The organism is Pseudomonas sp. RT4P38, assembly GCF_054897765.1.
This window is the reverse complement of the sequence record NZ_CM142703.1, coordinates 286364-342323: the sequence shown is the minus strand read 5'-3', so window position 1 is coordinate 342323 and position 55960 is coordinate 286364. Positions and strand designations below refer to the sequence as shown.

General features: G+C 57.6%; 54 protein-coding genes, 2 tRNA genes, 4 rRNA genes and 2 pseudogenes (2 of these 62 cut by a window edge). 37 read left to right on the top strand and 25 right to left on the bottom strand.

Annotated elements, in window-relative coordinates:
* Positions 1-840: the 3' end of an amino acid adenylation domain-containing protein gene (locus tag ACYZT7_RS01595; protein ID WP_462039678.1), read on the top strand. It extends 2577 nt beyond the left edge of the window; only the last 840 of its 3417 coding nucleotides appear in the window; the start codon falls outside the window, past its left edge; it ends in the stop codon at positions 838-840.
* Between the two features lie 22 nt (positions 841-862).
* Positions 863-1330: an SRPBCC family protein gene (locus ACYZT7_RS01590; RefSeq protein WP_462039677.1), complete on the top strand. Its 468-nt coding sequence runs from the start codon at positions 863-865 to the stop codon at positions 1328-1330.
* A gap of 142 nt (positions 1331-1472) precedes the next feature.
* Here the strand turns inward: ACYZT7_RS01590 and ACYZT7_RS01585 are convergent, their stop codons facing one another.
* Positions 1473-3353, bottom strand: a complete 1881-nt coding sequence (locus ACYZT7_RS01585; RefSeq protein WP_462039676.1) for a methyl-accepting chemotaxis protein — start codon at positions 3351-3353, stop codon at positions 1473-1475.
* Positions 3354-3524: 171 nt separating this feature from the next.
* Here ACYZT7_RS01585 and ACYZT7_RS01580 point away from each other — a divergent pair.
* Positions 3525-4458: pseudogene (locus tag ACYZT7_RS01580) on the top strand (FecR domain-containing protein).
* Positions 4433-4555 (top strand): annotated as a pseudogene (locus ACYZT7_RS01575) (TonB-dependent receptor plug domain-containing protein); the annotation flags it as partial. The pseudogenes ACYZT7_RS01580 and ACYZT7_RS01575, both read left to right, overlap by 26 nt.
* A 143-nt stretch (positions 4556-4698) precedes the next feature.
* Here ACYZT7_RS01575 and rrf (ACYZT7_RS01570) read toward each other — a convergent pair.
* The 8 genes from rrf (ACYZT7_RS01570) to ACYZT7_RS01535 all read right to left on the bottom strand — a co-directional run bounded on the left by rrf (ACYZT7_RS01570) (position 4699) and on the right by ACYZT7_RS01535 (position 13213).
* Positions 4699-4814: ribosomal RNA gene (gene rrf / locus ACYZT7_RS01570) — 5S ribosomal RNA — on the bottom strand.
* A 106-nt stretch (positions 4815-4920) separates the two neighbouring features.
* Positions 4921-5036 (bottom strand): 5S ribosomal RNA (gene rrf, locus ACYZT7_RS01565).
* A gap of 173 nt (positions 5037-5209) precedes the next feature.
* Positions 5210-8101: ribosomal RNA gene (locus ACYZT7_RS01560) — 23S ribosomal RNA — on the bottom strand.
* Positions 8102-8350: 249 nt separating this feature from the next.
* Positions 8351-8426 (bottom strand) — tRNA-Ala (locus ACYZT7_RS01555).
* A gap of 30 nt (positions 8427-8456) precedes the next feature.
* A tRNA-Ile gene (locus tag ACYZT7_RS01550) sits at positions 8457-8533 on the bottom strand.
* A gap of 82 nt (positions 8534-8615) precedes the next feature.
* Positions 8616-10154, bottom strand: a 16S ribosomal RNA gene (locus tag ACYZT7_RS01545).
* Together the 16S, 23S and 5S rRNA genes with 2 tRNA genes alongside form the textbook arrangement of a ribosomal RNA operon.
* Before the next feature lie 643 nt (positions 10155-10797).
* Positions 10798-12018 (bottom strand): CaiB/BaiF CoA transferase family protein, encoded by a 1221-nt coding sequence (locus ACYZT7_RS01540; protein ID WP_462039675.1) that lies wholly within the window; start codon positions 12016-12018, stop codon positions 10798-10800.
* 13 nt (positions 12019-12031) lie between these two features.
* On the bottom strand, positions 12032-13213 hold the full coding sequence (locus tag ACYZT7_RS01535; protein WP_123369330.1) for an acyl-CoA dehydrogenase: 1182 nt from the start codon (positions 13211-13213) through the stop codon (positions 12032-12034).
* A gap of 157 nt (positions 13214-13370) precedes the next feature.
* Between ACYZT7_RS01535 and ACYZT7_RS01530 the strand changes: the two genes are divergently transcribed.
* The 11 genes from ACYZT7_RS01530 (at position 13371) to ACYZT7_RS01480 (ending at position 23479) form a co-directional block, all read left to right on the top strand.
* Positions 13371-14270 (top strand): LysR family transcriptional regulator, encoded by a 900-nt coding sequence (locus ACYZT7_RS01530; protein WP_462041895.1) that lies wholly within the window; start codon positions 13371-13373, stop codon positions 14268-14270.
* 436 nt (positions 14271-14706) lie between these two features.
* Positions 14707-15828: a Re/Si-specific NAD(P)(+) transhydrogenase subunit alpha gene (locus tag ACYZT7_RS01525; protein WP_462039674.1), complete on the top strand. Its 1122-nt coding sequence runs from the start codon at positions 14707-14709 to the stop codon at positions 15826-15828.
* A 15-nt stretch (positions 15829-15843) separates the two neighbouring features.
* On the top strand, positions 15844-16167 hold the full coding sequence (locus ACYZT7_RS01520) for an NAD(P) transhydrogenase subunit alpha part 2 (RefSeq protein WP_017335806.1): 324 nt from the start codon (positions 15844-15846) through the stop codon (positions 16165-16167).
* The gene (locus ACYZT7_RS01515; RefSeq protein ID WP_282383290.1) at positions 16167-17603 is read left to right on the top strand and encodes an NAD(P)(+) transhydrogenase (Re/Si-specific) subunit beta; all 1437 of its coding nucleotides are present in this window, start codon (positions 16167-16169) and stop codon (positions 17601-17603) included. Before ACYZT7_RS01520 ends, ACYZT7_RS01515 begins: the two co-directional genes overlap by 1 nt.
* Before the next feature lie 189 nt (positions 17604-17792).
* The gene (locus tag ACYZT7_RS01510) at positions 17793-19286 is read left to right on the top strand and encodes an acetyl-CoA hydrolase/transferase family protein (protein ID WP_462039673.1); all 1494 of its coding nucleotides are present in this window, start codon (positions 17793-17795) and stop codon (positions 19284-19286) included.
* Positions 19287-19605: 319 nt separating this feature from the next.
* Complete coding sequence (locus tag ACYZT7_RS01505) at positions 19606-19821, top strand: DUF1127 domain-containing protein (protein WP_008154465.1); 216 nt, start codon at positions 19606-19608, stop codon at positions 19819-19821.
* Positions 19822-20078: 257 nt separating this feature from the next.
* Entirely contained in the window at positions 20079-20288 is a 210-nt protein-coding gene (locus tag ACYZT7_RS01500; protein ID WP_462039672.1) for a DUF1127 domain-containing protein, read from the top strand.
* A 142-nt stretch (positions 20289-20430) separates the two neighbouring features.
* Positions 20431-20748, top strand: coding sequence for a DUF2388 domain-containing protein (locus tag ACYZT7_RS01495; protein ID WP_449644375.1), 318 nt, complete (start codon positions 20431-20433; stop codon positions 20746-20748).
* A gap of 107 nt (positions 20749-20855) precedes the next feature.
* Positions 20856-21173 (top strand): DUF2388 domain-containing protein, encoded by a 318-nt coding sequence (locus ACYZT7_RS01490; protein ID WP_462039671.1) that lies wholly within the window; start codon positions 20856-20858, stop codon positions 21171-21173.
* A gap of 27 nt (positions 21174-21200) precedes the next feature.
* Entirely contained in the window at positions 21201-21521 is a 321-nt protein-coding gene (locus tag ACYZT7_RS01485) for a DUF2388 domain-containing protein (protein ID WP_309674344.1), read from the top strand.
* Positions 21518-23479, top strand: a complete 1962-nt coding sequence (locus ACYZT7_RS01480; protein WP_462039670.1) for a DUF7844 domain-containing protein — start codon at positions 21518-21520, stop codon at positions 23477-23479. Before ACYZT7_RS01485 ends, ACYZT7_RS01480 begins: the two co-directional genes overlap by 4 nt.
* 181 nt (positions 23480-23660) lie before the next feature.
* Here ACYZT7_RS01480 and trpA read toward each other — a convergent pair whose 3' ends face one another.
* Together trpA and trpB are read right to left on the bottom strand one after the other, a co-directional pair.
* Positions 23661-24473: a tryptophan synthase subunit alpha gene (trpA, locus tag ACYZT7_RS01475; RefSeq protein ID WP_008152530.1), complete on the bottom strand. Its 813-nt coding sequence runs from the start codon at positions 24471-24473 to the stop codon at positions 23661-23663.
* Positions 24473-25708, bottom strand: a complete 1236-nt coding sequence (gene trpB, locus ACYZT7_RS01470) for a tryptophan synthase subunit beta (protein WP_134421205.1) — start codon at positions 25706-25708, stop codon at positions 24473-24475. The genes trpA and trpB overlap by 1 nt, the downstream gene beginning before the upstream one ends.
* Positions 25709-25834: 126 nt before the next feature.
* Between trpB and ACYZT7_RS01465 the strand changes: the two genes are divergently transcribed.
* The gene (locus tag ACYZT7_RS01465) at positions 25835-26728 is read left to right on the top strand and encodes a LysR family transcriptional regulator (RefSeq protein ID WP_462039669.1); all 894 of its coding nucleotides are present in this window, start codon (positions 25835-25837) and stop codon (positions 26726-26728) included.
* On the opposite strand, the gene ACYZT7_RS01460 is transcribed toward ACYZT7_RS01465, so the two are convergent.
* The gene (locus tag ACYZT7_RS01460; protein ID WP_462039668.1) at positions 26725-27051 is read right to left on the bottom strand and encodes an ElaB/YgaM/YqjD family protein; all 327 of its coding nucleotides are present in this window, start codon (positions 27049-27051) and stop codon (positions 26725-26727) included. The two genes, ACYZT7_RS01465 and ACYZT7_RS01460, sit on opposite strands and share 4 nt — an antisense overlap.
* Before the next feature lie 155 nt (positions 27052-27206).
* Between ACYZT7_RS01460 and ACYZT7_RS01455 the strand changes: the two genes are divergently transcribed.
* Both ACYZT7_RS01455 and ACYZT7_RS01450 read left to right on the top strand, forming a co-directional pair.
* The gene (locus ACYZT7_RS01455; RefSeq protein WP_282383060.1) at positions 27207-27422 is read left to right on the top strand and encodes a dodecin; all 216 of its coding nucleotides are present in this window, start codon (positions 27207-27209) and stop codon (positions 27420-27422) included.
* A gap of 122 nt (positions 27423-27544) precedes the next feature.
* Positions 27545-27769, top strand: a complete 225-nt coding sequence (locus ACYZT7_RS01450; RefSeq protein WP_449644381.1) for a DUF1161 domain-containing protein — start codon at positions 27545-27547, stop codon at positions 27767-27769.
* A gap of 64 nt (positions 27770-27833) precedes the next feature.
* On the opposite strand, the gene ACYZT7_RS01445 is transcribed toward ACYZT7_RS01450, so the two are convergent.
* Entirely contained in the window at positions 27834-28835 is a 1002-nt protein-coding gene (locus ACYZT7_RS01445; protein ID WP_462039667.1) for an LLM class flavin-dependent oxidoreductase, read from the bottom strand.
* A gap of 241 nt (positions 28836-29076) precedes the next feature.
* Between ACYZT7_RS01445 and ACYZT7_RS01440 the strand changes: the two genes are divergently transcribed.
* Positions 29077-29508: an OsmC family protein gene (locus ACYZT7_RS01440; RefSeq protein WP_309674352.1), complete on the top strand. Its 432-nt coding sequence runs from the start codon at positions 29077-29079 to the stop codon at positions 29506-29508.
* A 156-nt stretch (positions 29509-29664) separates the two neighbouring features.
* Positions 29665-29898 (top strand): DUF1161 domain-containing protein, encoded by a 234-nt coding sequence (locus ACYZT7_RS01435; RefSeq protein WP_258698414.1) that lies wholly within the window; start codon positions 29665-29667, stop codon positions 29896-29898.
* A 6-nt stretch (positions 29899-29904) separates the two neighbouring features.
* On the opposite strand, the gene ACYZT7_RS01430 is transcribed toward ACYZT7_RS01435, so the two are convergent.
* Positions 29905-30327 carry a PA0061/PA0062 family lipoprotein gene (locus ACYZT7_RS01430; RefSeq protein WP_462039666.1) on the bottom strand — a complete coding sequence of 141 codons (423 nt, stop codon included), beginning with the start codon at positions 30325-30327 and terminating at the stop codon, positions 29905-29907.
* A gap of 39 nt (positions 30328-30366) precedes the next feature.
* Positions 30367-30789, bottom strand: coding sequence for a PA0061/PA0062 family lipoprotein (locus ACYZT7_RS01425; RefSeq protein ID WP_462039665.1), 423 nt, complete (start codon positions 30787-30789; stop codon positions 30367-30369).
* 59 nt (positions 30790-30848) lie between these two features.
* On the opposite strand from ACYZT7_RS01425, the gene ACYZT7_RS01420 reads away from it, so the two are divergent.
* Positions 30849-31925 carry an aminopeptidase gene (locus ACYZT7_RS01420; protein ID WP_462039664.1) on the top strand — a complete coding sequence of 359 codons (1077 nt, stop codon included), beginning with the start codon at positions 30849-30851 and terminating at the stop codon, positions 31923-31925.
* 113 nt (positions 31926-32038) lie between these two features.
* Here ACYZT7_RS01420 and ACYZT7_RS01415 read toward each other — a convergent pair whose 3' ends face one another.
* The 3 genes from ACYZT7_RS01415 to ACYZT7_RS01405 form a co-directional block, all read right to left on the bottom strand.
* On the bottom strand, positions 32039-32497 hold the full coding sequence (locus ACYZT7_RS01415) for an REP-associated tyrosine transposase (RefSeq protein WP_462039663.1): 459 nt from the start codon (positions 32495-32497) through the stop codon (positions 32039-32041).
* Between the two features lie 108 nt (positions 32498-32605).
* Positions 32606-33256, bottom strand: coding sequence for an HAD family hydrolase (locus tag ACYZT7_RS01410; protein WP_462039662.1), 651 nt, complete (start codon positions 33254-33256; stop codon positions 32606-32608).
* A gap of 26 nt (positions 33257-33282) precedes the next feature.
* Entirely contained in the window at positions 33283-33828 is a 546-nt protein-coding gene (locus tag ACYZT7_RS01405; RefSeq protein ID WP_462039661.1) for a gamma carbonic anhydrase family protein, read from the bottom strand.
* 62 nt (positions 33829-33890) lie between these two features.
* Between ACYZT7_RS01405 and prlC the strand changes: the two genes are divergently transcribed.
* The 3 genes from prlC (at position 33891) to ACYZT7_RS01390 (ending at position 36607) form a co-directional block, all read left to right on the top strand.
* A complete protein-coding gene (gene prlC / locus ACYZT7_RS01400; RefSeq protein WP_462039660.1) occupies positions 33891-35969 on the top strand; it encodes an oligopeptidase A in 2079 nt (692 codons plus the stop codon).
* The gene (locus tag ACYZT7_RS01395) at positions 35966-36253 is read left to right on the top strand and encodes a YheV family putative zinc ribbon protein (protein ID WP_059403677.1); all 288 of its coding nucleotides are present in this window, start codon (positions 35966-35968) and stop codon (positions 36251-36253) included. Before prlC ends, ACYZT7_RS01395 begins: the two co-directional genes overlap by 4 nt.
* 114 nt (positions 36254-36367) lie before the next feature.
* Positions 36368-36607, top strand: coding sequence for a hypothetical protein (locus tag ACYZT7_RS01390; protein ID WP_462039659.1), 240 nt, complete (start codon positions 36368-36370; stop codon positions 36605-36607).
* A 9-nt stretch (positions 36608-36616) separates the two neighbouring features.
* Here the strand turns inward: ACYZT7_RS01390 and ACYZT7_RS01385 are convergent, their stop codons facing one another.
* On the bottom strand, positions 36617-37261 hold the full coding sequence (locus tag ACYZT7_RS01385; RefSeq protein WP_462039658.1) for a phosphatase domain-containing protein: 645 nt from the start codon (positions 37259-37261) through the stop codon (positions 36617-36619).
* A gap of 295 nt (positions 37262-37556) precedes the next feature.
* Positions 37557-37862, bottom strand: a complete 306-nt coding sequence (locus ACYZT7_RS01380; protein ID WP_449644393.1) for a hypothetical protein — start codon at positions 37860-37862, stop codon at positions 37557-37559.
* Positions 37863-38101: 239 nt separating this feature from the next.
* Here ACYZT7_RS01380 and ACYZT7_RS01375 point away from each other — a divergent pair, with 239 nt between their 5' ends.
* From ACYZT7_RS01375 to ACYZT7_RS01365, 3 genes are all read left to right on the top strand, one after another.
* Positions 38102-39160 (top strand): PA0069 family radical SAM protein, encoded by a 1059-nt coding sequence (locus tag ACYZT7_RS01375; RefSeq protein ID WP_462039657.1) that lies wholly within the window; start codon positions 38102-38104, stop codon positions 39158-39160.
* A 241-nt stretch (positions 39161-39401) separates the two neighbouring features.
* On the top strand, positions 39402-40133 hold the full coding sequence (locus ACYZT7_RS01370) for a carbonic anhydrase (protein WP_449644395.1): 732 nt from the start codon (positions 39402-39404) through the stop codon (positions 40131-40133).
* A gap of 82 nt (positions 40134-40215) precedes the next feature.
* Complete coding sequence (locus ACYZT7_RS01365; protein ID WP_461967584.1) at positions 40216-41745, top strand: SulP family inorganic anion transporter; 1530 nt, start codon at positions 40216-40218, stop codon at positions 41743-41745.
* Positions 41746-41790: 45 nt separating this feature from the next.
* On the opposite strand, the gene ACYZT7_RS01360 is transcribed toward ACYZT7_RS01365, so the two are convergent.
* Positions 41791-42441, bottom strand: a complete 651-nt coding sequence (locus ACYZT7_RS01360; protein ID WP_462039656.1) for a hypothetical protein — start codon at positions 42439-42441, stop codon at positions 41791-41793.
* 371 nt (positions 42442-42812) lie between these two features.
* On the opposite strand from ACYZT7_RS01360, the gene coxB reads away from it, so the two are divergent.
* The 4 genes from coxB to ACYZT7_RS01340 all read left to right on the top strand — a co-directional run bounded on the left by coxB (position 42813) and on the right by ACYZT7_RS01340 (position 47197).
* Positions 42813-43940 carry a cytochrome c oxidase subunit II gene (coxB, locus tag ACYZT7_RS01355; RefSeq protein WP_462039655.1) on the top strand — a complete coding sequence of 376 codons (1128 nt, stop codon included), beginning with the start codon at positions 42813-42815 and terminating at the stop codon, positions 43938-43940.
* Positions 43941-44022: 82 nt separating this feature from the next.
* Complete coding sequence (ctaD, locus tag ACYZT7_RS01350; protein ID WP_283182390.1) at positions 44023-45615, top strand: cytochrome c oxidase subunit I; 1593 nt, start codon at positions 44023-44025, stop codon at positions 45613-45615.
* 117 nt (positions 45616-45732) lie between these two features.
* Positions 45733-46284 (top strand): cytochrome c oxidase assembly protein, encoded by a 552-nt coding sequence (locus ACYZT7_RS01345; protein WP_462039654.1) that lies wholly within the window; start codon positions 45733-45735, stop codon positions 46282-46284.
* 25 nt (positions 46285-46309) lie between these two features.
* Entirely contained in the window at positions 46310-47197 is an 888-nt protein-coding gene (locus tag ACYZT7_RS01340) for a cytochrome c oxidase subunit 3 (protein WP_461967574.1), read from the top strand.
* A 4-nt stretch (positions 47198-47201) separates the two neighbouring features.
* On the opposite strand, the gene ACYZT7_RS01335 is transcribed toward ACYZT7_RS01340, so the two are convergent.
* Positions 47202-47405, bottom strand: a complete 204-nt coding sequence (locus tag ACYZT7_RS01335; RefSeq protein WP_462039653.1) for a twin transmembrane helix small protein — start codon at positions 47403-47405, stop codon at positions 47202-47204.
* A gap of 70 nt (positions 47406-47475) precedes the next feature.
* On the opposite strand from ACYZT7_RS01335, the gene ACYZT7_RS01330 reads away from it, so the two are divergent.
* From ACYZT7_RS01330 to ACYZT7_RS01310, 5 genes are read left to right on the top strand one after another with little or no spacing between them, the layout of a single operon-like run.
* Positions 47476-48216 (top strand): SURF1 family protein, encoded by a 741-nt coding sequence (locus ACYZT7_RS01330; RefSeq protein ID WP_462039652.1) that lies wholly within the window; start codon positions 47476-47478, stop codon positions 48214-48216.
* Positions 48182-48775: a hypothetical protein gene (locus tag ACYZT7_RS01325; RefSeq protein ID WP_462039651.1), complete on the top strand. Its 594-nt coding sequence runs from the start codon at positions 48182-48184 to the stop codon at positions 48773-48775. Before ACYZT7_RS01330 ends, ACYZT7_RS01325 begins: the two co-directional genes overlap by 35 nt.
* A 10-nt stretch (positions 48776-48785) precedes the next feature.
* Positions 48786-49865: a COX15/CtaA family protein gene (locus tag ACYZT7_RS01320; RefSeq protein ID WP_462039650.1), complete on the top strand. Its 1080-nt coding sequence runs from the start codon at positions 48786-48788 to the stop codon at positions 49863-49865.
* Positions 49853-50752, top strand: coding sequence for a heme o synthase (cyoE, locus tag ACYZT7_RS01315; RefSeq protein ID WP_461967566.1), 900 nt, complete (start codon positions 49853-49855; stop codon positions 50750-50752). Before ACYZT7_RS01320 ends, cyoE begins: the two co-directional genes overlap by 13 nt.
* Entirely contained in the window at positions 50749-51384 is a 636-nt protein-coding gene (locus ACYZT7_RS01310; RefSeq protein WP_462039649.1) for an SCO family protein, read from the top strand. Before cyoE ends, ACYZT7_RS01310 begins: the two co-directional genes overlap by 4 nt.
* Positions 51385-51557: 173 nt before the next feature.
* Here ACYZT7_RS01310 and ACYZT7_RS01305 read toward each other — a convergent pair whose 3' ends face one another.
* From ACYZT7_RS01305 to ACYZT7_RS01295, 3 genes are all read right to left on the bottom strand, one after another.
* A complete protein-coding gene (locus ACYZT7_RS01305; protein ID WP_462039648.1) occupies positions 51558-52331 on the bottom strand; it encodes a MetQ/NlpA family ABC transporter substrate-binding protein in 774 nt (257 codons plus the stop codon).
* 103 nt (positions 52332-52434) lie between these two features.
* Positions 52435-53109, bottom strand: coding sequence for a methionine ABC transporter permease (locus ACYZT7_RS01300; RefSeq protein ID WP_462039647.1), 675 nt, complete (start codon positions 53107-53109; stop codon positions 52435-52437).
* Positions 53109-54116: a methionine ABC transporter ATP-binding protein gene (locus ACYZT7_RS01295; RefSeq protein ID WP_131059101.1), complete on the bottom strand. Its 1008-nt coding sequence runs from the start codon at positions 54114-54116 to the stop codon at positions 53109-53111. The genes ACYZT7_RS01300 and ACYZT7_RS01295 overlap by 1 nt, the downstream gene beginning before the upstream one ends.
* Before the next feature lie 265 nt (positions 54117-54381).
* Here ACYZT7_RS01295 and katE point away from each other — a divergent pair, with 265 nt between their 5' ends.
* On the top strand, positions 54382-55960 hold the 5' portion of the coding sequence (katE, locus tag ACYZT7_RS01290) for a catalase HPII (RefSeq protein ID WP_462039646.1). 560 nt of this gene lie beyond the right edge of the window; the window shows 1579 of its 2139 coding nt (coding positions 1-1579); it begins with the start codon at positions 54382-54384; its stop codon lies beyond the right edge, outside the window.

Sequence of the window (55960 nt, the reverse complement as noted above, 5' to 3'; positions counted from 1 at the left end):
TACGAGCGACTGGATCGGCAGTTCGGCGCGTTGGTGCACAACGCCGCCAACGTCAATCACGTACTCGATTACGAGTCGCTGGCGCGGGACAACGTCGAGCCGATTTTCGAGTGCCTTCGGTTGTGTGAAGGGCGCAGCAAAAAGCTCTTCAACTTCGTCTCGACGCTCTCGGCCTCCAGCACGATTGCCGCCGATGGCAGGGTGCTGGAATTGCCTGCCGCGCAGACGCCACCGATCTACATCAAGAACGGCTACAACCTGTCCAAATGGGTCGGTGAGCGGATCCTCGAACGGGCTCGCGAGCGTGGCGTACGGGTCAATCTTTATCGCCCCGGGAACATCAGTTTCAACAGCCTCACGGGTGTCTGCCAGCCTCACAAGAATCGCTTGATGCTGATGCTCAAAGGCTCGATCCAGCTCGGCCAGGTACCGGAGTTCGCGCTGAATTTCGACCTGATGCCGGTGGACTTTCTGGCTCGGTTCATCGCCTTTCATGCCAGCCGCTATCAACCTGAAAAAGCCGTGTTCAACCTGCACAACCCCGAGCCTCTGAGCTGGGACAACTACGTCGCGTCATTCCGTGAGGCGGGTCGGGAGTTTTCCATGGTCAGCGTCGCCGACTGGCAGCAACAACTGGGTCGGGTCGACAGCGACAACGCGTTGTTCGGCGTGCTCGGTTTCTACCTCAACGGCTTCGAGGAAGACATCGGCGACATCTCAATGATCGGCCACGCCAACGCCCAGGCGGGCGTGCGGCAGATGGGCGCGCATTACCCGGAAAAATCCCCGGCGCTGCTGCGTCGCGGCTGCGACTACCTGAAAGAAATCAACTTCATCTGAATCACTCAACCGGAGCAAAACCATGAAAACCCTACAACCCGATACCCTGATCAAAAACCCTCAAGGCTGCCACGTGGTGTCCTCGGTGGAAGTGCCGGCCGATGCCAAGAAGGTCTGGGCAGTGGTCGGTAACTTTGCCGGCTTCGATCAATTCATTCCGGCGCTGTCGCACATCGAGATGACCGGTGAAGGCGTGTCGTCCCTGCGCAAGAAATTCTTCAAGGACGGCAACCTGGTGGTCGAGCAACTCAACTCGCGGGATGACCAGGCATTGAACATGACGTGGACCACAATCTACAACACGCTGGGCGTGGCCAACTTGTGGGCGGCGATGAGTGTTGAACCGCTGGACGCGGGTAAGTCGCGGGCGACCTGGACCATCATCGCCGAACCCGCACAGCGCGGTGCCGAGGCATTGCCGGGGTTCAAGGATTTCGTGCAGGGCTTTGCCGATGACTCGATGAACAATGTGTTGAAGCTGTTTGCGTAAGGCTTTGGTTCAGCGGTGACTGATCCACCGCTATCGCGAGCAAGCTCGCTCCCACAGGTTGGCCGAGTTCCTTCAAATGGAATGCGGTCAAATGTGGGAGCGAGCTTGCTCGCGATTGAACGATAACGCGGTCCAACTTCAATCAAATTTTGAAGCTATCAACCAACTGCTTCAATCGGTTCGCCTGCAGGGACAAAGCATCGCAATCCTTCAACGTTTCATTGAGGTTGGCCACGCTTTGCTGGTTCAGCAGGTTGATCTGGTTAACGTCGACGTTGAGGGTTTCCACGACCGCCGTCTGCTCTTCGGTCGCTGCGGCCACCGACTGGTTCATGCCATCGATTTCACCGATACGCTGGGTCACGCTGACCAATCGCAAGCCAGCCTGGTTCGCCACTTCAACGCTCTGCTCGCTGGAGGCTTGACTGGCGTTCATGGTTGTCACTGCTTCGCGAGAACCAATCTGCAGCGAGGTGATCATCTTGTGGATCTCCTCCGCCGATTCCTGGGTACGGTGAGCGAGGTTACGCACTTCGTCCGCCACCACCGCGAAACCACGACCGGCTTCACCGGCACGGGCCGCTTCGATGGCCGCGTTGAGCGCGAGCAAGTTGGTCTGCTGGGAGATGCCTTTGATCACATCCAGAATGTGCCCGATGTTGTCGGTGCTGGCGTTCAGGGTTTCGATCTGAGTGCAGGACAGGCTGATTTTCTGCGACAACTCTGTCATCGCCAGAATGGTTTTCTCCACCACCTGCCGACCGTCATCGGCCTGCTCGCTCGCACCGCTGGCGTGCTGGGAAGCATCGGCGGCATTGCGGGCGATTTCCTGGGTGGCGGCGCCCAATTGATTAATCGCCGCGGCTACGCTGTTGGTGCGGGCGCTTTGCTCGTCGGAGCCGACGATCGAGGCGTTGGACGAGGCCATCACCCGTTGCGACAGGTCGTGAACCTGACGGGTTGCCGACGAAACTTCGGAAATCGACGCGTGAATTCGCTCCACGAACTGGTTGAACGAACCGCCTAGCTCACCGAACTCGTCTTTACTTTCCACGGCCAGGCGACGGGTCAGGTCGCCCTCACCTTGGGCGATGTCCTGCATCGCACGGCCCATGGTGGTCAGCGGACGCATCAGCACGTTGATCAGCAGGCTCAGCAGCACGGCAATGGCCGTTACGGCGATGAACATCGCGATCAGCGCAGAAGTGCGGAACTGGCTGAGTGGTGCGTAGGCCTTGTCCTTGTCGATCGACAGACCGATGTACCACTCGGCATTCGGCAGACCACTGACCGGCGTGAACGAAAGGATACGGTCCTGCTTGTTCAGGGTGACGTCCTGATTGCCCTTCTCGATGCGCACGCCGGCGTTCGGGTAGATGTCCTTCAGGTTTTTCATCACCTGGTCTTTGTCCGGGCTGACGATCACCTGACCGTCGGCGCTGACCAGGAATGCGTGACCGATGCCACCGAAGTCCACCGAGTTGATGATCTTCACCAGTGTTTCCAGACTCAGGTCACCACCGACCACGCCGAGCAACTCGCCGTTCTTTTTCACCGGCAGGGCGATGGTCACCACCAGGCCACCGACGGCAGCCATGTAAGGCGGAGTCAGCATGGTCTTGTCGGCAGCCACCGCTTGTTTGTACCAGGGACGCTGACGCGGATCGTAACCGTCAGGCATCTTCGCGTCCGGGCGCTGAGTGAACACGCCGTTGGCCTGGCCCACGTAGGTGAACTGGAAGTTCGAGGTCAGGGCCGGTTGATTGACCAGCCCCGGGAGGTCGGCATTGGCGCCTTGATGGGCGACGTTTTGCGCGAGGTTTTCCAGCACCAGCACACGGCCGCTCATCCAGTTTTGCACACTGCTGGCGGTCAGATCGCCGGCCTGCTGGACGCTCGACTCGAGGTTTTGGCGGATGGTGTTTCGCTGCAGATAGTCGTTGTACAAAGTGAACAACGCAAAAGCCAGCACCACGACGCCGGAGGCGGCCAGAAGGATTTTATGGCTGAATTTGAGATTCATTTCATGGGACTTCTTATGCAAAAAGTGGGGATGCGTTCAGGGTTGCAGCATTCCAGGTAACAGCGCAGGCAGGGCTCTGTGGCCGCTCTACTTTGGTGCACGCATGTCTCATCAGGCTGTCGGCACAAACCGGAGAAAACTTAGGCGTTTGTACGAAATGGTCGGCATTTCCTGTCAGATACCCGCCGAACGGTGCTAAAGCGCCTGATCAGACTTTTGCTGCTGCGCCGGCGTAACAACTCGGCTAATTCCTGGCTACGTCAGTCATGCGACGTCGGGCGGGCCGAACACCATGAACACGAACTGGCCTGGCAACGGGTGCAGTCGCTACAAGCCGAGTTGAGCAGCAACCTGCGGGCGGTGCCCGGTGCTCAAGTGGCCTTCAATACGTTGGAAAACAGCGCCCAGGGACTGGGACGACGCCAAGCCTTGAAGCTGCTGTCGAGTACGTTGCTGATGGGGGCGTGGCTGGGCAAAGATGCAGTGGGCTGGCAACAGTGGACCGCCGATTTCGCCACCGCCACGAGCGAACAGCGCGGTTTCCAATTACCCGACGGCACAAGACTGGAGCTCAACACCGCCAGTGCAGTTGATCTGGATTACAACGCACAGCAGCGGCTGATCAAACTGACTCGCGGCGAGATCATCGTGACGTGCGGCGGGATCGACGAAGGATCTTCGTTTGACCGACCTCTGCGGGTGCAAAGTCGTCACGGTGTTTATGAAGGCGTTGGGGCACGTTTCATCCTGCGTCAGGAGAGCGACGGCACACGACTCAGTGTTACCGCTGGCAGGGTTGTCATCCATTCGCCGCTTGCCGCCGATGGCTTGCCGACTCAGGTGCAGGCAGGGCAAAGCTATCTGATCGATCACCACCAGGCGAGTTTGGCGCCACCTCTGCATGGATGTTGGTGCTTGGGCTGACGGATTGATCGTTACCCGCAACATGCGGTTGGGGGATTTCCTTAATGAAGTCGGACGCTATCGCCACGGTTATCTGACGTGCTCAGCGGACACTGCCGACTTGCGGCTGTCCGGTGTTTTCCGCCTGGAGAACACCGACACGTTGCTGGCCAACCCCTACCGACGCAACCCACCGCTATGACTACGTGGCGTTACGCAGCTTCAACGATGGTTCGGTGGATAACATCTATCTGAATGGCTTGAAGTCCATGGGTGACAGCAGCACCTATAGCACCATTAGCCAGCACCTGATTCCAGGGGCTGGCTTTGTCATCTCGTCGGGAACATTCCACTGGTTTGGATATGGCGTCACTGAGCGTTTAAGGAGCCCATAACGACAAAACCCCTGTCTGCGCTAGCAGACAGGGGTTTCGGAATTCAATCTTGACGATGACCTACTCTCACATGGGGAAACCCCACACTACCATCGGCGATGCATCGTTTCACTGCTGAGTTCGGGATGGGATCAGGTGGTTCCAATGCTCTATGGTCGTCAAGAAATTCTGTGACCAGCCCGTTACAGCGTAACGTGCCAGAAAAATTGGTGACTTCTACTAAAACAAAACCCCTACCTGCATACGCAGATAGGGGTTTCGGAATTTAATCTTGACGATGACCTACTCTCACATGGGGAAACCCCACACTACCATCGGCGATGCATCGTTTCACTGCTGAGTTCGGGATGGGATCAGGTGGTTCCAATGCTCTATGGTCGTCAAGAAATTCGGGAGCCAGGTCGTGGGCCTTTGCAGGTTCACGCTCCAGCGAATGGGTATGCGATAGTTTGGTGTTTTGTGAGTATCTCGAACTTTCGGTTCGGTTCGTCTTCACACACCGCAATCTGGTGCTCTTTCGCTTTTCAGCTCGAAGCCTGCAAATTGCTTGGGTGTTATATGGTCAAGCCTCACGGGCAATTAGTATTGGTTAGCTCAACGCCTCACAGCGCTTACACACCCAACCTATCAACGTCGTAGTCTTCGACGGCCCTTCAGGGGACTCAAGGTCCCAGTGAGATCTCATCTTGAGGCTAGTTTCCCGCTTAGATGCTTTCAGCGGTTATCTATTCCGAACATAGCTACCCGGCAATGCCACTGGCGTGACAACCGGAACACCAGAGGTTCGTCCACTCCGGTCCTCTCGTACTAGGAGCAGCCCCTCTCAAATCTCAAACGTCCACGGCAGATAGGGACCGAACTGTCTCACGACGTTCTAAACCCAGCTCGCGTACCACTTTAAATGGCGAACAGCCATACCCTTGGGACCGGCTTCAGCCCCAGGATGTGATGAGCCGACATCGAGGTGCCAAACACCGCCGTCGATATGAACTCTTGGGCGGTATCAGCCTGTTATCCCCGGAGTACCTTTTATCCGTTGAGCGATGGCCCTTCCATACAGAACCACCGGATCACTAAGACCTACTTTCGTACCTGCTCGACGTGTCTGTCTCGCAGTCAAGCGCGCTTTTGCCTTTATACTCTACGACCGATTTCCGACCGGTCTGAGCGCACCTTCGTACTCCTCCGTTACTCTTTAGGAGGAGACCGCCCCAGTCAAACTACCCACCATACACTGTCCTCGATCCGGATAACGGACCTGAGTTAGAACCTCAAAGTTGCCAGGGTGGTATTTCAAGGTTGGCTCCACGCGAACTGGCGTCCACGCTTCAAAGCCTCCCACCTATCCTACACAAGCAAATTCAAAGTCCAGTGCAAAGCTATAGTAAAGGTTCACGGGGTCTTTCCGTCTAGCCGCGGATACACTGCATCTTCACAGCGATTTCAATTTCACTGAGTCTCGGGTGGAGACAGCGCCGCCATCGTTACGCCATTCGTGCAGGTCGGAACTTACCCGACAAGGAATTTCGCTACCTTAGGACCGTTATAGTTACGGCCGCCGTTTACCGGGGCTTCGATCAAGAGCTTCGCGTTAGCTAACCCCATCAATTAACCTTCCGGCACCGGGCAGGCGTCACACCCTATACGTCCACTTTCGTGTTTGCAGAGTGCTGTGTTTTTAATAAACAGTCGCAGCGGCCTGGTATCTTCGACCGGCATGGGCTTACGCAGTAAATGCTTCACCCTCACCGGCGCACCTTCTCCCGAAGTTACGGTGCCATTTTGCCTAGTTCCTTCACCCGAGTTCTCTCAAGCGCCTTGGTATTCTCTACCCAACCACCTGTGTCGGTTTGGGGTACGGTTCCTGGTTACCTGAAGCTTAGAAGCTTTTCTTGGAAGCATGGCATCAACCACTTCGTCACCCAAAGGGTAACTCGTCATCAGCTCTCGGCCTTAAGATCCCGGATTTACCTAAGATCTCAGCCTACCACCTTAAACTTGGACAACCAACGCCAAGCTGGCCTAGCCTTCTCCGTCCCTCCATCGCAATAACCAGAAGTACAGGAATATTAACCTGTTTTCCATCGACTACGCTTTTCAGCCTCGCCTTAGGGACCGACTAACCCTGCGTCGATTAACGTTGCGCAGGAAACCTTGGTCTTTCGGCGTGGGTGTTTTTCACACCCATTGTCGTTACTCATGTCAGCATTCGCACTTCTGATACCTCCAGCAAGCTTCTCAACTCACCTTCACAGGCTTACAGAACGCTCCTCTACCGCATCACCTAAGTGATACCCGTAGCTTCGGTGTATGGTTTGAGCCCCGTTACATCTTCCGCGCAGGCCGACTCGACTAGTGAGCTATTACGCTTTCTTTAAAGGGTGGCTGCTTCTAAGCCAACCTCCTAGCTGTCTAAGCCTTCCCACATCGTTTCCCACTTAACCATAACTTTGGGACCTTAGCTGACGGTCTGGGTTGTTTCCCTTTTCACGACGGACGTTAGCACCCGCCGTGTGTCTCCCATGCTCGGCACTTGTAGGTATTCGGAGTTTGCATCGGTTTGGTAAGTCGGGATGACCCCCTAGCCGAAACAGTGCTCTACCCCCTACAGTGATACATGAGGCGCTACCTAAATAGCTTTCGAGGAGAACCAGCTATCTCCGAGCTTGATTAGCCTTTCACTCCGATCCACAGGTCATCCGCTAACTTTTCAACGGTAGTCGGTTCGGTCCTCCAGTTAGTGTTACCCAACCTTCAACCTGCCCATGGATAGATCGCCCGGTTTCGGGTCTATTCCCAGCGACTAGACGCCCTATTAAGACTCGCTTTCGCTACGCCTCCCCTATTCGGTTAAGCTCGCCACTGAAAATAAGTCGCTGACCCATTATACAAAAGGTACGCAGTCACCCAACAAAGTGGGCTCCCACTGCTTGTACGCATACGGTTTCAGGATCTATTTCACTCCCCTCTCCGGGGTTCTTTTCGCCTTTCCCTCACGGTACTAGTTCACTATCGGTCAGTCAGTAGTATTTAGCCTTGGAGGATGGTCCCCCCATATTCAGACAAAGTTTCTCGTGCTCCGTCCTACTCGATTTCATGACCAAGAGATTTTCGCGTACAGGGCTATCACCCACTATGGCCGCACTTTCCAGAGCGTTCCGCTAATCTCAAAGCCACTTAAGGGCTAGTCCCCGTTCGCTCGCCACTACTAAGGGAATCTCGGTTGATTTCTTTTCCTCAGGGTACTTAGATGTTTCAGTTCCCCTGGTTCGCCTCTTAAGCCTATGTATTCAGCTTAAGATAACCATCTTATGATGGCTGGGTTCCCCCATTCAGACATCTCCGGATCAAAGTCTGTTTGCCGACTCCCCGAAGCTTTTCGCAGGCTACCACGTCTTTCATCGCCTCTGACTGCCAAGGCATCCACCGTATGCGCTTCTTCACTTGACCATATAACCCCAAGCAATCTGGTTATACTGTGAAGACGACATTCGCCGAAAATTCGATTCTTGCTCATAAAGAGCAACTCACAAATTTTACCTTAGCCTGATCCGTTACCAGTGAAAGTAACGTCCAGTCTATCTTTCTATCACATACCCAAATTTTTAAAGAACGATCTAGCCAAAGACTAGAAATCAACATTCACCATCGTCACGATGGAATGCTCATTTCTAAGCTTTCAACAACAGAAGCAGTTAGTGGTGGAGCCAAACGGGATCGAACCGTTGACCTCCTGCGTGCAAGGCAGGCGCTCTCCCAGCTGAGCTATGGCCCCGTATTTCTACAGGCGTTTCCCACACAAAATTGGTGGGTCTGGGCAGATTCGAACTGCCGACCTCACCCTTATCAGGGGTGCGCTCTAACCAACTGAGCTACAGACCCAATTTCGGGCTGCTTCTTATCGTCTTCTTCAATGAATCAAGCAATTCGTGTGGGAACTTATGGAGCAGCTGATGTCGTCGATTAAGGAGGTGATCCAGCCGCAGGTTCCCCTACGGCTACCTTGTTACGACTTCACCCCAGTCATGAATCACACCGTGGTAACCGTCCTCCCGAAGGTTAGACTAGCTACTTCTGGTGCAACCCACTCCCATGGTGTGACGGGCGGTGTGTACAAGGCCCGGGAACGTATTCACCGCGACATTCTGATTCGCGATTACTAGCGATTCCGACTTCACGCAGTCGAGTTGCAGACTGCGATCCGGACTACGATCGGTTTTCTGGGATTAGCTCCACCTCGCGGCTTGGCAACCCTCTGTACCGACCATTGTAGCACGTGTGTAGCCCAGGCCGTAAGGGCCATGATGACTTGACGTCATCCCCACCTTCCTCCGGTTTGTCACCGGCAGTCTCCTTAGAGTGCCCACCATTACGTGCTGGTAACTAAGGACAAGGGTTGCGCTCGTTACGGGACTTAACCCAACATCTCACGACACGAGCTGACGACAGCCATGCAGCACCTGTCTCAATGTTCCCGAAGGCACCAATCCATCTCTGGAAAGTTCATTGGATGTCAAGGCCTGGTAAGGTTCTTCGCGTTGCTTCGAATTAAACCACATGCTCCACCGCTTGTGCGGGCCCCCGTCAATTCATTTGAGTTTTAACCTTGCGGCCGTACTCCCCAGGCGGTCAACTTAATGCGTTAGCTGCGCCACTAAGAGCTCAAGGCTCCCAACGGCTAGTTGACATCGTTTACGGCGTGGACTACCAGGGTATCTAATCCTGTTTGCTCCCCACGCTTTCGCACCTCAGTGTCAGTATCAGTCCAGGTGGTCGCCTTCGCCACTGGTGTTCCTTCCTATATCTACGCATTTCACCGCTACACAGGAAATTCCACCACCCTCTACCATACTCTAGCTCGACAGTTTTGAATGCAGTTCCCAGGTTGAGCCCGGGGATTTCACATCCAACTTAACGAACCACCTACGCGCGCTTTACGCCCAGTAATTCCGATTAACGCTTGCACCCTCTGTATTACCGCGGCTGCTGGCACAGAGTTAGCCGGTGCTTATTCTGTCGGTAACGTCAAAACACTTACGTATTAGGTAAATGCCCTTCCTCCCAACTTAAAGTGCTTTACAATCCGAAGACCTTCTTCACACACGCGGCATGGCTGGATCAGGCTTTCGCCCATTGTCCAATATTCCCCACTGCTGCCTCCCGTAGGAGTCTGGACCGTGTCTCAGTTCCAGTGTGACTGATCATCCTCTCAGACCAGTTACGGATCGTCGCCTTGGTGAGCCATTACCTCACCAACTAGCTAATCCGACCTAGGCTCATCTGATAGCGCAAGGCCCGAAGGTCCCCTGCTTTCTCCCGTAGGACGTATGCGGTATTAGCGTCCGTTTCCGAGCGTTATCCCCCACTACCAGGCAGATTCCTAGGCATTACTCACCCGTCCGCCGCTCGCCACCAGGTACAAGTACCCGTGCTGCCGCTCGACTTGCATGTGTTAGGCCTGCCGCCAGCGTTCAATCTGAGCCATGATCAAACTCTTCAGTTCAAACATCTTTGGGTTTTTAAGAAACCCTAAACTTGGCTCAGCAATCGTTGGTTACATCTTTGATTTCTCGCGGAGTAACTTGTGATGCTGATAATCTTGTTGACTATCAGTCTGACTCCACAAGCACCCACACGAATTGCTTGATTCAGTTGTTAAAGAGCGGTTGGTTAAGATCTTTCGTCTCAACCGAGGCGCGCATTCTACAGCAGCCTCTGTTGCTGTCAAGCGGTTATTTTCAGAAGTTTTCAAAGTTTCCTTTGTAACTTCAACCACTTGCGCTTTCGATCTCTCGTTAGCGGGAGGCGAATTCTACAGCGTTACTCGCTGCTGTCAACACCTCTTTTACACCGCTTTCGACCGAGAAGATCGAACCGTTAAAAGAGCCAAACAACCCCGCTCTTTCAACTCCTTCTGGGCTTCGATGAACTGAAGCAACTCGCTGTCGAAAACTGCGCAACTCATTGTTTACCAAGGAGTTTTCCGTTTCGACTGCGCCGGAAGTGGGGCGAATTATAGACGTCCAGAATCTGCCGTCAACCCTTAATTGCGCTTTTCTATCAAACACTTGCTGAACGCCGGAAAACAACCCGACTCTTCTCTATATAGGAGAGTAAAATCTCTCCCCCCTATATAGAAGAAATCCTCAGAGCACCCCGGCCTCTTTGAATGCCGCCACAACATCAGCATCCAGACCCAACACCCGCTGCAGAACCTCCAGCGTATGCTCCCCTAATAGAGGAGGCGCATTGCGATACTCCACAGGCGTTTCGGATAGACGAATCGGACTCGCCACTTGCGGCACCATTCCGGCCAGCACATGGGGCAGCTCGATCGCCAACCCGCGCGCCTTAACCTGAGGATCCGCAAACATCTGAGCCAGATCATTGATCGGCCCGCACGGCACACCTGCTTGCTCTAGCTGCAGCACCCACTCCGCAGTCGTCTTGAACACCGTCGCCTGGCGAATAAGCGGAATCAACACCGCACGATTCGCCACCCGCAACTTGTTGGTCGCAAAGCGCGGGTCATCTGCCCACTGCGGCTGACCAGCCACTTCGGCAAACTTGCGAAACTGCCCGTCATTACCCACGGTAAGGATGAAGTCTCCATCCGCCGTAGGAAAGTCCTGATAAGGCACGATATTCGGATGAGCATTACCCAGGCGCTTCGGAGCATTGCCCGTAGTCAGGTAATTCATTGCCTGGTTAGCCAGACAAGCCACCTGAACATCCAACAGCGCCATATCAATATGCTGACCGCCACCGTCATGATCCCGATGAGCCAGTGCCGCCAGGACAGCCACCGTCGAGTAGAGACCGGTCAATATGTCCGTCAGCGCCACGCCGACTTTTACCGGGCCAGCACCCTCGTCGCCTTCGGGACGCCCAGTCAGACTCATCAGGCCGCCAAGCCCCTGAATCATGAAGTCATAACCCGCGCGCTTGGCGTAAGGGCCTGTCTGGCCAAACCCGGTAATCGAGCAATAGATCAGATTCGGATTGATCGCCTTCAGAGACTCATAGTCCAAACCATATGCCGCCAGCCCACCGACCTTGAAGTTCTCGATCAGGATGTCCGACTTCGCCGCCAGATCGCGCACCAGCTTCTGCCCTTCAGGCCGGGTGAAGTCGATGGTGACCGATTGCTTGTTGCGATTGGCCGACAGGTAATAGGCTGCCTCGCTGGTGTTCTCGCCATAAGCGTCTTTAAGGAAGGGAGGCCCCCAGGCGCGCGTGTCATCGCCATTGCCCGGGCGCTCGACCTTGATCACATCGGCGCCAAGGTCAGCAAGGATCTGCCCGGCCCAAGGCCCGGCCAGCACCCGCGATAAATCCAGTACCCGTAGATGCGAAAGCGCGCCCATGGCCGTTCTCCTATTAATAGAACGCCTGGATGCCAGTCTGCGCACGACCGAGGATCAGTGCGTGGACGTCATGCGTACCTTCATAGGTATTCACCACTTCCAGGTTGACCAAGTGGCGAGCAACACCGAATTCATCGGAAATGCCGTTGCCACCCAGCATGTCGCGCGCCATGCGAGCAATGTCCAGGGACTTGCCGCAGGAGTTGCGCTTCATCATCGAAGTGATCTCGACCGCTGCAGTACCTTCATCTTTCATACGACCCAGACGCAGGCAACCTTGCAGCGCCAGGGTGATTTCAGTCTGCATGTCGGCCAGCTTCTTCTGGATCAGCTGAGTGGCGGCCAATGGACGGCCAAACTGCTGACGATCCAGGGTGTATTGGCGAGCGGTGTGCCAGCAAAACTCGGCCGCGCCCAGCGCGCCCCAGGAAATGCCGTAACGTGCCGAGTTGAGGCACGTAAAAGGACCTTTCAAACCACGGACATCCGGGAAGATGTTCTCTTCAGGGACAAACACGTTATCCATGACGATCTCGCCGGTGATGGATGCACGCAGGCCAACCTTGCCGTGAATCGCAGGAGCACTCAGGCCCTTCCAGCCTTTCTCCAGAACGAAGCCGCGGATGTCGCCGGCGTCGTCCTTGCCCCAGACCACGAACACATCGGCAATCGGGCTGTTGGTGATCCACATCTTGTTGCCGGTCAGGCTATAGCCTCCTTCCACTTTGCGCGCACGAGTAATCATCGCGCCCGGGTCGGAACCGTGGTTAGGTTCGGTCAGACCGAAGCAACCAATCCATTCGCCTGAAGCCAGTTTCGGCAGGTACTTCTGCTTCTGGGCTTCGGTACCAAATTCATTGATCGGCACCATGACCAGCGAGGACTGCACACTCATCATCGAGCGATAGCCGGAGTCGACACGCTCGACTTCACGGGCGATCAGGCCGTAGCTGACGTAGTTCAGGCCGCTGCCACCATACTGCTCAGGGATAGTCGCGCCCAACAGACCTATTTCGCCCATCTCGCGGAAGATTGCCGGGTCGGTCTTTTCATGGCGGAAAGCTTCGAGAACACGCGGCGCGAGCTTCTGCTGAGCGAATTGCTCAGCGGTGTCGCGGATCATGCGTTCTTCTTCGGTGAGCTGTTGATCCAACAGCAGGGGATCGATCCAGTTGAAGCTAGCTTTACCGCCCATGAGTGTGTCCTCTCGAATCGGGTCAAATAACATGGACTGATCCTAGGCCGTGTTCGGCATCACGGCAAACGAGGAATTTGCATACTGTTGTGCTAATTTCTCACTCCGTAACATCGCCAAATAGCTTTTATGCGATGTATTAGTGAGGTTGAAGTACATGCGCAGGAAAATCCCCAGCACAACTGCCCTGATCAGCTTTGAAGCGGCAGCTCGCCACGAAAGCTTTACCAAGGCTGCCCAGGAGCTTTCGCTCACTCAGGGCGCAATTTGCCGACAGATCGCCAGCCTTGAGGAGTTCCTCAGCGTAGAACTGTTCCGACGCTCGCGACGTGGGGTCAAGCTGACGGAGGCCGGCCTTTCCTACAGCCGACGGGTAGCCACTCAACTGGATGCGGTTGAGCGGGACACCTTGTCAGTGATGGGCCAGCAAGGTGCCAACGTGATCGAGCTGGCGGTGGTTCCAACCTTCGGCACTCAATGGCTGCTGCCACGACTCAAGGATTTCCAGCAAAAACACCCGGAAGTGACGGTCAACCTCACCAACCGAACGCGACCCTTCCTGTTTGCCGACACCGACTTCGATGCAGCTATCTATTTTGGCGACGCGGACTGGTCGGGTACCGAATCCCACAGGCTGATGGGTGAAAATCCGATGCCCGTGTGCAGCCCTGACTTACTGGGAAAAAAGACCAATCTGACCCCCAGTGAAATCGCCGAATTGCCCCTACTTCAGCAGACCACCCGCCCTTATGCCTGGCGCCAGTGGTTCAACTCCCAAAACCTTAATATCCCGCGAGACATGACAGGGCCGCGCTACGAGCTATTCTCCATGCTTGCCCAAGCGGCCATGCACGATATGGGAATAGCGCTGATTCCACCGTTCCTGATTCAACGCGAACTGGCCGAGAAGCGCCTGGTCATTGCCAACCCCCAGGCGCTATCCAGCATCAAGGCGTATTACCTGATGATTCCTGAGCGAAAGGTGGAATCGGCCTCTTTAAGGGCATTTCGCGATTGGCTGGTCAATCAAGCACAGAGCTATAGCCTAGAAGGATAAAGGCTCAGCTCAATTAGCTGACCCCGTAGTCAGCAAAATAAAAGCCCTACAGATATAAGTATTTGTCGCATATTCGAAGACTGTACCGACAAGCAGCACAAACGTCCTAGAAGTGCCTGAGTACGTGGCCTTGAGCCTCTATTGGGAAGCAATAACGACTCATTCACCTGACCGATGCGTAAATTCTTCAATTTTTACAAGAATCCTTACAAGGCACGGCCTGCAAGGGATTGAACCGGCCAGTTGCGACATTCGGTCACGGGGTGACTTGTAGTTAATTTTCCGTCACCCGTCATAAACCCTTGAAGGGCACTAAGTTCGCCTGCAAAATGCCGCGCCCCGCCCTGATTTGGCGGGATCGTGCTGATCGGCCGCCCCCAGCCGCACCATCCGAAGTGCCTGGGTTTACTCAATAAGATCACGCAGGAGATTTGACGTGCACATTGGTGTTCCTCTCGAAACCCAGACCGGTGAAACACGGGTTGCTGCAACCCCGGAAACCATCAAGAAGCTGATCGGCCAGGGTCATAAGGTCACTGTGCAAAGCGGCGCCGGCATTAGTGCCAGCGTTGTCGACAGTGCCTATGAAGCGGCAGGCGCAAATATTGGCAGCGCCAACGATGCGTTTGGTGCCGAGCTGATTCTCAAGGTGGTCGCCCCCAGCGACAGCGAGCTGACGCTGATTAAAAGCGGCACCGTTGTGGTGGGCATGCTCAATCCGTTCAGCAATGAAACCATTGCCAAGCTGGCTGAGTGCGGCATTACCGCTTTCGCGCTGGAAGCCGCGCCGCGCACCTCCCGAGCTCAGAGCCTGGATGTGCTGTCCTCCCAAGCCAACATCGCCGGTTATAAAGCCGTGTTGCTGGCCGCTCACCACTATCCACGCTTCATGCCGATGCTGATGACCGCTGCGGGTACCGTGAAAGCGGCGCGCGTGCTGATTCTCGGCGCTGGCGTGGCTGGTTTGCAGGCGATCGCTACGGCGAAACGTCTGGGCGCAGTGATCGAAGCGTCTGACGTACGTCCTGCGGTAAAAGAGCAGATCGAATCCCTCGGCGCCAAGTTCGTCGACGTGCCTTATGAGACCGATGAAGAGCGCGAATGCGCCGTCGGTGTCGGCGGTTACGCGCGACCAATGCCCGCCAGCTGGATGCAACGTCAGGCCCTGGCCGTGCACGAACGCGCCAAGCAGGCTGACATTGTCATCACCACCGCACTGATCCCGGGCCGCAAGGCACCGACGCTCTTGAGCGCGGAAACCGTGGCACAGATGAAGCCAGGCTCGGTGGTCATCGACCTCGCGGCAGCCCAGGGCGGTAACTGCCCACTCACCGTGGCTGACCAGGTCGTCGTCGAGAATGGCGTGATCATTTGCGGCCCGACCAACCTGGCCGGCGCAGTCGCGGCAGACGCTTCGGCACTGTACGCGCGCAACCTGCTGGACTTCCTGAAGCTGGTCTTCAACAAAGAAGGCCAGTTCGAGATCAACCTCGAAGACGACATCGTCGCCGCGTGCCTGATGTGCCGCGACGGCCAAGTCATCCGCAAAAACGCCTAAGCAGGGATTCAGACGATGGAAGAGCTTATCTCCCCCGGTATCTACAACCTGATCATCTTCGTGCTGGCGATTTATGTCGGTTATCACGTGGTCTGGAACGTTACGCCTGCGCTGCACACACCACTGATGGCGGTGACTAACGCGATCTCGGCGATCGTCATCGTCGGCGCCATGCTGGCCGCAGCTTTGACCGTGACGCCATTGGGCAAGACCATGGGCACGTTGGCCGTGGCTTTGGCGGCAGTGAACGTGTTTGGTGGCTTCTTGGTTACCCGCAGGATGCTTGAGATGTTCAAGAAAAAAGCCCCGAAAGCAGTAAAAGAAGAGGCGTCCAAGTAATGAGCATGAATCTCGTCACGACGCTCTACTTGATCGCGTCGATCTGCTTCATCCAGGCTCTTAAGGGCCTTTCGCACCCGACTACGTCGCGGCGCGGCAACCTGTTCGGCATGCTCGGCATGGCGCTGGCAATCATCACGACTGTCGGTCTGGTCTACAAACTCGGCGCAGAACTCGCTACAGCGGGCATTGGCTACGTCATCGTCGGTCTGTTGGTCGGCGGCACCGCCGGTTCGATCATGGCCAAACGCGTTGAAATGACCAAGATGCCGGAACTGGTCGCCTTCATGCACAGCATGATCGGTCTGGCCGCAGTGTTCATCGCCATTGCGGCGGTGGTCGAGCCGCAATCCCTAGGCATCGTTAAGCAGTTGGGTGATTCGATTCCGGCCGGTAACCGCATGGAGCTGTTCCTTGGCGCAGCGATTGGTGCCATCACCTTCTCCGGTTCGGTAATTGCCTTCGGTAAGCTCTCGGGCAAGTACAAGTTCCGCCTGTTCCAGGGCGCACCGGTACAGTTCAGCGGCCAACACAAGTTGAACCTTGTGTTGGGCCTGGCGACGCTCGGCCTGGGCATCACCTTCATGCTGACCGGCAACCTCGGTGCTTTCGCCCTGATGTTGGCCCTGGCCTTCGTGATGGGCGTGCTTATCATCATCCCGATCGGTGGTGCCGACATGCCGGTGGTGGTGTCAATGCTCAACAGCTATTCCGGTTGGGCAGCCGCGGGTATCGGCTTCTCGCTGAACAACTCGATGCTGATCATCGCCGGTTCACTGGTGGGTTCGTCTGGTGCGATCCTCTCGTACATCATGTGCAAAGCGATGAACCGCTCGTTCTTCAACGTCCTGCTCGGCGGTTTCGGCGGCGCAACAGATACCGCAGGTCCAGCTGGCGCCAAGGAAGCTCGTCCGGTGAAATCCGGCTCGTCCGACGACGCCGCGTTCCTGCTGACCAACGCCGACACCGTGATCATCGTGCCGGGCTACGGCCTGGCGGTGGCACGTGCCCAGCACTCGCTGATGGAACTGGCGGAGAAGTTGACTCACCGTGGTGTCACTGTGAAGTTTGCGATCCACCCGGTCGCCGGGCGGATGCCAGGGCACATGAACGTCCTGCTGGCCGAGGCCGAAGTACCTTACGAGCAAGTGTTCGAGATGGAAGACATCAACTCCGAGTTCGGTCAGACCGACGTGGTGTTGGTGCTTGGCGCCAACGACGTGGTCAACCCGGCGGCGAAGAACGATCCGAAATCGCCGATTGCCGGCATGCCGATCCTAGAAGCCTATAAAGCCAAGACCGTGATCGTCAACAAACGCTCGATGGCCAGCGGCTATGCCGGTCTGGACAACGAACTGTTCTATCTGGACAAAACCATGATGGTTTTCGGCGACGCCAAGAAAGTCATCGAGGATATGGTTAAAGCAGTCGATTAACACTCTTCGGCACCCTGAACGCCCCGACTCGTCGGGGCGTTTTTGTTTGCGGCTGTTACAGGTCCTGTAACGGTGTTTTGTCTATAAGCTTCGGAATAGACGCCTCGAATGCGACCTTGGTAGCGGGACGGGTGCCAATCAAATTCACTAGACTGCGTACCTTGCTTCCGTTGCCCGAGATAACAATCCATGTACCGTGATCGTATTCGCTTGCCTTCGTTGTTGGATAAGGTGATGAGCGCCGCTGACGCTGCCGCTCTGATTCAGGACGGCATGACCGTCGGCATGAGTGGTTTCACTCGCGCCGGCGAAGCCAAAGCCGTGCCCCACGCACTGGCCGAACGCGCCAAAATCACCCCGCTGAAAATCACGCTGATGACCGGCGCCAGCCTGGGCAACGACCTCGATAAACAGCTCACCGAAGCCGGCGTACTGTCACGACGTATGCCATTCCAGGTCGACAGCACCCTGCGCAAGGCCATTAACGCCGGTGAAGTGATGTTCATTGACCAGCACCTCTCTGAAACCGTCGAGCAATTGCGCAACCAGCAGCTCAAACTGCCGGACATCGCGGTGATTGAGGCCGTGGCCATCACCGAGCAGGGCCATATCGTGCCGACCACTTCGGTGGGTAACTCGGCCAGCTTTGCGATTTTCGCCAAACACGTAATCGTCGAGATCAACCTGGCGCACAACCCAAATCTCGAAGGCCTGCACGACATCTATATCCCGACCTATCGGCCGACCCGCACACCGATTCCGCTGGTAAAGGTCGACGATCGCATTGGCCGCACGGCCATCCCGATCCCGCCGGAAAAGATCGTCGCGATCGTGATCACCAATCAGTCCGACTCGCCGTCCACCGTGTTGCCGCCAGACGTCGACACTCAGGCCATTGCCGACCACCTGATCGACTTCTTCAAGCAGGAAGTGGCTGCCGGGCGCATGACCAACAAGCTCGGCCCGCTGCAGGCCGGGATTGGCAACATCGCCAACTCGGTGATGTGCGGGCTGATCGACTCGCCGTTCGAAGACCTGACGATGTACTCCGAAGTGCTTCAGGACTCGACCTTCGACCTGATCGACGCCGGCAAGCTGAGCTTTGCTTCGGGCAGTTCGATCACCTTATCGAGCCGTCGCAATACCGATGTTTTCGGCAACCTTGAGCGCTACAAGGACAAATTGGTCCTGCGCCCGCAAGAAATTTCCAACCACCCGGAAGTGGTGCGCCGGCTCGGCATCATCGGTATCAACACGGCGCTTGAGTTCGACTTGTACGGCAACGTCAACTCCACCCACATCTGCGGCACGAGGATGATGAACGGCATCGGCGGCTCGGGCGACTTTGCGCGCAATGCGCATTTGGCGATCTTCGTAACCAAGTCGATCGCCAAGGGCGGCGCGATTTCCAGTGTGGTGCCGATGGTCAGCCACGTTGATCACACGGAGCATGACGTTGACATCCTTGTCACGGAGATCGGTCTGGCAGACTTGCGTGGCCTGGCGCCGCGAGAGCGAGCTCGAGTCATCATCGATAACTGCGTGCACCCGGACTATCGCCAAGCCCTCGATGACTACTTCACAGCTGCTTGTGCACTCGGCGGACACACGCCGCATATTCTGCGTGATGCCCTGAGCTGGCACATAAACCTGGAGGAAACCGGGCGGATGCTCACGGTGTAATTGGTACAGATAGCAGCTGACGCAAACACAGTTTCGTCGGCTTGCTGTTGCCAGATCAAATCCTGAATCAAACTGTACTGCTGTACCGGTCTTTTCCTACCGTAATTGCCTACCTTTTCGAGTCAATTCACCAAAAACGCACGATATTAGTGCAGGCAAGTACAGTTGCCTCAATTTCGACCAGTACACCGCCCTTTAACAGTTAACTGGTCCCTCACAATACAGGTGAACTGTATCTAGAGAGACTGGCCAAACGAGAGGATCATTGGCATCAGTTAAACCACTACCTAATCCCGCCACAAGCGGAAGGATGTCAACCATGGAACGTACACTCAGTTCCGAGCTGTTTTTCGAAGACAACGCTGTAAAAACCCAGGCTTCCACGCCTCTTCGCGTTCTCGCCAACCTGATGTTGTGGCAGCGCCGCATCTCCAGCCGCCATCAACTGGCTCGTCTGGATTCGCGCCTGCTGGCTGATGCCGGGATTAGCGAAGCACAACGCTACGAAGAGCTGAGCAAGCCGTTCTGGCGCTAAGTTAGCGTCGCTGGCTCTGACCCACCGGGTCCACCGCCAGCATCCAAATTGAAAAAACAAAGCCCGTCGTGGGAAACCACGACGGGCTTTGTCGTTTTTGAGCATCAATAGGGGTCATACAGTGGAGACCCCTCTCAACAGGTACAGATTCATAAAACAACAAACTGAACCAGTACAATTTCAACATAGCGTGTCTGTTGCAGGAGGCAGGAAGGGATCACCCTGAAATACCGAATTACCAGCAAAAGGACCGCGCAATGAATCACTTACTGGATGTTTCCATTTGCACGCCTCAATCAACACCTCGCCCCCATTGGTTTCGTAGATTAATCGGTGGCCTCGCCAACAGCCTGGAAAGGACCCGAACCCGGCGTTTACTGGGCCAACTCAATGACCGGCAGCTCTCAGACCTGTGCATCAGCCACGCGGATCGTCTCAACGAATTGGATAAACCGTTCTGGCGCTAGCTTCCTGCTTGAACAGACGGGACTGTTCGAACCGATACTCATAGGCCTAATATCCAGATGGAACGTGGCGAACGCTGCATGAGTGGCGTCTGACTCACCAGACACCGCCACCTCTCAATCGGTTTTCCAAAGGAGTTTCACCATGTCCCGACTTCGTCTGCTCAGCGCTGCAGCCCTGCTTGCCGTGGCTGCCAATTCCCACGCCACCAGCTTTATCGTGACCACCGATGCCGTCGTCGGCGCGCTCAAGGCAACGTCCGATGCGACTTCCGATGTCACTTCTTCCTTTCGCGATGACAAAATCGTACGTGCCGCCCGTGATGACGCCGCCAGCTTCGTGGCCAGCGAAGGCGCCATTCGTGGCGTGAAACTGGAAAGCGCACTCGACCATATTCGCCACCAGGCACCTCAGATGAACGCGACTGATGCACAACTGGCGCAAGCCATACTGACTATCTAAGCGGCATCACTGACGTGGGACACGTCCGCCGTGTCCCAATGTTTCGGCGCTGGCTCTAGACCAGGCGTTGCGCTAGCCTTGCGACTCGCCTTCACCTATCGAGTCTCATGCGTTTTCTTTCACATCTATTGATCACTCCGGTTTTCGTGGCAGCCTTTTGGATGGGCTCGGTCCATGCCTTTGACGCCTTCAACCTGTCAACACAAGGCATTGTGGCCACCGGTTACGCCACAAGCATGGTGGCCTCTGCCCCCTTCGACCGTAAGCTGCTCCTCGCGGCACACGATGACGCTGCGGCGTTCATCGCCAGCGACGGCCAACTGCGAGGAGCACAACTGGAGTCCGCCCTGATTTATCTGCGCCGGACCCAGTCAAAACTTCATGCCAGCGACCTTGAACTGGCGCAGGCAATTCTCGTCCAATAGTTATCCTTGTCCTTGCGGAGTCGTTCCATGCGTAGCCCTCTGATTGTTGCCGCCCTTGGCCTTCTGTTATTGGCCGATGTTGCCCAGGCGCACACTCTGGTCGCCACCAGTAACATCATCATCAATGCCACCCAACGCACGCTTGATTTCACTTCCGATACCACGACATCCATCCGTGACTCGAAGATCGTTCGTGAAGCCCACGACGATGCGGCCAGCTTCGTCGCCAGCGATGGCGAGATTCGTGGCGCGCACCTGGAAGCGGCCTTCAACACGTTGCGCACCCGCGTACCAGAAGCCCGCGACGCCAGTGATCAGGTTCTCGCCGAAGCCATCCTCGCACTGTGAGGTCGCCAGGCGCCTGGCTGTTGGCGGGGGTCATGTTGCTGCTCGGCAATACGGCCCAGGCTGACTTGCAATTAAGGCTCAAGACCGAGGGCCTCAGCCCCACTCAACAGCAGGCCAGTCAGGCGTTGCTCGATGAAGCTATGCAGGCCCTGCCGCCGCGGTTCATCGAGCAGCTCGACCGACGCATCGACGTCGGCTGGACCGATGACATGCCGAGCAACGCTTACGGTCAGGCATCGCTGGTGTCCGAGCTCGATCTGAATCGCAACTTGCTTGTGAGCCTCACTGACGGCAGCGCCGCGACCAAGAAGACCTATCGTCCCCATGGCACCGTGCGCCGCGAAATGCTGGCCACCGTGTTGCACGAACTTACCCACATCTATGACCGCTCGCGCCTGTGGCCAGACGCAGAGCGCACGCTGATTCAGCGCTGCACCCGGCGCAACAGCAGCTCGGGACTGGTGGGTATCCCGGATCAATGCCGCGGCCAATCAGCACGGCGTTTTACCCTCAGTGATGACCCGCGCCTGCTCGACCTCGCCGGCTGGCCGCAGTACGTTGGCCGCCGCGGCGAGCGCGAACAACATAACCGGCAAATTGCCCGTAGCCCGGACATTTACGAAACGAGCAGCCCCAAGGAATTTGTCGCGGTCAACATGGAGTATTTCCTCCTGGACCCGAGCTACGCCTGCCGTCGCCCTGCGCTGTACCGCTACTACAAAGACCATTTCGGCTGGGCGCCCACCGCTAAAGACGCATGTGGCAAAACCTTCTCCTTCCTCAATGCCGGCAATGATTTCGCCAAAACGCCACTGGGCAAGGTCGATCCGGAACGGGTTTACGCCGTCGACTATCTGCTGGCTGAAGCCAACCAGAACTGGGTCAGCCGCTGGGGCCACAGCATGTTGCGGTTGGTGATCTGTGCACCCGGCCGGCCACGTGGTCCGGATTGCCGGCTCGATCTGGATCAGCATCTGGTGTTGTCCTACCGCGCCTTTGTCGGTGACGTACAGCTGTCGAGTTGGGACGGACTGGTGGGCAAGTATCCGTCGCGCCTGTTTGTCCTGCCGCTGGCCCAGGTGATCGACGAATACACCAAGACCGAACTGCGCAGCCTGGCCTCGGTGCCGCTGAACCTGTCGCGCAGCGAGATCGAAGACGTGGTGGAACACGCCGCCGAAATGCACTGGAGTTACGACGGCAACTACTTCTTCCTGTCCAATAACTGCGCGGTAGAGGGCCTGAAGTTACTGCGTAGCAGCACCAACAACACAAAACTGGTCGGGTTGGACAGCATCATGCCCAACGGTTTGCTGGAAGTGCTCAAGGGCCGCGGACTGGCGGACACCAGCGTGCTGAATGATCCCCGCGAAGCGCTGCGTCTGGGTTATCGTTTCGACTCCTTCCGCGATCGTTATCAAGCGATGTTCGAAGTGCTGAAGAAGCACTTGCCGATCAAGCAGGAAAAGGTCGAAGACTGGCTCGCCTTAAAAGCTGAGGAGCGTCGGCAATGGATCGACCAAGCCGACTTGCGCACCAGCGCAGCATTGCTGTTGTTGGAGCAGGCAGCCTTCCGCCAACAATTGGTGTTGGCCCAGGACGAAGTTAAGCAGCGCTATCTGGGCGCTCGGGAATTGAAAAACGGCGGCATGGACAAAGCCAACGCGACCTTGCAGCAAATTCTTGCCAACAGCGGATTCCTCAGCCGTCCGGCGGAGCTGCTTGGCACCGGGGGTTATGGATTGCCGCAGCCGAGTGAGTGGCAGCGTCTCGAGTCGGAAAGCAGCCTGCGGCAGAAGCAGCTTCAGGCGCTGACAGGCGATCTGGACAAAGAGGTGAGAGCGCTGCTCGAACCGAGCCGTGCGGCCGAGATGGCCGCCAATGAAGCCAACCTGAAGCAGGTCGGCGAGCATCTGAGGAAGTTGCACAAGGCTGCGGGCGGGTTGGAGCTGCCATGATAGAAACACCGCAGGACTTGTAGCCGCTGCCGAAGGCTGCGTTCGGTTCGGCATTTTCATCGGGCCTTTCCTCACTGCACATACAGCAAAAAGGGCTTCAGAACGTAGTCCTGAAGCCCTCGGTCTTGCTGTTTAGTCTGTGCCGCGAGGCTCTAATTCCTCTCTATCAGGAACTTTACCTTCAGCTGACGCGGGCTTTACGCACACCGTCTGCCAGCGCCGAGCAAAGGCTCAACACACCATCAACTGCCTGATCCGGCGTCGAGGCATTGGCGATGTGATCGATCAACGCCGAACCCACCACCACGCCATCAGCCAGACGCGCGATGGACGCCGCTTGCTCCGGTGTACGAATACCGAAACCGATGCTGATCGGCAGATCGGTATGGCGACGCAGACGTGCAACGGCTTCTTCAACATGCTCCAGCGTCGCCGCGCCCGCACCGGTCACACCGGCAACAGACACGTAATAGACGAAGCCAGAGCTGCCGTTCAGGACAGTCGGCAGGCGCACATCATCAGTCGTCGGGGTGGTCAGACGGATGAAGTCCAGGCCGGCAGCCTGAGCGGGGTCGCACAGCTCGCCGTTATGCTCCGGCGGCAAGTCGACCACGATCAGACCGTCAACGCCGGCCTCTTTGGCGTCGGCGATGAAGCGCGGCACGCCGTACATGTGGATCGGGTTGAAGTAACCCATCAGCACCAGCGGCGTCTCGGTATTGCCTTCACGGAACTCACGAACCATTTGCAGGGTTTTCGCCAGGTTCTGCTTGGCGCCGAGGGCGCGGATGTTGGCCAACTGGATTGCCGGGCCATCGGCCATCGGATCCGTGAAGGGCATGCCCAACTCGATCACGTCGGCACCGGCGCCAGGCAGGCCTTTGAGGATCGCCAGAGAGGTGTCATAGCTCGGGTCGCCAGCGGTCACGAAGGTCACCAGGGCGGCACGATTCTGTTCCTTGAGTTCGGCAAAACGCGTTTGCAGGCGGCTCATCAGTGTTTCTCCTGCTTGGACTGCTCTTGTTGAGAGTGTTCCATGTGGTGCATCACGGTTTGCATGTCTTTGTCGCCGCGACCGGACAGGTTGACCACCATCAGGTGATCTTTCGGCAGGGTCGGTGCGCGCTTGAACACTTCGGCCAGGGCATGAGCGCTTTCCAGTGCAGGAATAATCCCTTCCAGACGGCAGCATTTGTGGAACGCGTCGAGGGCTTCGTCGTCGGTCACCGAGGTGTACTGCACGCGGCCGATGTCGTGCAACCAGGCGTGTTCCGGTCCGATACCTGGGTAGTCGAGGCCAGCGGAGATCGAGTGAGCGTCGATGATCTGGCCATCGTCGTCCTGCAGCAAGAAGGTCCGGTTACCGTGCAGCACGCCCGGTACGCCGCCGTTCAGGCTGGCTGCGTGCTTGCCGGTTTCAATACCGTAACCGGCGGCTTCAACGCCGATGATCTCGACGCTCTTGTCGTCGAGGAACGGGTGGAACAGGCCCATGGCGTTGGAACCGCCACCGATGCACGCCACCAGGCTGTCCGGCAAACGACCTTCCTGGTCTTGCAGTTGAGTACGGGTTTCTTTGCCGATAACGGCCTGGAAGTCGCGAACCATCGCAGGATAAGGGTGCGGACCGGCCACAGTGCCAATCAGGTAGAAGGTGCTGTCGACGTTGGTCACCCAGTCACGCAGGGCTTCGTTCATCGCATCTTTCAGGGTACCGGTACCGGCCACGACCGGGATCACTTCGGCGCCCAGCAGCTTCATGCGAAATACGTTGGCCTGCTGACGCTCGATGTCAGTGGTGCCCATGTAGATCACGCAGTCGAGGCCAAAACGCGCAGCCACGGTGGCGGTCGCCACGCCGTGCATGCCAGCACCGGTCTCGGCGATGATGCGTTTCTTGCCCATGCGCCGCGCCAGCAGAATCTGGCCGATGCAGTTGTTGATCTTGTGCGCGCCGGTGTGGTTCAGCTCTTCGCGCTTGAGGTAAATCTTCGCGCCGCCGCAGAACTCTGTCAGACGTTCGGCAAAGTACAGTGGGCTTGGGCGACCTACGTAGTCGCGCTGGAAGTAGGCCAATTCTTCTTTGAATGCAGGATCATCCTTGGCCAATTCGTATTCACGGGCCAGATCGAGGATCAACGGCATCAGGGTTTCGGCGACGTAACGGCCGCCGAACGCGCCAAACAGGCCGTTGGCGTCGGGGCCGTTGCGCAGATTAGTCTGGGTCATGGGTCGCTCCAGTTGAATGCGTGGGATGATGCTTTTGAAGAGAGAGTGGGCTTCACTCTACCCCTGACGCCTCAGGCTGAAAACCGATAAGATCGCTGCAACCTGTCAGGAAAACTCACAGATATCATGAGTCATGACCTTCCCCCGTTGAACGCCCTTCGGGCCTTCGAAGCGACTGCCCGCCTGAATAGCGTCAGCAAGGCGGCCGAACAGCTGCACGTCACCCATGGTGCAGTCAGCCGGCAACTCAAGGTGCTTGAAGAACACCTGGGCGTGAGCCTGTTCATCAAGGAAGGCCGCGGCCTTAAACTCACAGATGCCGGCATTCGTTTGCGCGATGCCAGCGGCGAGGCGTTCGAGCGTTTACGGACTGTTTGTGCGGAGCTGACCCAAAGCACCGCCGATGCACCGTTCGTACTGGGTTGCTCGGGCAGCTTGTTGGCACGCTGGTTTATTCCCAGGTTGGGACGGCTGAATACCGACCTGCCGGACCTGCGCCTGCACCTGTCGGCTGGCGAGGGTGATCTCGATCCACGTCGCCCGGGACTGGACGCCTTGCTGGTGTTTGCCGAGCCACCTTGGCCAGCGGACATGCAGGTGTATGAGTTGGCGAGCGAACGCATCGGCCCGGTCATGAGCCCAAGATTTGCGGGCTACGAACGCCTGCAAGACGCACCGCCCACAGCGCTGCTGAACGAGCCATTACTTCACACCACCTCTCGCCCACAGGCCTGGCCGAGTTGGGCACAACAAAGCGGCCTCGACGCCAAGGCGTTGAAGTACGGTCAGGGTTTCGAGCATTTGTATTATTTGCTGGAGGCTGCAGTGGCCGGGCTGGGTGTGGCGATTGCCCCTGAACCGCTGGTGGCCGAGGACTTGAAGGCCGGTCGCCTGGTTGCGCCTTGGGGCTTCAGTGAAACCCCGGCGCAACTGGCGTTGTGGCTACCCCAACGCGCCGCGGACGGCCGCGCTCGGCAACTGGCGCAGTGGCTCAAAAACGAGCTGCGCCAGACGGATTAGTCACCGCGTTTGCATAGCAGATAAGCCGCGAGCAGACCCAATGCACCGACGGCGACACCCGCTGTAGTCCAAGGGTGTTCCTGGGCGTAGTCCCGCGAGGCAATCCCGGTTTCACGGGTTTTGACTTTGACTTCTTCGTACGCATCGCTGAGCAGGTGGCGCGAATGCTTCAGCGCGTTTTCGGCGTTGCTTTTCAACGCTTTAAGGGTTTTACGCGACTCGTCCGAGGCGTCGTCTTTCAAATTTTCCAAAGATTTCAGCAGACTCTCGATCTCGGCTTCCATGCTTTGCAATGAGGCTTTACGTAAAGAGGTGTTGGCCATGGTGGCTCTCCTGCATTGATTGAGTTGCGTGTGTTGGTTGGGACTTCAGGGGTTCGAGAAAGTGCAGTAAATCTGAACTTCTGCGTCGGACTGGCCGACAGAAGTAATACGAAAAATCACTGCTAGGCTGTATTTCACACCCTGAGGAGAACGCCATGACTGATCATCACACCTACAAGAAAGTCGAACTGGTTGGCTCGTCCACCAGCAGCATTGAAGACGCCATCAACAACGCTCTGGCCGAAGCCAATAAAAGCATCAAGCACCTGGAATGGTTTGAAGTGACCGAAACCCGCGGGCACATCAAGGACGGCAAGGCTGCACACTTCCAGGTGACGCTCAAAGTCGGGTTCCGGATTGCCACTAGCTGAGTTTGAGCTAATCTTCGGAAATTGCGCGCTGGCCGAGCGCCATAGGGAATGGCAAAGCGCTACATATGTACATCCGGCTGATCGCTGGGTGCCCCTATTGATCCGACCAGGGAATGCGATCGATGAAGTATTTTATTTTGGCGGTAGGTTTGTTGAGTCTTGCAGGAACAGCCTTTGCTCACGGCAAGCCATGCGAAGAGCTGAAAGCCGATATCGCCGCGAAGCTGGATGCCAAAGGTATTTCCAATTATTCACTGGAAATCGTAGATAAAGGCACTGCTGCTGACGGGAAAGTCGTCGGCACCTGTGAAAAAGGCACCAAGCAAATCGTCTACAAGCAGGGCTGACCTCCCTCTAAAATGAAAAAGCCGACGCAATGACGTCGGCTTTTTTGTGCTCGTTATTTGAATGTCAGCCCTTCATGACCTGCGCCAGCAGCTCATAGGAGTGCACGCGATCGGCATGTTCGTACAGGTCGCAGGTGAAAATCAGCTCGTCCGCCTGGGTCTGCTCGATCAGCACTTCCAGTTTTGCGCGGATTTTCTGCGGACTGCCAACCATCGCCAGGCCAAGGAAATCGCCGACGGCTTCTTTTTCATGAGGCAGCCACAGGCCGTCCATGGTTTTTACCGGGGGACGTTGCACCAGGCTCTGGCCACGCATCAACGCCAGGATGCGCTGATAGACCGAGGTCGCCAGATAATCGGCATGCTCGTCGGTGTCGGCAGCCACCAAGGGCACACCGAGCATTACGTAGGGCTTATCCAATATTGCTGAAGGCTTGAAGTGATTGCGATAGACGCGAATGGCCTCATGCATGAAGCGCGGTGCGAAATGTGAAGCGAAGGCGTAGGGCAAACCACGTTCACCGGCCAGTTGTGCACTGAACAAGCTGGAGCCCAGCAGCCAGACCGGGACATGGGTGCCCGTACCTGGCATTGCGATGATCCGCTGGTCCGGGGTGCGCGGGCCGAGGTAGCGCATCAGCTCCGCCACGTCTTCCGGGAACTCGTCGGCGCTGCCGGAGCGTTCACGGCGCAGCGCGCGAGCGGTCATCTGATCAGAACCGGGTGCGCGCCCCAGCCCCAGATCTATCCGCCCCGGATAAAGGCTTTCGAGGGTGCCGAACTGCTCGGCGATCACCAGTGGCGCATGGTTGGGCAGCATCACGCCACCGGAACCGACACGAATAGTCGAAGTGCCGCCGGCCAGGTAGCCCAGCAGTACCGAGGTTGCGGAACTGGCAATGCCGTCCATGTTGTGGTGCTCGGCAACCCAGAAGCGGTTGTAGCCGAATTTTTCGACGTGCTGCGCCAGATCCAGGGAATTGCGCAGCGACTGGGCCGCGCTGCCGTTCTCCCGCACGGGCACCAGATCGAGGGTCGAGAACTTGATATCGGACAGTCGTTTCATAAACCTGCTTCTCCAATTGAGGGCGCAGGTTTTTTCTTACAAACGAAAACCTGCCGAATCTATAAGCGTGTTTTATGCAATGAGGGCATATACCCGAGTTTCAATAGCAGAGCCAAAATTCCTACGAAATAAGAGGACCGATCAGATGAGGTGAACTTTGCACCACGGTCTATCCTCAGAACCCTAGCAACCGAAAACCACAAAGGCGCGACGCTTCGCGCCGGATCTTGAGGAGGCAGACATGGCTATTACGAAGAAAGCATCGGCTCATTGGGAAGGTGACCTGAAAACCGGCATCGGCTCGATTTCCACGGAAACCGGTGTCCTCAGAGAAGCGCCCTACGGCTTCAAGGCCCGTTTCGAAGGCGGCAAGGGCACCAATCCGGAAGAGCTGATCGGCGCAGCGCACGCGGGCTGCTTCTCCATGGCGTTTTCGATGATTCTCGGCGATGCCGGTCTCAAGGCTGACAGCATCGATACCAATGCCGAAGTCACCCTGGACCAGGTGGACGGCGGTTTTGCGATCACGGCAGTGAAATTGATCCTCAAAGCGAAGATTCCTGGGGCAACTCAGGCTCAATTTGAGGAACTGAGCAATAAAGCCAAAGAAGGTTGCCCGGTTTCCAAAGTGCTGAATGCGAAAATCAGCCTGGATGCAACATTGGTCGGCTGATAGTGGGTTTTCGCGCTGCCCGATAAAAGATCGCAGCCTCGGCGGGCTGCGATCTTTTTTGCGCTGAAACAAAACCTGGCTGGCGAGATTGTGGTCGAATAAATGACAGCAGCTAAAGCGCATTACCGTGCGCGCTGCCTCAAAGGAGCTTCAACCATGAAACGTTTTGCCTTGGCGGTTATCTGTTGCGCGCTGGCCACATCGGCCCTGGCGGCACCGAAATCCTGTGAAGAACTCAAGGCCGAGATTGAAGCCAAGATTCAGGCTAATAACGTCTCGTCCTACACGCTGGAAATCGTCACCAACGACGAAGTACACGATCAGAATATGGTCGTTGGCTCGTGCGAAGGCGGCACGAAGAAAATCATCTACCAGAAGAACGACCGCTGATTCACCTCACATGAGGCAATAGGACTCTCGATCTTCAGCGACGATTTCACGCTTGGCGTTGTACAACCGGGCGCCGGGGGTGAACGCTATCGAACGGCCTTCGAGCACATAACGCTGGCCGGCTTCGAAATGATCGTAGTTGATGGTCAGGTAGCACAAGCGTTCCGTGGGGTCGCTCATCATGCGCATGCCTCCACCACCGGGCACTTCAAAGTCGAATCTGACAACCAGCTCATGGCTGCCCGGCGTGACCTGGAAAAAACGCCCATCGCGCATTCGCTGATTGTCCAGTCGCTCCGCCATCAGCAACTTATCGTTGGGGAATGGCGTAGAAAAGTCGACCCACGCCATCTGCGGATTGACTGCCGGCAACGGACTTGTGCAGCCAGCAACTACGCTTGCGGTCAGTAACAGCATTAGCCTGCGCATGATGAATGTCCCAAGGATTGTCATTCAGCATAGCGCTGATCAGGTGCGTCGGCAGCCTGCCGGTACGCCTTGGCCAATCACTTTACGCTGCTGATCGTAGAGTTTGGCCCACGGCCGAAAACCGATATTCCCCGCCTGCAGCTGATACCGCTCGCCAGCGTTGAAGTCCTTGAATTTCACGTTCAACTGGCAGTCACGCCATAGTGGCTCGGCGTCGGGTCCGATGTTGGTTGGCGCGACCGGGAATTGATAACGAACCGTCAACTCATGGCTACCCGGCTGAACCTCGAAATAGCGCTTGTCGGTAGAAGCCTTGTCATCGACTTCCAGCGCTTGCAGCGCGGTGTCTTCCTGCTTCGAATCCAGGTCGATCCACGCTTGAGCCGGATCATGGGGGGGTAATCCGAATCCAGCACAACCTGCCAGCATCAGCAGGCTTCCTGTCAGCAACAACGTGCGCATAGCGGAGCTCCAGTCAGGCGGGATAGTCTTGCGGGCAGACTCTCCAGGGATGATTCATTTTGATCAAGCCGCTTCCAAGCCTTGGGTTACTTGATCGCGTTTTACGCATTTTGTTTCCGGGTGTGTTGTTATTGTTGCTCAACGGTTGCGCCGGCGTCAGCTATTACGGCCAACTGGCCAGTGGTCAGCTGCAATTGCTGCGGGCACGGGAGCCGGTTTCCACAGTGATTGCCGATCCCGGTCGCGATCAGCAATTGCGTGCGCACCTGACTCACTCGCAAGAGGCCCGCACGTTCGCCAGCCAACACCTGCATCTGCCGGATAACCAGAGTTACCGTTTGTACGCCGACATTGGCCGGCCGTTCGTAGTCTGGAATGTCTTCGCCACACCGGAGTTTTCACTGACGCCGCAGAACCATTGCTTCCCGATCGCTGGTTGCGTCGCCTATCGCGGCTATTACAGTCAGAGCGCGGCCCGCGGTGAGGCAGCATTGCAACGACTGCAAGGTATGGACGTGTCGATCGGTGGCGTCGAGGCTTATTCGACGCTCGGCTGGTTCAACGATCCGATCATCAGTTCGATGATGGGCTGGGGCGACGAACGATTGGCCACGCTGATCTTCCATGAACTGGCGCATCAACGCTTTTATGTAAAAGACGACACCGAATTCAATGAGTCTTTCGCCACCTTCGTCGAACAGGAAGGCACCCGCCAATGGCGTGCATTCCGCGGCCTGGCGCCAGACAGCGGCGCGCAGGTGCAGCAACGGGACCAGTTCCTTCAATTGGTTCTGGAGACCCGCACGCGACTTGAACAGCTGTACACCCTGCCCCTGGCCGCCGACCCGATGCGCCAGCGAAAAGCCGCCGAGTTCGAGCGCTTGCGGGGTGAATACCGGAAGTTACGCGATAGCCAGTGGGCCGGGGACAAACGTTATGACGCGTGGATCAATGCGCCGATGAACAATGCCCGGCTGTTGCCGTTTGGGCTGTACGACCAATGGGTGCCGGCGTTTGCGACGTTGTTCAGACAGGAGGGAGGGGATTGGGTGAGGTTTTATGCGGCAGTCGAGAAGCTAGGCGCGTTGCCGGGTGATGAGCGCAAGGCGACGCTGAAGTCATTGGCTGGATCGTAGACTTGCGGTAACAGGACGGGCCTCTTCGCGGGCAAGCCTCGCTCCTACGAGGGTTCATTACATCGTCGGATCACCCGTAGGAGCGAGGCTTGCCCGCGAAGGCGTCTCCAATGTCACAACCAAATAGCATCCCACAACGGGTAATCTCCTACCCGCTCAACCAAACCTGCTCGCAACGGATTGGCGACGATGTATCGAGCAACTGCCTCTAAACCCTCCTCTTTGCGCAGGCCGCGGTCGTGATAACCGTGCTGCCAAACCGGACCTTGACGTCCAATCGAGCGATTGAGCGTCACCGCAATGCGTGATTTGGTCCGCGCCATCAACTTGGGCAGTTGAGTGTTCTGCAACTCGATCAGCCAATGAAAATGATCAGGCATAACGACCCAGGCTAACGATGTTGCAAACCCTTCTCGCTCAGCCTTTCTAAAGGCGTCTACCACCAATCGACCATTCTTGAAGTCGTGAAACAACGGCTCTCGATTCAAAACCACGGCCGTCAATAGGTAAATCTGTCCAGACTCCGAATATCGTCCAGTGCGCAATCGATGAGCATGTTTTAACTCCGGCAAAGATGATCCTCCTTGATCGTGGCCTTTGTCTTCAGGCTAGGACGATAAGAAGGGATTGGAGTGAGAACAGTTGCTCAGAATGTGTCTGGGCGGACGCCTTCGTATTGATTAACGCTGCAAAAACGCCTGATGCATCTCTTCCAGCGTCTCGAAGTGCCAGGCCGGTGCTTCGGCGCTCAACTCTTCCCGACTGCCAAAACCATAACCCACCGCCGCCGCATCCAGCCCGTTGCTGCGCGCACCGATCAAATCGTGCTTTCGGTCGCCGATCATCAGGGTGCTGGCCGGGTCCAGGCCTTCTTCGGCCATCAGGTGAGCAATCAATTCGACTTTGTTGGTCCGGGTACCGTCCAGTTCGCTGCCGTAAATCACCTTGAAATGCTTGGCGAAGTCAAAATGCCGGGCAATTTCCCGGGCAAAAATCCATGGCTTGGACGTGGCGATATACAGCTGTCGCCCTTGCCCGCTGAGTGTTTCCAGCAGCGGCGTGACGCCATCAAATACACGATTCTCGTACAAGCCGGTGACTTTAAAGCGTTCGCGATAGAAGTTCACCGCCTCCCAGGCCTTGGATTCGTCGAAGTCGTAGAACTGCATGAACGCCTGCAACAATGGCGGGCCGATGAAGTGTTCGAGCTTGCTCAGGTCGGGCTCATCGATGCCCAGTTTGCTCAGGGCGAACTGGATCGAACGGGTGATGCCCTCGCGCGGGTCGGTCAGGGTGCCATCGAGGTCAAACAATACGGTTTGGTAATACATGTTGAATCCTGAATAAGGGCGCAGGGTCAGAGCGGGTCGTAGCCTTCGGCCAGATGCAAATTCTTGAGCTTCACGTAATTCGCCGCGCTGTAGGTGAAAAAGGCTTTTTCCTTGTCAGTCAGTGGCCGAATCTGCTTCACCGGGCTGCCCACATAAAGGAAGCCGCTTTCCAGGCGTTTGCCCGGGGGCACCAGGCTGCCAGCGCCAATGATTACATCGTCGTCAACCACCGCACCGTCCATGACGATGCTGCCCATGCCGATCAGAATCCGATTGCCCACGGTGCAGCCGTGGAGCATGACCTTATGAGCAATGGTCACATCGTCGCCAATCAGCAACGCAAAGCCATCGGGATTGAACGGCCCGGCATGGGTGATGTGCAGCACACAACCGTCCTGCACGCTGGTGCGCGCGCCGATACGAATGCGGTGCATGTCGCCACGAATCACCGTCAGCGGCCAGACCGAGCTGTCTTCGCCGATTTCAACGTCGCCGATCACCACCGCCGAACCGTCGACAAAGGCGCCTTTGCCCAGTAGCGGCGTGTGGTTCTGATACTTGCGAAGGGTCACGATAGGCTCTCTCTCTTTTGCTGATAGCTGCGGTGAGCGTCGATTGTAATTAAGATGGCGCAATGTTTCTTCCAGCCAAGGTGCCAACCGTGAGCGTGAACAACCCTCTTTTGCAGTCCTACGACCTGCCGCCGTTCTCGGCGATCCGTGCCGAACACGTGCAACCGGCCATCGAACAGATCCTGGCTGACAACCGCGCCGCCATTATCGAGATCCTCAAAACCCAGGGCAAACAACCGACCTGGGCCGGCCTGGTGCTGGCGATGGACGAGCTGAATGATCGACTGGGTGCGGCCTGGAGCCCGGTCAGCCACCTGAATGCCGTATGCAACAGCGCCGAATTGCGCGAAGCCTACGAATCCTGCCTGCCCGCCTTGAGCGCCTATTCCACCGAACTGGGGCAGAACCGCGAGTTGTTCGAGGCCTTCGAAGCTCTGGCCAACAGCCCGGAAGCCGCCGGTTTCGACGTCGCGCAGAAAACTATCCTGGAACACTCACTGCGTGACTTCCGTTTGTCGGGTATCGACCTGCCAGAGGCCGAGCAAAAGCGTTACGCCGAAGTGCAGAGCAAATTGTCGGAGCTGGGCAGCCGCTTCTCCAACCAACTGCTCGATGCCACTCAGGCCTGGACCAAGCACGTCACCGATGAAGCCGCCCTCGCCGGCCTGACCGATTCGGCCAAGGCGCAAATGGCCGCGGCCGCACAGGCCAAAGGCCTGGAAGGCTTCCTGATTACCCTGGAATTCCCGAGCTACTACGCGGTGATGACCTACGCCCAGGACCGCGCCCTGCGCGAAGAAGTCTACGCCGCCTACTGCACCCGTGCGTCGGACCAAGGCCCGAATGCCGGTCAGAACGATAACGGCCCGGTCATGGAAGAAATCCTCGACCTGCGTCAGGAGCTGGCCAAACTGCTGGGTTTCGCCAGTTTCTCGGAGCTGAGCCTGGCCACCAAAATGGCCGAATCCAGCGATCAGGTGCTGAGCTTCCTGCGCGATCTGGCCAAGCGTAGCAAGCCGTTCGCCGCTCAGGACCTTGAACAGCTTAAGGCTTACGCCGCTGAACAAGGCTGCCCGGACCTGCAAAGCTGGGACAGCGGTTTCTACGGTGAAAAACTTCGCGAGCAGCGCTACAGCGTCGCCCAGGAAGCCCTTCGCGCTTACTTCCCGATCGACAAAGTGCTGGGCGGCCTGTTCGCTATCGTTCAGCGCCTGTACGGCATCGAAATCGCCGAGCAGAAAGGCTTCGACACTTGGCACCCAGATGTTCGCCTGTTCGAAATCAAGGAAAACGGCCGGCACGTCGGTCGCTTCTTCTTCGACCTCTACGCCCGCGCCAACAAGCGCGGCGGTGCCTGGATGGACGGCGCCCGCGACCATCGCCGCACGGCTGAAGGCGTACTGCAGAGCCCGGTGGCGAACCTGGTGTGCAACTTCACCCCGGCCGACAGCGGCAAGCCAGCCCTGCTGACCCACGACGAAGTCACCACCCTGTTCCACGAATTCGGCCATGGCCTGCATCACCTGCTGACCCGCGTCGAACACGCCGGCGTGTCCGGCATCAACGGCGTGGCCTGGGACGCGGTCGAGTTGCCAAGCCAGTTCATGGAAAACTGGTGCTGGGAGCCGGAAGGGCTGGCGCTGATCTCCGGTCACTACGAAACCGGCGAGCCGCTGCCTCAGGACCTGCTGGGCAAAATGCTCGCGGCGAAGAACTTCCAGTCCGGCCTGATGATGGTTCGCCAATTGGAATTCTCGCTGTTCGACTTCGAATTGCATGCAACCCACGGCGACGGTCGCAGCGTGCTGCAAGTGCTCGAAGGCGTGCGTGACGAGGTCTCGGTCATGCGACCACCGGCGTACAACCGCTTCCCTAACAGCTTCGCCCACATCTTCGCCGGCGGTTACGCGGCGGGTTACTACAGCTACAAATGGGCTGAAGTGCTGTCCGCCGATGCCTTCTCGAAGTTCGAAGAAGACGGCGTCCTCAACGCCGACACGGGGCGCGCATTCCGTGAAGCGATCCTGGCGCGCGGTGGTTCCCAGGAGCCGATGGTGCTGTTCATCGACTTCCGGGGACGCCCGCCGTCGATTGACGCACTCTTGCGCCATAGCGGCCTGAGTGAGGTCGCGGCAGCATGAGTGAGGGGCCTGTGATTACCAAAAGACGCTTTATCGCCGGGGCGGTCTGCCCGGCCTGCAGCGAGCCGGACAAGTTGATGATGTGGAACGAAGACGAAGTCCCGCACCGCGAGTGCGTGGCCTGCGGTTATTCGGACACGCTGAATGAACAAGGCCTGTCCGTGCCGAAGGAATTGGGCACGCGGGTCAACACCTCGGCGCTGAAGGTGCCGGACGCCAAGGTTCAGGCCGTGCAGTTTTTCCCGAACCCGAAGCTGAAGAAAAAGCCTGACGAGCAACACTGAGTCAACACCACCTTCCACTCCTGAACAGATTGGAAGGTGGTATCTATCTACCACCTTTGCCCTGCGCTTCCTTTATAGGCTGACCGAAACCAGCCTCTACTCAAGGACGACGCCATGCCCGACACCCATCCGCTTTTGCAGGCCTGGGATCTGCCGCCTTATTCGCTGGTTCGCGCAAGCTTTCAAGCGCTTCCGCCAAGACTGGGTCTTCAATGCGCAAACAGGGCGAGCCTTTCGCGAGGCGTTTTTTCTCCGGGCGATTCGCGCCCCTTGCTGACCGCCCTGGAAGCGTTTCTTGAACGGCCGATCGTCGAAGATCTTTTCGCACTTTCGTCAGAGGCCGTTGCCCGCTGACGCAGCGGTTTACTCGACATGGGCCGATTTGAACCAACTCTTCATCGAACAGCTGGCGAACGGACTTGTGCTGCAATCGCCGTTGGCCAGCGCGGAACGGAGCTTGTCGGCATCGGCCAGCATCATGTAACGGACGCCGTCCTTGAAATGGGTGGTGTCACCAAAGCCGCCCTGGGTCATTTCGTTCATGGCGTCTTCCTTGCTCCAGCCTTGCACCACGACCCGGTACATGGCCGCCATCAGGCCAGTACGGTCCGAACCATGTTTGCAGTGCATCAGCACCGGTCCCATGGCTTCGGCAGTCTGGATCGCACGAAGGGCCTTGAGTACATCCGCGTCATCCACATGGTTGGTGCGATAGGGCAGCTGTACCTGTGCAATACCCGGCGTCGACAACCAGCTTGAATCCGACTCGGGCAGGAAAGTGATCACCGTCCCGACCTTGAGTTTTTCCAGTAACGGCACCGCGCCTCGGTCGGGCAATGCGCTGCGATAGAGCGTCGGGGACATTTGGAAGAGGTCGTATTGCACCTCGATCGATTGAGCCCACTCCGCAGGTCGGGGCAACGCACCGTCGTCGGCATGGGCCGGCGTCAGGTTCAAAAGTGCGGCCAGCGACAGGCAAATCGCTGGGATACAATGCGGTAGAGACATGCTCGTAGGGACCGTTCAGGAAGAGGCGGGAAGCTGACACCCAGCTTCAACCCTGAGCGGTCAAAGGCCTGCGAGCCGTCTGTCAAAGAATCGTGAATCAGCCGATCGCTTTCGTCGCAAACCGAGGCTTTTTAGCTGAATGCGTCTCCGTAGAATCTGGAGAGGTTGCCAAGTTACGTAAAAGTGACATGACAACAACTTCAAGCGACGACCTTGGACAACTAACCAGGCACCGATAAGAGAACAGCTGAACTTAAACCTGCCTGAAGTTTCATACAGGTTTAATTAGCAACTCTTACGGGTTTACGATGCTGGAATAAGCCGTGGCCAGGGCCAGTAATTTGGCCTTGTCATCACCGTCGATATCACGATCACCATCTACATCACTGCTGATCGTGCCAATACTGAAGGAGCGGCCTCCATCGCTGGAGACAGCCGTTACATAGACCGAGTCGACCAGTGCATCGGTTTCCATCTGATTAACTGCGTCCCAAGTCGACTCTTTACGAGCAAGCTGCATCGAAACCTGCGCTTCCCGTGGGTGGGTAATGCTCGGAGCCAATAGTTGCAAAAAAATACCGCGCTGATTGAAAAACGACATTAATTAAATCCCTTTAGTTATTGATAACACGACAACTTCGTGTGGCATGAATAGTACTGACAGGCCCTATAAAAACGCTACTCGCTATCTGTTTCTCATGATGACTAAACCGAAATCCAGATAACAACTTCGTTCTTAAATGAATTAACTAAAAAGCAAATATCAAACTGCCGAACGGCACTGGCCTATCATCAGCCACTCAACTACTGTATGCACATACAGCTATCGGAAACCCATCGATGAATACGCCTGTGGCACCTCGCGGTCGCGGCACCGCCACCAACCCGCACAACCGCTTCGCGCCGAATCGCTCGGTGGCCGAGGATGACGGCTGGTATCAGGAAGCGCCGATCACCCAAGGCACCGAGGTGCGCATCGAAACGGCTAAAACCATCATCACTCGTAACAACTCGCCGGACTTGCCCTTCGATCGCTCAATCAATCCCTATCGCGGCTGCGAGCACGGCTGCATCTATTGCTACGCGCGGCCCAGCCACGCCTATTGGGACATGTCGCCAGGGCTGGATTTCGAAACCAAACTGATCGCCAAGACCAACGCCGCAGATGTGCTGGAAGAACAGCTGTCCAAGCGCGGCTATCAATGCGCGCCGATCAATCTGGGCTCCAACACGGACCCTTATCAGCCGATCGAACGCGAACACAAAATCACCCGCAAAACCCTCGAAGTGCTGCTGCGCTATCGCCATCCCGTTACCATCATTACCAAAGGCTCGCTGATTCTTCGGGATCTGGACCTGCTGGTCGAACTCGCCGAGCAAAGGCTGGTGGCGGTGATGATCAGCCTCACGACCCTGGACGATGAGCTCAAACGCATCCTCGAACCGCGTGCGGCTGCACCCAAGGCCCGGCTGCGGGCGATCCGCGTGATGCGTGAAGCGGGAATTGCGGTGGGAGTCCTGTGCTCGCCGATGATTCCGATGATCAACGACAGCGAGCTCGAAAGCCTGCTCACCGAGGCTCAAGCCGCGGGTGCGCAAAGTGCGGCCTACATGATGCTGCGCCTGCCGCTGGAAGTTGCGCCGCTGTTCGAAGAATGGCTGGCGGCCCACTATCCTCAGCGTGCCGCTCATGTGTTGAGCCTTGTTCGTCAAAGCCGTGGTGGTGAGCTCTACGACAGTCGGTTTGGCGTCCGGATGCGCGGTGAAGGGCCGTTTGCGGACCTGTTGGCGCAACGATTTGCCAAAACCATCAAACGCCTTGGGCTAAATCGTCGCGAAGGTTTCAATCTGGACTGCGAAGCCTTCTGTCCGCCGGGTCGCCAAATGTCGTTGATTTGAGGACAATTGGCCTATGGTTGAGTAGTGGGAAACGCACCTGGTCTGGGCCGGTCACATTTTTTGTAACCTGGAACACACGTCCTAGAGCCTTTTATTCAGTTTGAGTTAAGTTTCAACGGCTACCTTGTTCATCGAGTGACTGATGGGTCGAGATTTTCGATCTGGATGTTTTTTAAACAGCCACTGGCTTCACACCGGACAAAACGGGAAAATTCCCTGACTCCGCCAAAGAGGATGAATCATGAGTGACAAGGATAAACAGCCGTTGGCTGCGTCGGCTTCAGCCCAACCCGAGGCGGAAACCGCCGATGCAGCGCTGAAGCATATCGTTGACGGCTTTTTGCATTTTCATCACGAGGTTTTTCCACAGCAGGAAGAACTCTTCAAAAAACTCGCCACGGCCCAGAGCCCCAGAGCGATGTTCATCGCCTGCGCCGATTCGCGCATCGTTCCTGAGCTGATTACCCAAAGCGCCCCCGGCGACCTGTTCGTGACCCGTAACGTCGGCAACGTTGTGCCGCCTTATGGGCAAATGAACGGTGGTGTTTCCACGGCAATCGAATACGCAGTATTGGCCCTCGGCGTGCAGCACATCATCATCTGCGGGCACTCTGACTGTGGCGCCATGCGCGCAGTACTCAACCCGCAAAGCCTGGAAAAAATGCCGACGGTCAAAGCCTGGTTGCGTCATGCCGAAGTGGCAAAAACCATGGTCCAGGAAAACTGCCATTGCGCTGACGAAAACGAAAGCATGCACGTCCTCACCGAGGAGAATGTGATCGCCCAGCTGCAGCATTTGCGCACGCACCCGTCAGTAGCGTCGCGCATGGCCAACGGTCAGCTGTTTATTCATGGTTGGATCTACAACATCGAAACCAGCGAAATCAAAGCTTACGACGCGGACAAGGGTCGTTTCTTGCCGCTCGATGGCAGCCATCCGATTCCGGTGGCGACGCCCAAAGCGCGCTTCTAAAAATCCCTGTGTGGTAAAGCCGAGGCTGCTGAATTAGCAGCCTGGCTTCGCCATGCCTGAAGAAAACTTCGGGAGAGTCACCATGCGTGCTGCGCAACTCAAAGCTGTTCTGCCACGGGAGCTGCTGGCGTCCGTGGTTGTGTTTCTCGTCGCCCTGCCCTTGTGCATGGGCATCGCCATCGCCTCGGGGCTGCCGCCTTCCAAAGGTTTGATCACCGGGATCATCGGTGGCTTGGTGGTGGGCTGGATTGCCGGTTCGCCACTGCAAGTCAGCGGCCCGGCGGCCGGTTTGGCTGTCCTGGTGTTCGAACTGGTGCGCCAGCATGGTATCGCCATGCTCGGGCCCATCCTGCTGCTGGCCGGCTTTCTGCAATTGGTGGCCGGACGCTTGAAACTGGGCTGCTGGTTTCGGGTCACGGCACCTGCGGTTGTGTACGGAATGCTCGCCGGGATTGGCGTATTGATCGTGTTGTCACAGGTGCATGTGATGCTCGACTCCGTGCCCAAGCCCTCAGGGCTGGATAATCTGGCAGCTTTCCCGGCTGCCGTCGTCCAGGCCTTGCCCTCCTTTGGCTGGCAAGCCGGTTTGCTCGGGCTGTCGACGATTGCAGTAATGTGGCTGTGGGAGAAATTCCGCCCTCATTCCCTGCGTTTCATTCCCGGCGCACTCCTTGGCGTAGGTCTGGCGACTGTCGCCAGCCTGGTACTCGCCTTGCAGGTCAAGCGAGTGGAAGTTCCGGCCAACCTGGCGGAAGCCATCGACTGGCTGAAACCCGCCGACTTGCTCAATCTGGCTGACCCGACCTTGCTGATTGCGGCGTTTGCCGTGGCGTTTATCGCCAGCGCCGAAACCCTGCTCTCGGCCGCGGCGGTAGACCGCATGCACAGCGGCCAGCGTTCAGACTTCGATCGCGAACTGTCAGCTCAAGGCGTCGGCAACATGCTCTGCGGTTTGCTCGGCGCGCTGCCGATGACCGGCGTGATCGTGCGCAGTTCGGCCAACGTCCAGGCCGGCGCCACCACGCGACTGTCGGCGGTGTTCCATGGTCTGTGGCTGCTGGCTTTCGTGTTGCTGCTGTCCAGCGTGCTGCAAAGCATTCCGGTGGCGAGCCTGGCGGGTGTGCTGGTTTACACCGGTTTCAAACTGGTCGACCTCAAGGCCTTTCGCGGCCTCGGCCGTTATGGCCGGATGCCGATGTTTACTTACGCGGCGACCGCTCTGGCAATCATTTTCACCGACCTGCTGACCGGCGTGCTGATCGGCTTCGGTCTGACCCTGGCCAAACTGGCCTGGAAGGCTTCGCGGCTGAAAATCAGCCTGATTGACCTACCCAAGGACGGCGAGATGGAACTGCGATTGATGGGTGCAGCTACTTTCCTCAAAGTCCCGGCGCTGACTCAAGTGCTGGGGACAATTCCACCGGGCGCGACGGTGCATGTGCCGCTCAATAACCTGAGCTACATCGATCACTCGTGCCTGGAGTTGCTGGAGGAATGGGGTCGGGCCAATGCGGCGAAGGGTTCGAAGCTGTTGATTGAAGCGCGGGGGTTGAAGCGCAGGTTGGAAGGGCGATTGCGGACCACGACGGGGGTCGGATCCGCAGCAGCTTAAAAAAAATCGCAGCCAATAGGCTGCGATTTTTTTATGGGCAACGAATCAAGCCGCGGGCTGATCCAGCTCCAGGCCTACGCCCAGCTGGCGTGACAGGCACGGCCAGCGCTTCCACGCAGCGCCGGTGTCCGGGCTGTTGAGTTTCTCGCGGTAGGCTTCTACCGATTCCAGCGCGAAACTCTCTTCATTAAGCATCTCGTCAACGGCGTGATGCACCGCCTCATCCAACTTATTGGCAAACTCCTCGCCGATCAAATGGTGGGCAATCAGGTTGGCAACAGTCATGTCCAAGGGGATCAGTGGCTGGCCAAAATGCTTGATGTACAGGTCGTTAACCTCTTCAACCAACCGATGCGCCAGATAAGCTTCGTCCAGCAGGCTGTCCAGGCCGATATGCCCGGTCATGATGGCTGGCGGCTGGAGGAAGAACTGCTCGGCGATTTTCAGCACCGGTTTGATCTGCGATTCGATGCCCGCTTCCCGTGCGACATCATTGGCTGCGTCCAACAGGTCCGGCACTTGCTCTATATAAGCGGCCACAAAACGGGTCATCACGCCCTTGGCGTCTACCTCCGGCAATTGGATGGCGGCATGCAGGTGCGGCAGTTGGGTTTCCAGTTGACGAGTCAGCAGGCCGGTCTCGGCCTCGTGTTGTTGGGCTTTTTGGATCTGCTCGCGCAATGCGGCGGTGTTCATGAAAACTCCAGGAAACAAAGGCAATGAAATAAGGAAGACATAACTTAGCTGGCATACGAAAAATGCTAAGACGCATTTGTCATAATTATTTCATCCTTGAGACATCAAAGTTATATCGGTTTGCCACCACTCGTCTGCATCCTTCTCCATTCGAGACCTAGAACGCAAGTCCTAGCTGTTTCAGATCATTTACGCCGTCACATTGCGAGGTGGCAGTCGCTGTCTATACTCGGGTGGGAATGGAGTTAGCTGATGACGCCCGACTGCACACGCAGCAAGGCCCGGCGATTCAAGTTCGTAGTCTGAAAATGCCGCTTCCTTGCCGCAGGTGAAAGCCGGCGGGATAAAAAGAACGATAAGGGGAACCCGCAATGATGCGACATCCACACGTCTGGATGGGCCTCCTGTTGTGGTCGATTTTCAGTCAGGCACAAGCGGCCTGGACTGTGAATATGGCGCCGGGAGCGACTGAAATCAGTCACGCAGTATTTGACCTGCACATGACCATTTTCTGGATCTGTGTAGTGATCGGCATCATCGTCTTCGGCGCCATGTTCTGGTCGATGATTCTCCACCGCCGCTCGACCGGGCAGGTGGCCGCAAAATTTCATGAAAGCACCACCGTTGAAATTCTCTGGACCATCGTGCCCTTCCTGATCCTGGTGGCCATGGCGGTTCCCGCAACCGCAACCCTGATCAAGATGTACGACGCCAGTGAGCCGGATATTGATATTCAGGTCACCGGCTATCAATGGAAGTGGCACTACAAATACCTGGGCCAGGACGTTGAGTTCTTCAGCAACCTGACCACCCCTGCTGATCAGATCCACAACAAGGAAGCCAAGAGCGAGCACTACTTGCTTGAGGTCGATAAGCCTTTGGTGCTGCCGATCGGCGCCAAGGTGCGCTTCCTGGTGACTTCCGCCGACGTCATCCACTCCTGGTGGGTGCCGGCCTTTGCGGTCAAGCGTGATGCGATCCCGGGGTTCGTCAACGAAGCCTGGACCCGCGTCGACAAGCCCGGCATCTACCGCGGTCAATGCGCCGAACTGTGCGGCAAGGACCACGGCTTCATGCCGATCGTGGTCGAGGTCAAGGAAAAGGCCGATTACGAAAAATGGCTGGGCGAGCGCAAGGCTGAAGCCATGCAGCTCAAAGAGCTGACCAGCAAGGAATGGACCCTCGACGAGCTCAAAGAGCGCGGCGACAAGGTCTATCAAACCACCTGCGTTGCCTGTCACCAGGCCGAAGGTCAGGGCCTGCCGCCGATGTTCCCGGCACTCAAGGGCTCGAAAATCGCTACGGGACCGATCAAGGATCACTTGGGCATTGTCTTCCACGGCAAGCCCGGCACCTCCATGGCGGCGTTTGGCAAGCAGCTCTCGGAAGTCGATATCGCAGCGGTCGTGACCTACGAACGTAACGCCTGGGGCAACAACAAGGGCGACATGGTCACCCCTAAAGAAGTGCTGGAGCTGAAACAGGCGGAAAGCAAATGACCCGGTCTATTGCGCACCTAAGGAACCAGTCGGGGCATCGCGCCCCGGCCTGCCCAGCCCATCTGTTTGCAGGAGACAGGACATGACTGCTGTCGTCGATGACCATGTTCATACCGGCACCGCTCACGCCCACGGCCCCGCCAAAGGCCTGATGCGCTGGGTGCTGACCACCAACCACAAGGATATCGGCACGCTGTACCTGTGGTTCGCGTTCTCCATGTTCTTGCTCGGCGGCTCGTTCGCGATGGTGATTCGCGCCGAACTGTTCCAGCCTGGGTTGCAGATCGTCCAGCCGGAATTCTTCAACCAGATGACCACCATGCACGGTTTGGTGATGGTCTTCGGTGCGGTGATGCCGGCGTTTGTCGGCCTCGCCAACTGGATGATCCCGTTGATGATCGGCGCGCCGGACATGGCCCTGCCACGGATGAACAACTTCAGCTTCTGGCTATTGCCGGCGGCGTTCATTCTGCTGGTGTCGACCCTGTTCACCCCCGGCGGCGGACCGAACTTCGGCTGGACCTTCTACGCCCCGCTGTCGACGACCTACGCGCCGGAAAGCGTGACGTTCTTCATCTTCGCCATCCACTTGATGGGGATCAGTTCGATCATGGGCGCGATCAACGTGATCGCGACCATCCTCAACCTGCGCGCCCCCGGCATGACGTTGATGAAAATGCCGCTGTTCGTCTGGACCTGGCTGATTACCGCGTTCCTGCTGATTGCGGTGATGCCAGTGCTGGCCGGGTGCGTGACGATGATGCTGATGGACATCCACTTCGGCACCAGCTTCTTCAGTGCCGCCGGTGGCGGTGACCCGGTGCTGTTCCAGCACGTGTTCTGGTTCTTCGGTCACCCCGAGGTGTACATCATGATCCTGCCGGCCTTCGGTGCCGTCAGCTCGATCATTCCGGCCTTCTCACGCAAGCCGCTGTTCGGCTACACCTCGATGGTCTACGCCACGGCGAGTATCGCGTTCCTGTCGTTCATCGTCTGGGCGCATCACATGTTCGTGGTCGGCATTCCGTTGGTGGGCGAGTTGTTCTTCATGTACGCCACGTTGCTGATCGCCGTACCCACCGGGGTCAAGGTGTTCAACTGGGCCAGTACCATGTGGCAAGGCTCGCTGACCTTCGAGACACCGATGCTGTTCGCGGTGGCGTTCGTGATCCTGTTCTCCATCGGCGGGTTCTCCGGGTTGATGCTGGCCATCGCCCCGGCGGACTTCCAATACCAGGATACGTATTTTGTGGTCGCGCACTTCCACTACGTACTAGTACCGGGGGCAATCTTCGGGATCTTCGCCTCGGCCTACTACTGGCTGCCGAAGTGGACCGGCCACATGTACGACGAAACCCTTGGCAAGCTGCACTTCTGGCTCTCGTTCATCGGCATGAACATGGCGTTTTTCCCGATGCACTTCGTGGGGCTGGCGGGCATGCCGCGGCGGATTCCCGACTACAACCTGCAATTCGCCGACTTCAACATGGTGTCGTCGATCGGCGCATTCATGTTCGGCGCCACGCAGATCTTCTTCCTGTTCATCGTGATCAAAACCATTCGCGGCGGCGAGCCAGCACCGGCCAAGCCGTGGGATGGGGCCGAAGGCCTGGAATGGAGCATTCCGTCACCGGCGCCGTATCACACCTTCACCACGCCGCCGGAAGTGAAATGAACGCTGTAGCTTTTGTGGGAGCGAGCTTGCTCGCGATGAAGGTGGCGCGGAGTGTCAGATACACCGCTATCGCGAGCAAGCTCGCTCCCACAGGGTTTTGTGTTGAGGGCTTGTATCGTGGCTGATTCGATTTCGTTGAAGAAGCTGGTCACGCGCCTGCTGATGGTGGTGGTGGCGATGTTTGTCTTCGGGTTTGCCCTGGTGCCGATCTACGACGTGATGTGCAAGGCGTTCGGCATCAATGGCAAGACCGGCGGGCAGTACGAGGGCGAACAAACGGTCGACACTTCGCGGCAGGTCCGCGTGCAGTTTCTGTCGACCAATGCCGCCGACATGTCCTGGGACTTCTATCCCAAGGGCGATGAACTGGTGGCGAATCCGGGGGCGGTGAACGAGATGATCTTCATCGCGCACAACCCGACCGATCGCCCGATGAGCGCCCAGGCGGTTCCGAGCATCGCGCCGAGCAATGCAGCGGCGTACTTCCACAAGACCGAATGTTTCTGCTTTACCCAGCAAGTGCTGCAGCCCGGTCAACGGATCGAGATGCCGGTACGTTTCATCGTTGACCGCGACATGCCCAAGGATGTGAAGCACCTGACGCTGTCCTACACGCTGTTCGATATCACCGCCCGACATCCACCGGTGGCTGTAAATACTGGCGGCTGAGCGTGCCCGATAAGGAGAACAATAAATGGCAACTCATGAGCATTATTACGTTCCAGCCCAAAGCAAATGGCCGATCATCGCCACCGTCGGGATGTTCGTCACGGTGTTGGGCCTGGCCACCTGGTTCAACGACCTGAAGGCTGCGCGGCCGGAATCCCACGGCCCGTTGATCTTTTTCGTCGGCAGCCTGCTGCTGGCGTACATGCTGTTTGGCTGGTTCGGTACGGTGATCAAGGAAAGTCGCCAGGGGTTGTACAGCGCGCAGATGGATCGCTCGTTTCGCTGGGGGATGAGCTGGTTCATCTTTTCAGAAGTGATGTTCTTCATCGCCTTCTTCGGTGCACTGTTTTATGTGCGGCAGGTCTCCGGTCCGGCGCTCGGCGGTGAAGGTGCGAAAGGCTTGGCTCACATGCTCTGGCCGAACTTCCAGTTCGCCTGGCCTTTGCTGAACAACCCCGACTCGAAACTGTTTCCGCCGCCCAAGGACGTTATCAGCCCGTGGGGCCTGCCGCTGCTCAATACTGTGCTGCTGGTCAGTTCCAGTGTCACCGTGACTATCGCCCACCACGCTTTGAAAAAGGGCCATCGCGGTGCGCTGAAAATCTGGCTGGCGCTGACCGTATTGCTCGGTTGCGCATTTCTTGGTTTCCAGGCCGAAGAATACATTCACGCTTACAACGAACTGGGCCTGACCCTGGGTTCGGGCATCTATGGCGCGACGTTCTTCATGCTCACCGGTTTCCACGGTGCCCACGTCACCATGGGCACCATCATTCTGTTCGTGATGCTGATGCGGGTCATGCGTGGGCACTTCGACAACGACCATCAGTTCGGTTTCGAGGCGGCCAGTTGGTATTGGCACTTCGTGGACGTGGTGTGGATCGGGCTGTTCGTTTTCGTCTACGTGCTCTGAGGCTTCACCAAGGCGCAGTAGAGGCCAGCTGGCCGCTGAAAAAACCCCAGGCGATCAAGCCGACGGTGATGGCGGCCAGGGCAACACGAACACTCAAGGCAATGACGAGGCGGTTCGAGCTGCTGTCGTCCTTGACCAGAAAAATCAGGCCGCTGAACAGGCTGACAACCGTGGCAATCAGCATCAGGACGATGGCTGCTTTGAGCATGGTGAGACTCCGGGGGAAAGGCGATGCACTTGAGTATAGCTATCGCGATTAACGACTTTCTGGCGACGCCATGAAGCGCTTTCGGCCGGGCATCGTGCCAACCGTGGTGGTCGCGTTGTTGCTGCCCATGCTGGTGTCACTCGGGTTCTGGCAATTGAGCCGGGGGGCGGAGAAAAGCGCGCTGCTGCAAAGCTACACCGAGCGCCGGGCGGCTGAACCGATGGCCAGCACCGAGCTGCAACACACCGAGGATCCCGCCTTCCGCCGCGTTCGCCTGCACGGCCAGTTCGATGCCGCGCACAGCCTGTTGCTGGATAACCGTCAGCGTGACGGCAAGGTCGGCGTCGAGCTGCTGCAACCGTTTCAGGATCAGGCGACCGGGCTCTGGCTGCTGGTCAATCGCGGCTGGCTGCCGTGGCCGGATCGGCGCAACCCGCCGCAATTCACTACACCCAAAGAGGCGTTGAGTCTCGATGCCTGGGTCTACGTCTCCCCCGGCGCCACCTTCCAATTGCACGCCGACCCGAGCACCACGACCTGGCCGCAACTGATCACCGCGGTCGAGCCGGCCAAGCTCTGGACAGCGCTCGATCGTGAAGGTTTTTCCTACGAGTTACGCGCAGAAACCGGCCCCGCGTCCTACCAGGCCGATTGGCCAGTGGTGGCCATGGGGCCGGAAAAACACCTGGCTTATGCCGTGCAGTGGTTCGCCATGTCGATCGCCCTGTTCGGCCTCTATCTCTATCTCGGCTGGCACAACGCAAAGGAGAAACACCATGGGAGCGGCCATGAATCCACCCAGCATGTCTGAGGCGAAAACGCCCGCGAGTCGGCGCAAAGGTCGCTTGCAGCTGCTGCTGATTCTGCTTGGGGTGATCGGTCCGATGATCCTCGCCACCGGCATGTACAAATTGCAGTTCTGGGTGCCGGAGGGTCGCAGCTATCACGGCGAGCTGATCGGCAATGGTCAGACCCGCGCCGACCTCGGCGTGCAGGCCCAAGAGGATCGCTGGCAATTGCTGGTCACGGCGCCCAAGGAGTGCTCGGTCGACTGCCAACAATTGGTGTACCTGGCGCGGCAAGTCCAGATCGGCCTCGGCCGCGATGCCGGGCGCGCCAGTCACGCCCTCGCCGCGGCGCAACCGCTGAGCAGTGATTACGACGCCAAGCTCACGCGCGAGTATCCTCAATTGCAGCGCTATCCACTGAACCTGACCGACTTCCATAAAACTGCCGGCGACAAGGCTGTGCCGCAGCTGTGGATCATCGACCCTCACGGCAATCTGGTGCTGCGCTACGACCCGACCGTCAAGGGCAAGGACCTGCTCAACGACCTGCGTCACCTGCTGAAACTGTCGAACATCGGATAAGGGCATCGTCATGGCCAAACCTGGATTTCGCCTCGCGCTGTTTGCCACCTTGCTGGCACTGATTGTGGTGTTGCTCGGCGCCTACACCCGCCTGACCCACGCCGGCCTCGGCTGCCCGGACTGGCCCGGTTGCTATGGGTTTATCAGCGTGCCGAAAAGCGAAGCCCAACTGGCCCATGCCGAACTGCATTTTCCTGATGCCCCCGTGGAAGCCCACAAGGGCTGGAACGAGATGGTCCACCGCTATTTCGCCGGCACCCTTGGGGTGCTGATCTCAGTGTTGGCCGGTCGTGCCTGGGTGCATCGTCGTCATCCGGGGCAACCGGTGAAATTGCCGCTATTTCTGCTGGCGGTGGTCATTGCCCAAGCAGCGTTCGGTATGTGGACGGTGACGCTCAAGCTCTGGCCGCAGGTGGTCACCGGGCATTTACTCGGTGGTTTTGCGACGTTGAGCCTGCTGTTTTTATTGACGTTGAGACTGTCCGGCGTGCTGCCGGCGCTGACCGTGCCACGGCGTTTACAGTACTGGGCGACTGCCGGTTTGCTGCTGGTGATCGGACAAGTCGCCCTCGGTGGTTGGGTGAGTTCCAATTATGCCGCCGTGGCCTGCATTGACTTTCCGACCTGCCACGGGCAATGGCTGCCCCCGGCTGATTTTGCCAACGGCTTTCACTTGACCCAACACATCGGCCCCAATTACCTCGGCGGGCAACTGGACAGTGATGCCCGCACGGCGATTCATCTGACTCACCGCATCGGCGCGCTGCTGGTGACGTTGGTGTTGCTCGGTCTGGCGTGGCAACTGAAGGTCGTCGGTATGACGCGCCTTGCGGGTCTGGTACTGATCGCCCTCGCGGCGCAAATCACGTTGGGCATCAGCAACGTGTTGTTTCATCTGCCGCTGCCCGTGGCCGTCGCTCACAACGCGGGGGGCGCGGCACTGTTGCTGACGTTGGTGCTGGTCAATTATCACGCGCGAACCAGTCTGGTTCGGGTCAAGCAGCAAACCCTTGCGCGCTGGCGCTTCAGCCCGCGTAAACACTCAGCCGGGCCCATAACAATAAAAGGAGAGATGCCATGGCGACTCTGATCGGCGAACGTCACAGTCAGGCAATCTGGCGTGACTACCTGGAGCTGACCAAGCCGAAAGTGGTGGTGCTGATGCTCATCACCTCTCTGGTGGGGATGTTCCTCGCGACCCGCGCCGGGGTGCCGTGGACGGTGCTGGTGTTCGGCAATCTGGGAATCGCCTTGTGTGCTGGCGGTGCGGCGGCGGTCAACCATGTCGTGGACCGGCGAATCGACGCGGTCATGGCCCGCACGCACAAACGACCCTTGGCAGAGGGTCGAGTGTCACCTGCGGCCGCGCTGACTTTTGCCTTGGTATTGGCGGTGCTTGGGCAAGCCATACTCCTGGCCTTCACCAATCCACTGACGGCGTGGCTGACGCTGGCCTCGCTACTTGGCTATGCGGTGGTCTACACCGGTTTCCTGAAGCGCGCGACGCCGCAAAACATCGTCATCGGCGGACTGGCCGGTGCGGCCCCACCACTGCTCGGCTGGACCGCCGCCACCGGCCACGTCAGCGCCGAACCCTTGCTGTTGGTGCTGATCATTTTCGCCTGGACCCCGCCGCACTTCTGGGCCCTGGCCATTCACCGCAAAGAGGAATACGCCAAGGCCGACATTCCGATGTTGCCGGTGACCCATGGCGAGCACTACACCAAGGTTCACATCCTGCTGTATACCTTCGCGCTGCTGGCCGTCAGCCTGATGCCGTACGTGATCCACATGAGCGGCGTGCTCTACCTGATTTGCGCGCTGGGACTGGGCGCGAGGTTTCTGCAATGGGCCGTGGTGCTGTACCGTGGCACTCGGCCGCACGCGGCGATCAACACCTTCAAGTACTCTATTTATTACTTGTTCCTGCTGTTTATCGCGCTGCTCGTAGACCACTACTTACTGTTGAACCTATGACTCGAACCCAGAAAACTGTCTTTATCCTCGTCGCCCTGATCGCGCTGGTCCTGGGCCTGACCATCAACAAAGTACTGACCGGCAAAGGCCAGGGCGACCCGACCGCGTTGATCGACGCCGGGATCATCCTGTTGCCGCAAAGCCGCAACCTGCCGGACGTGACGATGACCGATCAGGACGGTAGGCCGGTGGCGGTCAACGAGCTGAAAGACAAGTGGTCGCTGCTGTTCTTCGGCTACACCTTCTGCCCGGACATCTGCCCGACTACCCTCGCCCAGTTGCGCCAGATCAAAAGCGAACTGCCGCCGGAAGCGGTGGATAAGTTGCAGATCATTCTGGTCAGCGTCGACCCGAACCGCGACACACCCAAGCAGCTCAAGCAGTACCTGGGTTACTTCGATCCGCAGTTCAAAGGACTGACGGCGTCTTCGGTCGAGGACATCCAGAAGCTCGCCAATTCGGTCAGCATTCCGTTCATTCCGGCGGACACCAGCAAGCCCAATTACACCGTCGATCACAGCGGCAACCTGGCGGTGATCGGGCCGGATGGGACGCAACGTGGGTTCATTCGGGCGCCGTTGAACAACGTGAAATTGGTGGCGCAGTTGCCGGTGATGCTCAAGCGCAACTAAGCACCACAAAACCCTGTGGGAGCGAGCTTGCTCGCGATGGCGTCGGCACATTCAACATCTATGTCGACTGATACACCGCTATCGCGAGCAAGCTCGCTCCCACAGGGGACGGTGTTCGAGGCATAAAAAATGGGGCGCATTCGATGCGCCCCATTTTTCGTTCAAGCGGCAGATCAAAACGCCGGCAATACCGCGCCTTTGTACTTCTCGAGGATGAAGGCTTTCACTTCCGGGCTGTGCAGGGCAGCAACCAGCTTCTTCATCGCCTCGCTGTCCTTATCGTCTGGACGGGCAACGAGGATGTTCACGTAAGGCGAGTCGTTGCCTTCGATGACCAGCGCGTCCTTGGACGGATCAAGCTTGGCTTCCAGCGCGTAGTTGGTGTTGATCAGCGCCAGGTCGACCTGGGTCAGCACGCGCGGAATGGTCGCGGCTTCCAGTTCACGGAATTTCAGGTCCTTGGCATTCTCGGTGATGTCCTTGACGGTCGCGAGGATGTTGTTCGAATCCTTCAACTTGATCAGGCCAGCCTTCGCCAGCAGCAACAGCGCACGGCCGCCGTTGGTGGCGTCGTTCGGGATCACAACGTTAGCGCCACCTGGCAGTTCGGTCAGCGCTTTGTACTTGCTGGAGTAAGCGCCCAGCGGTTCCAGGTGCACACCGGCAACGGCCACCAGGTGGGTGCCCTTGGCCTTGTTGAACTCATCGAGGTACGGCTGGTGCTGGAAGAAGTTGGCGTCCAGACGTTTTTCGGCAACCTGCACGTTCGGCTGAATGTAGTCGGTGAAGACTTTGACCTTCAGGTCCACGCCTTCTTTGGCCAGGGCCGGTTTAACGAATTCGAGGATTTCTGCGTGCGGAACCGGGGTGGCTGCGACGGTCAGGGTTTCATCGGCCTGAGCAGAGAACGCTGCAACGGCTGCGAACGCGACGAGTAGTTTTTTCATTCAGCTAACTCCTTGTGGGTGCCCGCTTGCGGCGCCCGTTTGAGGCGCCTGAACTTGGCGCCTGCCAGCGAATGGCCGGCTCAGTCTTATTTACGTGAACTCTTTATTTTCTGGAGAAATGGACAACCAGTTTGTCGCCAACGGTTTGCAGAATCTGAACAAGCACCAGCAGCAACATCACGGTCACGACCATCACATCAGGCTGGAAACGCTGGTAACCGAAACGGATCGCCAGGTCGCCCAGACCACCCGCGCCGACCACACCCGCCATCGCCGTATAGGACACCAGTGTAATGGCTGTCACCGTAATCGCCGCGAAGATGCCCGGACGGGCTTCCGGCAGCAAGGCATTGGTGATGATCTGCCGTGTCGTGGCACCCATGGCCTGGGTGGCCTCGATGATGCCGCGATCCACTTCACGCAGGGCGGTTTCCACCAGTCGCGCGAAGAATGGCGTAGCGCCAATCACCAGCGGTGGAATGGCACCGGCAACCCCGAGGGACGTGCCGGTGATCAACACGGTGAACGGGATCATCACAATCAGCAGAATGATGAACGGCAGCGAACGCAGGATGTTCACCATCAGCGACAGCATCGCGTAGACGCCTTTGGCTTCCAGCAACTGACGCGGGCTGCAGAGGAACAACAGCACGCCCAGGGGCAGGCCGAGCAAAACGGTGAACAACAACGAACCGAAGAGCATCAGCAAGGTGTCGCCGGTGGCCAGCCAGATTTCAAACCAGTCGATATTGACGAAGAAACTTGTCAGGACTTCCATCAGCGCAAGACCTCCATGTGGACGTCAGCCGCGGTGAAGTGGGCGAACGCCGCCTCCATGTCGCCACCGGTGACGGCAAGGGTCAATTGCCCGTAGGGGATGTCTTTGATGCGGTCGATACGACCGGCCAGGATGCTGTAGTCCACACCCGTTTCCCGAGCGACGGTTCCCAGCAACGGCGCGTAGGTCGCTTCGCCCTGGAAGGTCAGACGCACGATGCGGCCCGGCACGTGAGCGAAGTCGTCGCGCTGTTCGCTTTCGTCAATCTGCTCGTCTTCCTGCACGAAACGCTTGGTGGTCGGGTGCTTCGGATGCAGGAATACCTCGGCCACCGAACCTTGCTCGACGATCACGCCAGCGTCCATCACCGCCACCTGGTCGCAGACCCGGCGGATCACGTCCATCTCGTGGGTGATCAACACGATGGTCAGCTTCAGTTCGCGATTGATCTCGGCCAGCAACTGCAGGACCGACGCAGTGGTCTGTGGGTCCAGTGCGCTGGTGGCTTCGTCGCACAGCAGGATTTTCGGCTTGGTTGCCAGGGCGCGGGCGATGCCGACACGCTGCTTCTGACCGCCAGACAATTGCGCCGGGTATTTCCTGGCGTGGTCGGACAGACCGACCCGCGCCAGCAACTCGGCCACACGCTGGTCGATCTCGCTGCGCGACAGTTCGCCGGCGAGGGTCAGGGGCAGCGCGACGTTGTCGGCCACGGTCTTGGACGCCAGCAAGTTGAAGTGCTGGAAAATCATCCCGACCTGCTGGCGGAAGCGCCGCAGGCTGTTGGCGTCAAGCGCGGTGACTTCTTCGCCGTCGACGAATATCTTGCCGCCACTGGACTCTTCCAGGCGATTGATCAGACGCAGCAAGGTACTTTTTCCCGCGCCGGAATGGCCGATCAGGCCGAAGACCTGACCATTCTCAATCGTCAGACTGGTCGGATGCAGCGCGGGAATATCCTTACCGGCAACGCGGTAGGTTTTGTGGACGTTTTGAAACTCAATCACGTAGCGAACCTTGTGGGGCGCGTTGGAAAAGGATCAGCGGTTAGCCGGGCGCGCATTTTAGCCTGTCCGTATAGAGGTTATTAGCATTTATTCCGCATTCAACCTTCCATTTGGCAATAACGCGATCAAAGGTTAGAAAAAAGGAACGGCTAAAAACATCATCAGTCACTAATTAGGCAACTCGAAAACGCCCCCGGTGCCGTGCCTGGGGTATTGCTCAAGAGTCCTGGCTACGGCAGGAATCGCAACGAGGAGTTTACGACTGATGAGTATTAAAAAGCCTGCCGCAACCAAAAGCGCACTGGCCGGGACCGATACCCTGGATCGCGGCAACACTAATGCCAAGCTCGACAGCCTGGAAAAATTTCGCTCCGACGCCACTGAACAGGCCCTGCGTACCAACCAGGGCGTGAAAGTCTCGGATAACCAGAACACGTTGAAGGTCGGCGCTCGTGGGCCATCGTTGCTGGAAGATTTCATCATGCGTGAAAAGATCACGCACTTTGACCATGAACGCATCCCCGAGCGCATCGTCCACGCCCGCGGCACGGGTGCTCACGGATACTTCCAGACCTATGAAACCCATTCCGTACTGACCAAGGCTGGGTTCCTACAAGATCCAAGCCAAAAAACCCCGGTTTTCGTCCGTTTCTCCACGGTGCAGGGCCCTCGTGGGTCGGGCGATACCGTGCGGGACGTGCGAGGTTTCGCGGTGAAGTTTTTCACCGACGAAGGCAACTTCGACCTGGTGGGCAACAACATGCCGGTGTTTTTCATTCAGGATGCAATCAAGTTTCCTGACTTCGTGCATGCGGTAAAACCCGAGCCGCACAATGAGATACCCACCGGCGGCTCAGCTCACGATACCTTTTGGGATTTTGTCTCTCTGGTACCGGAGTCGGCGCACATGGTGATCTGGACCATGTCCGACCGGGCTATCCCGAAAAGCCTGCGCAGCATGCAAGGCTTCGGCGTGCACACTTTCCGCCTGATCAATGCCGAAGGTAAATCGCGCTTCGTCAAATTCCACTGGCGCCCCACTGCCGGGACCTGTTCGCTGGTGTGGGACGAAGCGCAGAAACTCGCCGGTAAAGACACCGATTACCACCGTCGCGATCTCTGGGAGTCGATCGAGATGGGTGACTATCCGGAATGGGAACTTGGCGTACAGGTCATCGAAGAGGAAAACGAACATAAATTCGACTTCGATATCCTCGACCCGACCAAGCTGATCCCGGAAGAACTGGTGCCGATCACCCCGCTGGGCAAAATGACCCTCAACCGCAACCCCGACAACTTCTTCGCCGAAACCGAACAGGTCGCCTTCTGCCCTGGGCATATCGTGCCGGGAATCGATTTTTCCAACGATCCATTGCTGCAAGGTCGATTGTTTTCCTACACCGATACGCAGCTCAGCCGACTTGGCGGGCCGAACTTTCACGAGATTCCGATCAACCGCCCGGTGGCACCGTTCCACAGTGGTCAACGGGATGCGCTGCATCGCACTACCATCGACAAGGGTCGCGCGTCCTACGAGCCGAACTCCATTGATAGCGGTTGGCCGAAAGAAACACCGCCGGCAGCACAGGATGGCGGCTTTGAAAGTTATCCAGAGCGCATCGACGCCAACAAGATCCGTCAGCGCAGCGAGTCGTTCAGCGACCACTTCTCCCAGGCGCGGCTGTTCTTCCACAGCATGAGCAAGCACGAGCAGGAGCACATCATCTCGGCTTACAGCTTCGAGTTGGGCAAGGTTGAGCGGGAGTTCATCCGCGCGCGCCAGGTGAATGAAATTCTGGCCAACATCGATTTGGAACTGGCTAAGCGCGTGGCGCAGAACCTAG

Bases quoted from the DNA above. Each gene is read 5' to 3' on its own strand.
- ACYZT7_RS01590 (WP_462039677.1), top strand. From the start codon at position 863: ATGAAAACCCTACAACCCGATACCCTGATCAAAAACCCTCAAGGCTGC.
- ACYZT7_RS01585 (WP_462039676.1), bottom strand. From the start codon at position 3,353: ATGAATCTCAAATTCAGCCATAAAATCCTTCTGGCCGCCTCCGGCGTC.
- ACYZT7_RS01540 (WP_462039675.1), bottom strand. From the start codon at position 12,018: ATGGGCGCGCTTTCGCATCTACGGGTACTGGATTTATCGCGGGTGCTG.
- ACYZT7_RS01535 (WP_123369330.1), bottom strand. From the start codon at position 13,213: ATGGGCGGTAAAGCTAGCTTCAACTGGATCGATCCCCTGCTGTTGGAT.
- ACYZT7_RS01530 (WP_462041895.1), top strand. From the start codon at position 13,371: ATGCGCAGGAAAATCCCCAGCACAACTGCCCTGATCAGCTTTGAAGCG.
- ACYZT7_RS01520 (WP_017335806.1), top strand. From the start codon at position 15,844: ATGGAAGAGCTTATCTCCCCCGGTATCTACAACCTGATCATCTTCGTG.
- ACYZT7_RS01515 (WP_282383290.1), top strand. From the start codon at position 16,167: ATGAGCATGAATCTCGTCACGACGCTCTACTTGATCGCGTCGATCTGC.
- ACYZT7_RS01510 (WP_462039673.1), top strand. From the start codon at position 17,793: ATGTACCGTGATCGTATTCGCTTGCCTTCGTTGTTGGATAAGGTGATG.
- ACYZT7_RS01505 (WP_008154465.1), top strand. From the start codon at position 19,606: ATGGAACGTACACTCAGTTCCGAGCTGTTTTTCGAAGACAACGCTGTA.
- ACYZT7_RS01500 (WP_462039672.1), top strand. From the start codon at position 20,079: ATGAATCACTTACTGGATGTTTCCATTTGCACGCCTCAATCAACACCT.
- ACYZT7_RS01495 (WP_449644375.1), top strand. From the start codon at position 20,431: ATGTCCCGACTTCGTCTGCTCAGCGCTGCAGCCCTGCTTGCCGTGGCT.
- ACYZT7_RS01490 (WP_462039671.1), top strand. From the start codon at position 20,856: ATGCGTTTTCTTTCACATCTATTGATCACTCCGGTTTTCGTGGCAGCC.
- ACYZT7_RS01485 (WP_309674344.1), top strand. From the start codon at position 21,201: ATGCGTAGCCCTCTGATTGTTGCCGCCCTTGGCCTTCTGTTATTGGCC.
- trpA (WP_008152530.1), bottom strand. From the start codon at position 24,473: ATGAGCCGCCTGCAAACGCGTTTTGCCGAACTCAAGGAACAGAATCGT.
- trpB (WP_134421205.1), bottom strand. From the start codon at position 25,708: ATGACCCAGACTAATCTGCGCAACGGCCCCGACGCCAACGGCCTGTTT.
- ACYZT7_RS01465 (WP_462039669.1), top strand. From the start codon at position 25,835: ATGAGTCATGACCTTCCCCCGTTGAACGCCCTTCGGGCCTTCGAAGCG.
- ACYZT7_RS01460 (WP_462039668.1), bottom strand. From the start codon at position 27,051: ATGGCCAACACCTCTTTACGTAAAGCCTCATTGCAAAGCATGGAAGCC.
- ACYZT7_RS01455 (WP_282383060.1), top strand. From the start codon at position 27,207: ATGACTGATCATCACACCTACAAGAAAGTCGAACTGGTTGGCTCGTCC.
- ACYZT7_RS01450 (WP_449644381.1), top strand. From the start codon at position 27,545: ATGAAGTATTTTATTTTGGCGGTAGGTTTGTTGAGTCTTGCAGGAACA.
- ACYZT7_RS01445 (WP_462039667.1), bottom strand. From the start codon at position 28,835: ATGAAACGACTGTCCGATATCAAGTTCTCGACCCTCGATCTGGTGCCC.
- ACYZT7_RS01440 (WP_309674352.1), top strand. From the start codon at position 29,077: ATGGCTATTACGAAGAAAGCATCGGCTCATTGGGAAGGTGACCTGAAA.
- ACYZT7_RS01435 (WP_258698414.1), top strand. From the start codon at position 29,665: ATGAAACGTTTTGCCTTGGCGGTTATCTGTTGCGCGCTGGCCACATCG.
- ACYZT7_RS01430 (WP_462039666.1), bottom strand. From the start codon at position 30,327: ATGCGCAGGCTAATGCTGTTACTGACCGCAAGCGTAGTTGCTGGCTGC.
- ACYZT7_RS01425 (WP_462039665.1), bottom strand. From the start codon at position 30,789: ATGCGCACGTTGTTGCTGACAGGAAGCCTGCTGATGCTGGCAGGTTGT.
- ACYZT7_RS01410 (WP_462039662.1), bottom strand. From the start codon at position 33,256: ATGTATTACCAAACCGTATTGTTTGACCTCGATGGCACCCTGACCGAC.
- prlC (WP_462039660.1), top strand. From the start codon at position 33,891: ATGTTTCTTCCAGCCAAGGTGCCAACCGTGAGCGTGAACAACCCTCTT.
- ACYZT7_RS01395 (WP_059403677.1), top strand. From the start codon at position 35,966: ATGAGTGAGGGGCCTGTGATTACCAAAAGACGCTTTATCGCCGGGGCG.
- ACYZT7_RS01390 (WP_462039659.1), top strand. From the start codon at position 36,368: ATGCCCGACACCCATCCGCTTTTGCAGGCCTGGGATCTGCCGCCTTAT.
- ACYZT7_RS01385 (WP_462039658.1), bottom strand. From the start codon at position 37,261: ATGTCTCTACCGCATTGTATCCCAGCGATTTGCCTGTCGCTGGCCGCA.
- ACYZT7_RS01380 (WP_449644393.1), bottom strand. From the start codon at position 37,862: ATGTCGTTTTTCAATCAGCGCGGTATTTTTTTGCAACTATTGGCTCCG.
- ACYZT7_RS01375 (WP_462039657.1), top strand. From the start codon at position 38,102: ATGAATACGCCTGTGGCACCTCGCGGTCGCGGCACCGCCACCAACCCG.
- ACYZT7_RS01370 (WP_449644395.1), top strand. From the start codon at position 39,402: ATGAGTGACAAGGATAAACAGCCGTTGGCTGCGTCGGCTTCAGCCCAA.
- ACYZT7_RS01365 (WP_461967584.1), top strand. From the start codon at position 40,216: ATGCGTGCTGCGCAACTCAAAGCTGTTCTGCCACGGGAGCTGCTGGCG.
- ACYZT7_RS01360 (WP_462039656.1), bottom strand. From the start codon at position 42,441: ATGAACACCGCCGCATTGCGCGAGCAGATCCAAAAAGCCCAACAACAC.
- coxB (WP_462039655.1), top strand. From the start codon at position 42,813: ATGATGCGACATCCACACGTCTGGATGGGCCTCCTGTTGTGGTCGATT.
- ctaD (WP_283182390.1), top strand. From the start codon at position 44,023: ATGACTGCTGTCGTCGATGACCATGTTCATACCGGCACCGCTCACGCC.
- ACYZT7_RS01340 (WP_461967574.1), top strand. From the start codon at position 46,310: ATGGCAACTCATGAGCATTATTACGTTCCAGCCCAAAGCAAATGGCCG.
- ACYZT7_RS01335 (WP_462039653.1), bottom strand. From the start codon at position 47,405: ATGCTCAAAGCAGCCATCGTCCTGATGCTGATTGCCACGGTTGTCAGC.
- ACYZT7_RS01330 (WP_462039652.1), top strand. From the start codon at position 47,476: ATGAAGCGCTTTCGGCCGGGCATCGTGCCAACCGTGGTGGTCGCGTTG.
- ACYZT7_RS01325 (WP_462039651.1), top strand. From the start codon at position 48,182: ATGGGAGCGGCCATGAATCCACCCAGCATGTCTGAGGCGAAAACGCCC.
- ACYZT7_RS01320 (WP_462039650.1), top strand. From the start codon at position 48,786: ATGGCCAAACCTGGATTTCGCCTCGCGCTGTTTGCCACCTTGCTGGCA.
- cyoE (WP_461967566.1), top strand. From the start codon at position 49,853: ATGGCGACTCTGATCGGCGAACGTCACAGTCAGGCAATCTGGCGTGAC.
- ACYZT7_RS01310 (WP_462039649.1), top strand. From the start codon at position 50,749: ATGACTCGAACCCAGAAAACTGTCTTTATCCTCGTCGCCCTGATCGCG.
- ACYZT7_RS01305 (WP_462039648.1), bottom strand. From the start codon at position 52,331: ATGAAAAAACTACTCGTCGCGTTCGCAGCCGTTGCAGCGTTCTCTGCT.
- ACYZT7_RS01300 (WP_462039647.1), bottom strand. From the start codon at position 53,109: ATGGAAGTCCTGACAAGTTTCTTCGTCAATATCGACTGGTTTGAAATC.